Source organism: Chlorobium sp. (assembly GCF_049593655.1).
Taxonomy (GTDB): Bacteria; Bacteroidota; Chlorobiia; order Chlorobiales; family Chlorobiaceae; genus Chlorobium.
The window spans coordinates 1-51,131 of the sequence record NZ_JBAWHG010000011.1 but is presented as its reverse complement, the minus strand read 5'-3'; the positions used below and the strand labels follow the sequence as shown (position 1 = coordinate 51,131).

General features: G+C 57.0%; 51 protein-coding genes. 25 read left to right on the top strand and 26 right to left on the bottom strand.

Features of this window, described 5'->3' with window-relative positions; genetic code table 11:
• Positions 1–62 precede the first annotated feature (62 nt).
• Together WBP50_RS01410 and cbiR are read left to right on the top strand one after the other, a co-directional pair.
• Entirely contained in the window at positions 63–1,346 is a 1,284-nt protein-coding gene (locus WBP50_RS01410; RefSeq protein ID WP_423931278.1) for an ATP-binding cassette domain-containing protein, read from the top strand.
• Positions 1,306–2,151 carry a cobamide remodeling phosphodiesterase CbiR gene (cbiR, locus tag WBP50_RS01405; RefSeq protein WP_423931275.1) on the top strand — a complete coding sequence of 282 codons (846 nt, stop codon included), beginning with the start codon at positions 1,306–1,308 and terminating at the stop codon, positions 2,149–2,151. Before WBP50_RS01410 ends, cbiR begins: the two co-directional genes overlap by 41 nt.
• Positions 2,152–2,179: 28 nt before the next feature.
• On the opposite strand, the gene WBP50_RS01400 is transcribed toward cbiR, so the two are convergent.
• The 6 genes from WBP50_RS01400 to WBP50_RS01375 form a co-directional block, all read right to left on the bottom strand.
• A complete protein-coding gene (locus WBP50_RS01400; protein ID WP_423931274.1) occupies positions 2,180–4,789 on the bottom strand; it encodes an MSCRAMM family protein in 2,610 nt (869 codons plus the stop codon).
• Positions 4,790–4,806: 17 nt separating this feature from the next.
• Entirely contained in the window at positions 4,807–5,652 is an 846-nt protein-coding gene (locus WBP50_RS01395; protein WP_423931273.1) for a fimbrial biogenesis chaperone, read from the bottom strand.
• A 114-nt stretch (positions 5,653–5,766) separates the two neighbouring features.
• Positions 5,767–6,375, bottom strand: coding sequence for a hypothetical protein (locus WBP50_RS01390; RefSeq protein WP_423931272.1), 609 nt, complete (start codon positions 6,373–6,375; stop codon positions 5,767–5,769).
• Positions 6,376–6,531: 156 nt separating this feature from the next.
• Positions 6,532–7,140: a hypothetical protein gene (locus tag WBP50_RS01385; protein WP_423931271.1), complete on the bottom strand. Its 609-nt coding sequence runs from the start codon at positions 7,138–7,140 to the stop codon at positions 6,532–6,534.
• A 465-nt stretch (positions 7,141–7,605) separates the two neighbouring features.
• Positions 7,606–8,226 (bottom strand): hypothetical protein, encoded by a 621-nt coding sequence (locus WBP50_RS01380; RefSeq protein ID WP_423931270.1) that lies wholly within the window; start codon positions 8,224–8,226, stop codon positions 7,606–7,608.
• Between the two features lie 82 nt (positions 8,227–8,308).
• Entirely contained in the window at positions 8,309–8,917 is a 609-nt protein-coding gene (locus tag WBP50_RS01375; RefSeq protein ID WP_423931269.1) for a hypothetical protein, read from the bottom strand.
• 252 nt (positions 8,918–9,169) lie between these two features.
• On the opposite strand from WBP50_RS01375, the gene cobU reads away from it, so the two are divergent.
• From cobU to cobS, 4 genes are read left to right on the top strand one after another with little or no spacing between them, the layout of a single operon-like run.
• The gene (gene cobU, locus WBP50_RS01370; RefSeq protein WP_423931268.1) at positions 9,170–9,691 is read left to right on the top strand and encodes a bifunctional adenosylcobinamide kinase/adenosylcobinamide-phosphate guanylyltransferase; all 522 of its coding nucleotides are present in this window, start codon (positions 9,170–9,172) and stop codon (positions 9,689–9,691) included.
• A 60-nt stretch (positions 9,692–9,751) separates the two neighbouring features.
• A complete protein-coding gene (gene cobT, locus WBP50_RS01365; RefSeq protein ID WP_423931267.1) occupies positions 9,752–10,825 on the top strand; it encodes a nicotinate-nucleotide--dimethylbenzimidazole phosphoribosyltransferase in 1,074 nt (357 codons plus the stop codon).
• Positions 10,818–11,705 carry an alpha/beta fold hydrolase gene (locus WBP50_RS01360; protein ID WP_423931266.1) on the top strand — a complete coding sequence of 296 codons (888 nt, stop codon included), beginning with the start codon at positions 10,818–10,820 and terminating at the stop codon, positions 11,703–11,705. Before cobT ends, WBP50_RS01360 begins: the two co-directional genes overlap by 8 nt.
• A gap of 5 nt (positions 11,706–11,710) precedes the next feature.
• Positions 11,711–12,460, top strand: coding sequence for an adenosylcobinamide-GDP ribazoletransferase (cobS, locus tag WBP50_RS01355; protein WP_423931277.1), 750 nt, complete (start codon positions 11,711–11,713; stop codon positions 12,458–12,460).
• A 15-nt stretch (positions 12,461–12,475) separates the two neighbouring features.
• On the opposite strand, the gene WBP50_RS01350 is transcribed toward cobS, so the two are convergent.
• The 6 genes from WBP50_RS01350 to WBP50_RS01325 form a co-directional block, all read right to left on the bottom strand.
• Positions 12,476–13,408, bottom strand: a complete 933-nt coding sequence (locus tag WBP50_RS01350; RefSeq protein WP_423931265.1) for a hypothetical protein — start codon at positions 13,406–13,408, stop codon at positions 12,476–12,478.
• A 189-nt stretch (positions 13,409–13,597) separates the two neighbouring features.
• Positions 13,598–16,237, bottom strand: a complete 2,640-nt coding sequence (locus tag WBP50_RS01345) for a histidine kinase N-terminal 7TM domain-containing protein (RefSeq protein WP_423931264.1) — start codon at positions 16,235–16,237, stop codon at positions 13,598–13,600.
• 114 nt (positions 16,238–16,351) lie between these two features.
• Positions 16,352–19,015, bottom strand: a complete 2,664-nt coding sequence (locus WBP50_RS01340; protein ID WP_423931263.1) for an intermembrane phospholipid transport protein YdbH family protein — start codon at positions 19,013–19,015, stop codon at positions 16,352–16,354.
• A gap of 21 nt (positions 19,016–19,036) precedes the next feature.
• The gene (locus WBP50_RS01335) at positions 19,037–19,378 is read right to left on the bottom strand and encodes a YdbL family protein (protein ID WP_423931262.1); all 342 of its coding nucleotides are present in this window, start codon (positions 19,376–19,378) and stop codon (positions 19,037–19,039) included.
• Positions 19,379–19,406: 28 nt separating this feature from the next.
• Positions 19,407–19,616 carry a YnbE family lipoprotein gene (locus WBP50_RS01330; RefSeq protein ID WP_423931261.1) on the bottom strand — a complete coding sequence of 70 codons (210 nt, stop codon included), beginning with the start codon at positions 19,614–19,616 and terminating at the stop codon, positions 19,407–19,409.
• A 33-nt stretch (positions 19,617–19,649) separates the two neighbouring features.
• Complete coding sequence (locus WBP50_RS01325) at positions 19,650–20,126, bottom strand: DUF2141 domain-containing protein (protein WP_423931260.1); 477 nt, start codon at positions 20,124–20,126, stop codon at positions 19,650–19,652.
• Positions 20,127–20,354: 228 nt separating this feature from the next.
• Between WBP50_RS01325 and WBP50_RS01320 the strand changes: the two genes are divergently transcribed.
• Entirely contained in the window at positions 20,355–20,684 is a 330-nt protein-coding gene (locus WBP50_RS01320) for a DMT family transporter (protein ID WP_423931259.1), read from the top strand.
• Positions 20,685–20,740: 56 nt separating this feature from the next.
• Here the strand turns inward: WBP50_RS01320 and WBP50_RS01315 are convergent, their stop codons facing one another.
• Positions 20,741–21,157, bottom strand: coding sequence for a hypothetical protein (locus WBP50_RS01315; protein WP_423931258.1), 417 nt, complete (start codon positions 21,155–21,157; stop codon positions 20,741–20,743).
• A complete protein-coding gene (locus tag WBP50_RS01310) occupies positions 21,154–21,798 on the bottom strand; it encodes a DUF5671 domain-containing protein (RefSeq protein ID WP_423931257.1) in 645 nt (214 codons plus the stop codon). The genes WBP50_RS01315 and WBP50_RS01310 overlap by 4 nt, the downstream gene beginning before the upstream one ends.
• Before the next feature lie 318 nt (positions 21,799–22,116).
• Here WBP50_RS01310 and WBP50_RS01305 point away from each other — a divergent pair, with 318 nt between their 5' ends.
• On the top strand, positions 22,117–22,923 hold the full coding sequence (locus WBP50_RS01305) for a tetratricopeptide repeat protein (RefSeq protein ID WP_423931256.1): 807 nt from the start codon (positions 22,117–22,119) through the stop codon (positions 22,921–22,923).
• A gap of 15 nt (positions 22,924–22,938) precedes the next feature.
• Positions 22,939–23,523, top strand: coding sequence for a 5' nucleotidase, NT5C type (locus WBP50_RS01300; protein WP_423931255.1), 585 nt, complete (start codon positions 22,939–22,941; stop codon positions 23,521–23,523).
• A gap of 16 nt (positions 23,524–23,539) precedes the next feature.
• Here the strand turns inward: WBP50_RS01300 and WBP50_RS01295 are convergent, their stop codons facing one another.
• A complete protein-coding gene (locus WBP50_RS01295) occupies positions 23,540–24,721 on the bottom strand; it encodes a class I SAM-dependent rRNA methyltransferase (RefSeq protein ID WP_423931254.1) in 1,182 nt (393 codons plus the stop codon).
• A gap of 237 nt (positions 24,722–24,958) precedes the next feature.
• Between WBP50_RS01295 and WBP50_RS01290 the strand changes: the two genes are divergently transcribed.
• On the top strand, positions 24,959–25,816 hold the full coding sequence (locus WBP50_RS01290) for a DUF4292 domain-containing protein (protein ID WP_423931253.1): 858 nt from the start codon (positions 24,959–24,961) through the stop codon (positions 25,814–25,816).
• Between the two features lie 161 nt (positions 25,817–25,977).
• Here the strand turns inward: WBP50_RS01290 and WBP50_RS01285 are convergent, their stop codons facing one another.
• Positions 25,978–26,580, bottom strand: coding sequence for a superoxide dismutase (locus WBP50_RS01285; RefSeq protein ID WP_423931252.1), 603 nt, complete (start codon positions 26,578–26,580; stop codon positions 25,978–25,980).
• A gap of 229 nt (positions 26,581–26,809) precedes the next feature.
• Between WBP50_RS01285 and WBP50_RS01280 the strand changes: the two genes are divergently transcribed.
• Positions 26,810–27,166: a hypothetical protein gene (locus WBP50_RS01280; RefSeq protein WP_423931251.1), complete on the top strand. Its 357-nt coding sequence runs from the start codon at positions 26,810–26,812 to the stop codon at positions 27,164–27,166.
• Positions 27,167–27,168: 2 nt separating this feature from the next.
• The gene (coaE, locus tag WBP50_RS01275) at positions 27,169–27,837 is read left to right on the top strand and encodes a dephospho-CoA kinase (protein WP_423931250.1); all 669 of its coding nucleotides are present in this window, start codon (positions 27,169–27,171) and stop codon (positions 27,835–27,837) included.
• Here the strand turns inward: coaE and WBP50_RS01270 are convergent.
• Complete coding sequence (locus tag WBP50_RS01270) at positions 27,802–28,827, bottom strand: alpha/beta hydrolase (RefSeq protein ID WP_423931249.1); 1,026 nt, start codon at positions 28,825–28,827, stop codon at positions 27,802–27,804. The genes coaE and WBP50_RS01270 overlap by 36 nt on opposite strands.
• Positions 28,824–29,777 (bottom strand): twin-arginine translocase subunit TatC, encoded by a 954-nt coding sequence (gene tatC / locus WBP50_RS01265; protein WP_423931248.1) that lies wholly within the window; start codon positions 29,775–29,777, stop codon positions 28,824–28,826. Before tatC ends, WBP50_RS01270 begins: the two co-directional genes overlap by 4 nt.
• A gap of 341 nt (positions 29,778–30,118) precedes the next feature.
• On the opposite strand from tatC, the gene WBP50_RS01260 reads away from it, so the two are divergent.
• Together WBP50_RS01260 and WBP50_RS01255 are read left to right on the top strand one after the other, a co-directional pair.
• Complete coding sequence (locus WBP50_RS01260; RefSeq protein WP_423931247.1) at positions 30,119–31,093, top strand: polyprenyl synthetase family protein; 975 nt, start codon at positions 30,119–30,121, stop codon at positions 31,091–31,093.
• A 65-nt stretch (positions 31,094–31,158) separates the two neighbouring features.
• Positions 31,159–31,893: a PASTA domain-containing protein gene (locus tag WBP50_RS01255; protein ID WP_423931246.1), complete on the top strand. Its 735-nt coding sequence runs from the start codon at positions 31,159–31,161 to the stop codon at positions 31,891–31,893.
• A gap of 18 nt (positions 31,894–31,911) precedes the next feature.
• On the opposite strand, the gene WBP50_RS01250 is transcribed toward WBP50_RS01255, so the two are convergent.
• Both WBP50_RS01250 and WBP50_RS01245 read right to left on the bottom strand, forming a co-directional pair.
• Complete coding sequence (locus tag WBP50_RS01250; RefSeq protein ID WP_423931245.1) at positions 31,912–32,082, bottom strand: hypothetical protein; 171 nt, start codon at positions 32,080–32,082, stop codon at positions 31,912–31,914.
• 73 nt (positions 32,083–32,155) lie between these two features.
• Positions 32,156–32,281 (bottom strand): DUF2934 domain-containing protein, encoded by a 126-nt coding sequence (locus WBP50_RS01245; protein ID WP_423931244.1) that lies wholly within the window; start codon positions 32,279–32,281, stop codon positions 32,156–32,158.
• Between WBP50_RS01245 and WBP50_RS01240 the strand changes: the two genes are divergently transcribed.
• Both WBP50_RS01240 and WBP50_RS01235 read left to right on the top strand, forming a co-directional pair.
• Positions 32,271–32,507: a hypothetical protein gene (locus tag WBP50_RS01240; RefSeq protein WP_423931243.1), complete on the top strand. Its 237-nt coding sequence runs from the start codon at positions 32,271–32,273 to the stop codon at positions 32,505–32,507. The two genes, WBP50_RS01245 and WBP50_RS01240, sit on opposite strands and share 11 nt — an antisense overlap.
• A gap of 126 nt (positions 32,508–32,633) precedes the next feature.
• Positions 32,634–34,511, top strand: coding sequence for a chloride channel protein (locus WBP50_RS01235; RefSeq protein WP_423931276.1), 1,878 nt, complete (start codon positions 32,634–32,636; stop codon positions 34,509–34,511).
• Between the two features lie 3 nt (positions 34,512–34,514).
• Here the strand turns inward: WBP50_RS01235 and WBP50_RS01230 are convergent, their stop codons facing one another.
• The 6 genes from WBP50_RS01230 to folD form a co-directional block, all read right to left on the bottom strand.
• On the bottom strand, positions 34,515–35,531 hold the full coding sequence (locus WBP50_RS01230; protein WP_423931242.1) for an ABC transporter permease: 1,017 nt from the start codon (positions 35,529–35,531) through the stop codon (positions 34,515–34,517).
• A 16-nt stretch (positions 35,532–35,547) separates the two neighbouring features.
• Positions 35,548–37,089 carry an ABC transporter ATP-binding protein gene (locus WBP50_RS01225; RefSeq protein WP_423931241.1) on the bottom strand — a complete coding sequence of 514 codons (1,542 nt, stop codon included), beginning with the start codon at positions 37,087–37,089 and terminating at the stop codon, positions 35,548–35,550.
• Positions 37,090–37,098: 9 nt separating this feature from the next.
• Positions 37,099–38,055 (bottom strand): zinc-dependent alcohol dehydrogenase, encoded by a 957-nt coding sequence (locus WBP50_RS01220; protein ID WP_423931240.1) that lies wholly within the window; start codon positions 38,053–38,055, stop codon positions 37,099–37,101.
• 37 nt (positions 38,056–38,092) lie between these two features.
• Positions 38,093–38,434 carry a phage holin family protein gene (locus WBP50_RS01215; protein WP_423931239.1) on the bottom strand — a complete coding sequence of 114 codons (342 nt, stop codon included), beginning with the start codon at positions 38,432–38,434 and terminating at the stop codon, positions 38,093–38,095.
• A 78-nt stretch (positions 38,435–38,512) separates the two neighbouring features.
• The gene (radA, locus tag WBP50_RS01210; protein WP_423931238.1) at positions 38,513–39,886 is read right to left on the bottom strand and encodes a DNA repair protein RadA; all 1,374 of its coding nucleotides are present in this window, start codon (positions 39,884–39,886) and stop codon (positions 38,513–38,515) included.
• A gap of 7 nt (positions 39,887–39,893) precedes the next feature.
• Entirely contained in the window at positions 39,894–40,784 is an 891-nt protein-coding gene (gene folD / locus WBP50_RS01205) for a bifunctional methylenetetrahydrofolate dehydrogenase/methenyltetrahydrofolate cyclohydrolase FolD (RefSeq protein ID WP_423931237.1), read from the bottom strand.
• 182 nt (positions 40,785–40,966) lie between these two features.
• On the opposite strand from folD, the gene WBP50_RS01200 reads away from it, so the two are divergent.
• From WBP50_RS01200 to WBP50_RS01160, 9 genes are all read left to right on the top strand, one after another.
• The gene (locus tag WBP50_RS01200; protein WP_423931236.1) at positions 40,967–41,929 is read left to right on the top strand and encodes a zinc-dependent alcohol dehydrogenase; all 963 of its coding nucleotides are present in this window, start codon (positions 40,967–40,969) and stop codon (positions 41,927–41,929) included.
• An 11-nt stretch (positions 41,930–41,940) separates the two neighbouring features.
• Positions 41,941–43,023, top strand: a complete 1,083-nt coding sequence (trpD, locus tag WBP50_RS01195; protein WP_423931235.1) for an anthranilate phosphoribosyltransferase — start codon at positions 41,941–41,943, stop codon at positions 43,021–43,023.
• A 125-nt stretch (positions 43,024–43,148) separates the two neighbouring features.
• Complete coding sequence (locus WBP50_RS01190) at positions 43,149–43,721, top strand: DUF3109 family protein (protein ID WP_423931234.1); 573 nt, start codon at positions 43,149–43,151, stop codon at positions 43,719–43,721.
• Entirely contained in the window at positions 43,721–45,178 is a 1,458-nt protein-coding gene (gene rpoN, locus WBP50_RS01185; RefSeq protein ID WP_423931233.1) for an RNA polymerase factor sigma-54, read from the top strand. Before WBP50_RS01190 ends, rpoN begins: the two co-directional genes overlap by 1 nt.
• Positions 45,179–45,193: 15 nt before the next feature.
• Entirely contained in the window at positions 45,194–45,742 is a 549-nt protein-coding gene (hslV, locus tag WBP50_RS01180) for an ATP-dependent protease subunit HslV (protein ID WP_423931232.1), read from the top strand.
• A gap of 50 nt (positions 45,743–45,792) precedes the next feature.
• Positions 45,793–47,274: an ATP-dependent protease ATPase subunit HslU gene (gene hslU, locus WBP50_RS01175; RefSeq protein WP_423931231.1), complete on the top strand. Its 1,482-nt coding sequence runs from the start codon at positions 45,793–45,795 to the stop codon at positions 47,272–47,274.
• Positions 47,275–47,335: 61 nt separating this feature from the next.
• Complete coding sequence (gene aroQ, locus WBP50_RS01170; protein WP_423931230.1) at positions 47,336–47,773, top strand: type II 3-dehydroquinate dehydratase; 438 nt, start codon at positions 47,336–47,338, stop codon at positions 47,771–47,773.
• Between the two features lie 171 nt (positions 47,774–47,944).
• The gene (locus tag WBP50_RS01165; RefSeq protein ID WP_423931229.1) at positions 47,945–49,114 is read left to right on the top strand and encodes a patatin-like phospholipase family protein; all 1,170 of its coding nucleotides are present in this window, start codon (positions 47,945–47,947) and stop codon (positions 49,112–49,114) included.
• Positions 49,115–49,130: 16 nt separating this feature from the next.
• Entirely contained in the window at positions 49,131–51,128 is a 1,998-nt protein-coding gene (locus WBP50_RS01160; protein ID WP_423931228.1) for a tetratricopeptide repeat-containing protein, read from the top strand.
• The last annotated feature ends 3 nt before the right edge of the window (positions 51,129–51,131 follow it).

The window sequence follows — 51,131 nt, the reverse complement described above, 5'->3', positions numbered from 1 at the left end:
GTCCGTGTTCCCGCTTGCAGCGCACCGTTTTTTCTTTCAGGTCACTTTGGTACTTTTTTCTTATGATCGAGCATAGACCAGCAGAGAGTCCGGCGCTTGCGTTCAGGGATGTTTCCTCGGGGTACCGGGGCAGGGAGGTACTGCACAGCGTGAGTTTCTCCGTCGCCGAGGGGGAGTTCGTGTCGCTCATCGGTCCTAACGGATGCGGCAAGAGCACGCTGCTGAAAACCGCAGCGGCGCTCATCAGGCCGGTTTCCGGTTCCGTTTCGCTTTTCGGCCAGCCGGCAGAGCGCCTCAAGGCCGCAGAGCGGGCAGCGCTCGTAGGGGTGGTGCCCCAGAAGATCGAGTCTCCCATGGCTTTCCGTGTCGGTGAACTGGTCATGAACGGCAGAATCAGCTCCATGGGTCTTTTCGGCAGACCCGGCCCGCTCGACGACGATATCGTCGAGCGGGCGATGATCTATACCGATGTGTTCTCTCTCCGCGACCGGTACTTCATGGAGCTGAGCGGCGGAGAACAGCAGCGCGTAACCCTCGCCATGGTGCTTGCGCAGGAGCCGCGCATCATCATGCTTGACGAGTCGATAGCCCATCTCGATATCAACCACCGGCAGGAGGTGCTGCAGATTCTCTTGAACATCAACCGGGAGCAGCGCATCACCGTGATCCTGGTCAGCCACGACCTTACGCTTGCCGCACAGCTCTCCGACCGCCTTCTGCTTCTCGACGGCGGAACGCTTGCCGCAGCCGGAACGCCGCAGGAGGTGCTGCGTGCAGAACTGCTCAGCCGGATCTACAATTGCGAGCTGCAGGTACGCAAAGACCCCTGGAGCGGGGAACTGCAGGTGAGCGGCGATCTCCGTGCAGGCCGCAGCAGGAAGTCGCTCAACCGGCGCGTTCATGTCATAGCGGGTGGCGGAAGCGGTATAGAACTTTACCGGCGATTGCTGATCGAGGGGTATGACGTGAGTACCGGCGTGCTCAACAGGCTCGATTCCGATGCGGAAGCGGCAAGAGCGCTCCATCTCGATGCCGTGCTCGAACAGCCGTTTTCAGCCGTAGGGAGCGCCTGTTACCGGGAGGCCTCGGTTATGGCGGCCTCTGCCGATATGGTTGTGGTTACCGGTGTGCCGTTCGGTTCGGGCAATCTGGTCAATCTCTCTCTTGCCGACGAAGCGCTTGCAGCGGGAAAACCGGTTTTTCTTGCCGACGGTATCGGAGCCCGCGATTACACCGAAGGAAAGGCGGCCGGACGGAAAGCCGCCGAACTGCTTGCAAAAGGGGCGCAAACCTGGAGTTCCATGCATGAGCTGCTCATCCATCTCCAGAAATCTTTTCAATCCTGAATGCTCCGCAATGAAAAACCGCTTTCCTTTCCGGTTCGGTACGACATCCTATATTATTCCCGCCGACATCATTCCCAATGTCGAGTATCTGAAGGACAAGGTAGACGACATCGAACTGGTGCTGTTCGAGTCCGACGAGTTCAGCAACCTTCCCTCAGCGGCGGATATGCAGCGCCTTGCATCACTTGCCGGAGAGCATGACCTTACCTATTCGGTGCACCTGCCGCTCGATGTCTATCTCGGTCACCCCGACAGAGGCGAGCGCAAGCGCTCGGTGGGCAAGTGCCGGAGAATCGCCGAATTGACCGAAATTCTGCCGAAGTCGGCGTACGTGCTGCATTTCGAAGCGGGACCCGGTGTCGATATCAACGGTTTTTCAGAGGCCGAAATGCGGCTGTTTGTCGATTCGCTGCATGACTCGTCCGCCATGCTGCTCGACAGGATGCCTGTCGAGCCGTCATCGATCTGTGTTGAAAACCTCAACTATCCCTATGAGCTGGTGATGCCGGTGGTGGAGGAGTACGGTTTTTCGGTGACGCTCGATGTCGGTCACCTCGAGTATTACGGCTTTCCGACGGAGGCCTATCTCCAGCGTTACCTTTCCCGTGCCGGAGTGCTGCATATGCACGGTACGAGGGAGGGAAAGGACCATAATTCGCTCTCCGGCATGAATCCCCGTGTGCTCGATATGGTTATGCAGGCTCTTCAGGACGATCCCCGAACCGACAGGGTGTTTACGCTCGAGATTTTTTCGGAAGAGGATTTCTCCGATTCGTCGAGGATAATGGAGTCCCGGGTTCCATAGATGCCGGCTTCCGGACGCACGGTTCCTGTCAGGGAGTCGTGAGATTGACGTCGAAAACGAAGTCGCCGGCGATGGTGAAGGTTTTCTGCTGCGAGCTTTCCCCTCCGGGAGTTTTAAGCGTGTAGGTGCCCGAACGAAGTTTGTCAACCCGGTAATATCCGAACTGGTCGGTTATGGCCTTTCCCGCCGGAGCGCCCGAGGCGTCGATAATTTCCAGCAGTACGCCGGCAACGCCGTTGCCCCGGGAGTCGCTCAGACACCCGGCAACCCCGAACTCCGCATAAACCGGAATATTGACTTCGGTGACCGCGCCGTTGCGGACCTCGACTTTAACCGAGTTGCGGGAGACGTTCAGTTCGAGGGGCAGTTTTTCGGTGTCGATATCGACACTGTAGACTCCAGGCCGGAGGTTTCCCACGAAGAACGTTCCGTCTATCTGGCGCTGGCCGAGTTTTCTTCCGTTCAGGAGAATATCGACGTCGTTGATGTCTGAAGAGCCCAGCCGGGTATCGTTCATGATATCGAGGGAGCCGGCAAGTCCGCCCCTGGTGTGGCTGATGGCCGACCGGTTGACCGGAAATGCCCTTTTTTTCGAAAAACCCATATCCCAGGTCATGGTAAAGGAGGCGAAATGGCGGGCCTCGGTCTCGACGAAATCCTCGATAAAGTTTTCTTCCGTGTCAAGCTGATGGGCGTTGTTCATGTTGTAGCTGTACTGAAGACTGAAGCGCAGACCGGCGTTGATGAACTTGCTCCATGCCGCCGAGTAGCCGATCTCGCTTCCGGAACGGGACGCCCCCAGGCGGATCAGGTCGAAGCGCGATCCTCCGGGATACCAGTCGAGGTAGAGACTCGATAGCTGGTCTCCGGTCTTTGTCGCATAGGAGTGCATGAACCGGCCGATGAGCGAACGGCTGAAATCGAATCGCCAGTCGCCGGTAACGGTCTGCTTTTCATAGACAACGGAGAGGTCGCTGCGGCTTCCGAGGCGCAGGGTGGTTTCATAACGGTACTTCTCGTCGTCATCCGGAAGGGCGGAGAACATCAGCCATGGCGCGACCGTCCAGTAAAGTCCGGGAAGGAGAAACTTCCGGATCTCTCCGTCGCCTGTTCTGGAATAGCGTCCGTAGAGGAGCATATCGAACGGTTCAAGAATGCCTGCCGAAAAACGCAGGGAGTGATCCTGCGTGCGCTCGGTGTCGTCGCTGGAAAATCCGCTCTCCTGCCAGCTTGAAAGAGCCGACACGTCCCAGTGCTTTCCATGTCCCTCAAGCCGGACGTCCGCTCCGTATCTTCCGTTCGAGCGCGCCCCGTAGAGGGCGGCCGCCCAGTTTCCGCCAAACGAGACAACCGAGCCGAGCATGAGGTCGGCGGAACGGTTGTCGGGGTTGTGCTGCACGCCCCCCTCAAGGGTTATCCTGTTACCGAGACCGTACATGATGTGCCCGAACCCTGTCAGCCGTCCGGGTTCGTCGCTCTGGTCGAGAGGATTGCCTGTTACGCCCCCGCCTCCCCGGATCAGGATTTCTCCTGCCGGAAGGCTCCGGTTCATGATCGATATGGTGTAGTCGAGTATTGCAAGAGGCTTTTCCCTCAGGGATCGCTCAAACAGCCAGACTTCGGTTTTTCTCAGGTCACTGGTCATCCTGACGTTGCTGAACCTGAAGCGGCCGTCGAGCCCTATCCGCTGCCGGGCGGCAACAACGCCGTCAAGGCGCAGTTCGGCAATCGCAGCCGGCGGACCGCTTCCTTCAATCGAACGCTGCTGTGTGCGGTCCAGGGAGAGAAAGACGTCCGAATCACTGTATCGTTCGAAATCGAGCTGATTGAGAATGTTGTGATTGTTCCATCCGAACTGGAGCCCGGTGAAGCTTTCGTCATCGATCAGCGGATAGATGTCGGATGAGCCCGTTCCGAGACGGATGGCCAGGTTTCTGCTGAAGGCAGTCCAGTGGTAACGGGTCGGGATGAAGGACTGTTCCGGATCACCTTCCAGCGTGATGTCCCATACCCCTCCGAATACCCGGCCTCCGGCTTCGAAAAACAGGTTTTTTTCGGGGGTCGCATCGAAATCCCAGGTGATTTCCGGTTCGAAGCGCAGAAAGGAGAGCGAGCTGCCGGGAGCCTTGATGTCGGGGATTACCGGTTCGGTTTTTTTTACGTGCGATTCGGGGCGGCCGGGGTGCCAGGGTACATCGAGTTCTATGGCAAAGGCAGACTGGTTGAAGCGTCCTGCGACAAGAAAGGTCTTTTTCAGCTCGCTCAGTGATATGCAGAGTGTCCTGTCGATGAGTTTTACCGATCCGGAGTCGAAGGTAATGGTGCCGAGAGTCGTTTCGAAGCTTATCCGGCCTTTGCCGATTTCAGGTGCCTGCAGCCCGCTTTGCTCGAGAAAAAGGGCGAAGGGCACCCAGTATTCGTCCTGAAGCCTGTAGCAGAGCTGGGCGCCTGTTGAGCGCCTGTTGAACAGAACATCCACCAGAAGCGGCTCCAGCTGCACGGATGCAGCAGCTTCCTCCGATGCGGGGGCCTGCGTCGCGCTTTCGGGACGAGGCTCAGCCGCAAAAGCAGTGAAGGGGAGTGCATGCTGACAGCCGAGGACTGTCAGCATGATTCCCCACTCCTTAATGGCGCGCATCCCTGAAAAATGGGGGATTATCGGGCGATAATGAAGGTTTTCTCAACGGTTTTCCCGTCGATGCTTCCGTTTACGGCAACAATGTAACTGCCGGGGGCTTTCGGCAGCGGAATCTGGGTGGAGAGTGTCCGGCGGCTGCCCGGCAGTACAGGGGTCTGGTTTATCTGACCTGAAATGATCAATCCTGCCGGCTGTTTTTCCTTTTTATCGGTATCGGCGAATTTGGCGGCGGCGCCTATGCCGGGAAACGCATCTTTTTTCCATATCGAATAATTGCCTTTAAGACGGGTATGGACGTTGCCGCTGTTGGCGATATCGGCGACGATCGACGATGATGCTTTATCGAACGAGAGCGTATTCAGCACTCCTGAATGCTTTACCGGATCGGCATATCCGTAAACCCCGACGCCGAGCTTGAAGAGGATTTCGAGAGCCTTGGAGCTGTCGGCATTTGCCGTGGCCGGTTGTTCGACAAAATAGATGATGGCCCTGTGTTCTCCGGGATCGGGTTTTGCCGTCGGGCGAATGGAGAACCGCACGACCTGGCTTTTTCCCGGATCGACGGTGAAGGAGATCGGGTTGATGAGCATCCAGCGTTCGAGCGACTGTTTATCCGGGGGGAGAAGCTTTACCTCGTTTTTTTCATCGAGAGTCCAGTTGTATACCTCGACCTTGACGGTGGTAGGGGTTTTTTTCAGGTTGAAAATCCTCACCGATTCATTGACAGGGTTCTGGCCGATTGCAATCTCGAACATGGAGGGTGCGACGCCGATCTGTCCGGGAGGCGGTTCGTCAGCCCGGAGAAGAGATGGGATCGATAGTGTCATGATCAGGGACAGCAGGAGAACGAGGGGGTTTTTCATCGGTCTGGAATAATTGGGATTACGGTTGTTGCTGTGTACCGGGCAATTGCTGCAGTTTATCTTCCCGGTCAGGAGGACGCATGAGCCGACTCCTTCCTGACCCGGAAAGCGGTGCTACATGGTTGAAGCGGTAATGGTGTACTGGCCGCCGGAATGCGTGCCCGACCGGTTCGTCTTGGAGAAGTCGAGGTCAAAGAGGATGCTGCCGATGGTGGCCCTGCTTCTGGCAATGCCGTTCAGGGGCGTGGTGATCGTTGCTGCGGTATTGCTGTTGTCGCTTACCTGCACATTTGAAATGCCGATCTGTGATTCGCCGTTCGAAAGCGTACCCTTGCCGGAAGGTATCGTTGCGGTCACACTGGCGGTTCCGTTTTTCGAGAAGCCCCTGACTGCCCACACATTGGGCATCCGGACCGTTGTCGTGGTGCCGTCGAGTTCCATTTTGGCGCCCAGGAGGTTCGACGAAGCCAGTTCCTCTCCTCCGCTGGCGTCGCCCTTCCAGGAGACATTGAGGGTGTTTGCGCCTTCATCGAGGCCTTCGGATTCCGGTGTGGCGAAATTGAGCGAAAGCGAGGAGTAGTAGTGCAGAATGATGAACTCCGGGACATTGGCGGAAATGTCGGCGGTTCCGCGGCTGCTGACCGCGCATTCGGCATTGCCGGCCATTGTTAACGAGATCACGGAGGCAAGTACGCCGGCCTTGAGGTATTTCATGTCGATCATGGGGGGTAAGGTTTGGGGTTTATAAGCAGCAATATAATAAGTAGATGTGTAACAAGAAAAGGGTGAGCTTCTTTTCATGCAGGAAAGCCGCCTTCTTCCTGTCAGGGAAAAAAGCGGCTTCTGGCGCAGTCCGACCGGGTATTCTGAACCGGGGACTCAGATGGTGGTTGCGGTGATGGTGTACTGTCCGCCTGTGTGCAGGCCCGAGCGGCTGGTCTTTGAGAAATCCAGGTCCATTTCGATGTTGCCGAAGGTCGCGTTGCTTTTGGTGATGCCGTTCAGCTTTGTGGTGATGGAGCTTCCCGAGGTCACGTTGTCGCTTACCTTTACGTTAGAGATCGAGATTTCCGAACCGTTGAGGCTCATGGTTTCCTTTCCGGCAGGTACGCTTACCTCGACTTTTGCGTTACCGTTCGTTGAAAATCCTCTTACCGCCCAGACGTTCGACAGCGTTACGGTTGTCTTGCTTCCGTCGAGTTCCAGTGCTGCGTTCATCAGGTTCGCCTCGGCAAGATCGGCGCCTCCCGAGGTCGTGCCGTCAAAGGATGCATCCACGGTGTTCGATCCTTCATTCAGGGCTTCCGAATCAGGTGTCGCGAAGTTCAGGGTTACGGAGGAGTAGTAGTGGAGAATGATGAATTCGGGTACGGTAACCGTTACATTGGTTGTTCCGCTTGTGCTTGCAGCAATTGCCTGGGTTGTCGTCATGATCGAGAGTATGATCACGAGGAGAAGGCTTCCGATCTTGGCGTTGAGGGTTTTCATGATGACTGTTCCAGTTACGTTGGGGTTCGTTTCTGTCAGTCATTACACAATAACCGTGCCAAATATTGAAATGTGTACTCCTGTTTCTTGTAAAATATTTTAAAATAATAAGTTGAGTGTGTCTCTCCGTTGCGTTCTGCTTCTCCTCTTCCGTGCGGTGGTGCTTATCGAGCCGTTGCGCCATGAGACAGTTGTCCTGTTCCTGATACGTTGAGACGATTATGTTTATCCGGTTTCAGATGCATGCCGTCCGTGCGCTTCTGAGCGACATGAAAGCGGGATATGGAGATGCTTGCCATGAGGTGTCTCTGCTGATTGCAGGGCGAAAGGGGGGATCAGGGCTGCCGCAGGCAGCGGGAGAGAACAGAGGATTTCGGAGCGCTGCCGGAGCGGTGGAGTCGGCATGGGGAAGAGAGCGGCGCAGGTTTTTCCTGCGATCGGAAATCGTGAGGCTTCGGAAATGAATCAGTAATAGACAATGGTGATCTGTACCGTGCCTCTGTAGGTCCCGGAGCGTTTGGCGTCGGCAAGGTTGAGATTCAGGTTGGCGTAGCCGTAGCAGCGGTAGGTCAAACCGCTGTATTTCGAGCAGGTGACAGGCTGGGCGGTGATGGTCGCTTCGATGGTCGATGAACTGGCGGTCAGTGATGAAAGGGTATTCTCGATGCCCCCCGTGCCGAATATCCGGTAGCTTGCATTGAAGGTCGGCCGGGCTTCGTAGCCGCTGTTGTAGCTGTAGTACCAGAGGAGGATACTGTTGCGGACGACCGAGGTTCCGGTAATGACCTGATCCAGGCTCGACGCCTGGCCGTCCACATCGCCCTGCCACGTGACATCGGTGTTATAGCTGCCCTCGCTGTATGCCGTGCCGCTCGATGAAAGGCCAAGTTCACTCAGGGCGGCGGCCGTCAGTGTCTTTGACGATGTAACGGTGAACGTGGCAGCGGTTGCCGGTTTGCTCGTGATAACAGAAAAAAGCAGCATGATCGACAAGGTAATGAACGGCCTGCCGGAAAACGGCTTTGCATGGTGCCCAGGGTGTTGCCTTGTCAGGTTGCGGAAGGCCGGCGGGGAGAAGTACTTCATCGTGTCAGGAAACGGTTCATGATTTCAATTCGGCCGGGCCGTTCTGCTTTCGTTTTCGGCCGGCCCGGTGAACTGCGCCAGGCTAAATGGTCTCGGCTGTTATCTTGTACTGGCCGCCACTGTGCGCCCCGGCCATGTTTGTTTGCGAAAAGTCCAGTGTCATCAGGACGTTTCCTATTGTAGCCGTGGATGTGGTCAGGCCGTTCAGGCTGGTATTGATGCTGGTGCCGGAATGGCCGGCATTGTCGTCGATCTGGGTTTGGCCGGCGCCGTTCAGGATGGTTATTTTCGAAGAGCCGGATACCAGCTGGTTGTTGACCACCGTAATGGTGACCTTTGCGTTGCCTGAGGGAGAAAGGCCTCTGACAGCCCACACATTGGGTATGGTCATCGTAACCGTCCCGGGAAGCACATCCTGGATGGTGCTCGCCGATAACTGGCTTCCTCCGTCTGCAGCTCCGCTCCACTGGACGTTCCATGTTCCGCTTCCTCCCTGGTCAACGGCCTGGGAGTACTCCTCGAACTTCAGGTTGAGTTCGGAATAGTAATGCAGGATAATGCAGTCGGGCAGCGTTATGGATACCGTTGTACTGCCGGTTTTTGTCGATGCCTCGGAAGCAGGAGTCGTTAAGCAGACAATCAAAAGCATCGCCAACAGTGCGAGCGCCAAAAAAGGGGATTTCAGGTTCATGAGGGCTCCTCCGTTGTGCTCAGGCAGCGGATAACGCGCTGTGCCGGTCAATTGCACACTGCCGTTAATGACGCTGTACGGGCGCTCTTCAGGGTTTCGGGGTTTTGAGGCTTCGGCTCTATGGCCATTACAGTTAAAAGTATGCAAAATCCCGTCCTTTGCAAAATTCCGTCTCTTCCCGGTTTTTGCCCGGAGTAACGAAATAGTTTGTATCTTGGCGTTTTTACGGATTGTAACCATTCAGGAAGCACGATGACCGATGTTGTTTTTGTTACCGGTGGAGCCAGGAGCGGCAAAAGCGCCTTTGCCCTCAAGTATGCGCAATCCTTTGAAAAAAGGGTTTTTCTTGCTACGGCCGAACCCTTCGACCACGAGATGCAGGATAGAATAGACCGGCACCGGCAGGAAAGGGGAGATGGTTTTGTAACCGTGGAGGAGCCGCTTTACCTCGATCGGGCAATCAGGAATCTGCCTTCAGGTATCGACGTGGTGCTGGTCGACTGCCTTACGGTCTGGGCAGGCAATCTCATGCACCACTTCGAATCCGGCGCCGGATTCGGGATCGACCTGAGACTCGAAGCTTTGCTCGATACGCTCCGCAATCCGCCCTGCAGGGTCATCCTTGTTTCGAACGAGGTAGGAATGGGTATTGTGCCCGAGAATGCCATGGCCCGGAAATTCCGTGATATCGCGGGCAGCGTGAACCAGAAAGTGGCGGCGCTCGCTTCGGAAGCCTGGCTGCTCTGCAGCGGACTGCCTCTGCGGTTGAAGTAGCGTCCCCTGCATGCCGTATGGTTTTTTATTGAATAACTTCCTTTACCAATCAGTACTCTTATGCCGGAAAGCCTTCAGCTTCTTTTACAGCGCATCCATCCTGTCGACCGCTCGTTGGGAGCCGTGGTTCAGGCGCATCTCGACGATCTCACCAAACCGAAAGGAAGTCTCGGCCGTCTTGAGGAGATTGCCATGCAGTTCATTCTCGCTACAGGATCGCTTGCTCCATCACTGAAGAAAAAGAAAATCTGCTGTTTTGCTGCCGATCACGGTGTGGCTGCCGAAGGGGTTTCGGCTTTCCCTGCCGAAGTGACTCCGCAGATGGTTTACAATATGGTGCGTGGAGGAGCAGCCATCAATGTGCTCTCAAGGCATGCCGGAGCGGATCTCGATGTCGTCGATGTCGGGGTCAACCACGATTTTGCCGGTCTCGCCGGCCTTGTCCATAAAAAGATCGGGCCGGGAAGCGCCAATATTGCCTGCGGCCCCGCCATGAGCGAGGCCGAGGCGCTTCAGGCCGTGCTGTGCGGAGCCGAACTTGCGGCTGAGGCGGAAAAGGCAGGGTACAGCCTTCTCGGAACCGGAGAGATGGGCATTGCCAATACCACTGCGGCGACAGCCCTTTATGCTGTCCTGCTCGGGGTTCTCCCCGAAACCATCACCGGAAGGGGAACCGGTATCGACAATGAGCGGTTTGAGCACAAGAAAGCTGTTATCCGCAAGGCTATCGACGTGAACAGGTCGGGATGCGGGACGCCCTTCGCTGCTCTTGCGGCCCTCGGAGGCTATGAAATCGCCGCAATTGCAGGGTTTGTGCTTGGAGCCGCAGCCTGCAGGATTCCGGTTGTTGTCGACGGATTCATCTCTTCGGCAGGAGCTGTCGCCGCCATGAAGATCTGTCCTGCGGTAACCGACTATCTCTTTTTCAGCCATGTATCGAACGAACAGGGGCATAAAACCGTCATGCAGCAGCTTGGCCTGCGTCCGATTCTCGACCTCGACCTGCGGCTCGGGGAGGGTACCGGGGCGGCGCTCGCCATGCAGGTCATCGATGGGGCACTGAAAGTGTATAACGGGATGGCTACGTTCAGCTCTGCACAGGTCAGTGAAAAATCCGGGGAAAGCCGTGGGTGAGGAGAAGCGTGAATGTTCAGGGCCGATGGAAGCCGGAGAGCGGTTCATCGACGTGAACGGTCTGCAGGTGCACTGCCGTTCTCTGGGCAGCGGCGGGCCCGTGCTGTTGTTTCTTCACGGCAGCTTTCTGTCGATGAGGAGCTGGAGGCTTGTTTTCGAACCCCTTGCTGAACGCTGCAGCGTGATAGCCATCGACCGTCCGGCATTCGGCTGCACCGGACGTCCTCTTCCTGTTCCGGAAAAACCAAATCCATACAGTCCCGAAGGCCAGGCCGATCTTGTCGCGGCGCTGCTTGAAAAACTCGGTCACCGCCAGGCCGTGCTTGTCGGCAACTCCACGGGAGGCACCATCGCCCTGCTGGCGGCGATCAGGCATCCCGGCAAGGTTTCGGGACTTGTGCTGGCCGACGCAATGGTCTACAGCGGCTATGCAACCAGTGAATTTCCCCCATGGCTCTATCCGCTGCTCAAGGCGGCGGCTCCTCTGGGTGGAGCGTTCGCCAGGGTGATGATCGGTGCGGCTTTCAACAGGCTTCACCGGACCTTCTGGCATGATCCGTCAATGCCCGGAAAAGAGCTGCTTGCCGCATATCGCCGGGACATGATGCAGGGCAGCTGGGGCAGGGCGTTCTGGGAGCTGCTGCTCTCAAGTCACAATCTCGGACTCGAGGCACGGCTGGGAGGCATCGACGTTCCCGTACTGGTCATGACCGGAGATCACGACCGGATGGTGAAACCGGCCGAGACCCTCAGGCTTTCCGGGGCGCTCCCCAACGCCGTGCTGAAGGTTGTGCCGGAGTGCGGGCATCTGCCCCAGGAAGAGAAACCGGAGATTTTCGCCGAAACCCTCGGCGCGTTTCTTGAGAACCATTTCACATGACGATGATGGAAGCATTCAGAGGGCTGGTGACGGCATTTCGTACCCTGACGGTTCTGCCGGTTCCGGGAAAGGATGCGCTGCGCTTCAGTACGGCGCTCTACTGGTTTCCTCTGGTCGGCCTCTTTCTCGGGGCGCTTCAGGCTTTTTGCGCATATGCCGCCGCCTCGACGGGATGGCATGAACTTGCCGGTTTCGCTGCCGTTCTTGCCGGTGTTCTGCTGACGAGGGGTCTGCATGCCGACGGCCTTGCCGATCTTGCCGACGGCTTCTGGGGAGGGAAAGACCGCCAGGCCGTGCTGCGCATCATGAAAGACCCGAACGTCGGTTCATTCGGAGCCCTTTCGCTGGTGCTGGTATTTCTGCTGAAATGGATTGCCGCCGTGAAACTTGTCGATCTGCATGCATACGGAGCAATCGCATCGGGTGTTCTGCTGGCCCGATGGGTTCAGGTTCTGCTTGCCTCCTCGATGCCTTATGCGCGCAGCGAAGGGGGGACGGCTCAGGCGTTCGTCGCCGGAGCGGGCCGTTCTCATCTTGTTCTGACGAGCCTCTCTTCGACGGCGCTGCTTCTCCTTCTGCTTCAGGCCGATCTCCGGCTTGCCGGGGTTGCTCTTGCCGCAGCCGTCATGAGCGCACTTGCAACGGGGCTGATTGCCCGCCGCAAGGCGGGCGGCGTGACGGGAGATGTTCTCGGCGCAGTCAGCGAGCTGACCGAAACCGCGGTCTGGATCGGCTGCGCCATCATCGGCAGGTAATCCTTCGTTGCGGTGTTAACCGCATGAATAGACCGGTTCGTTTATGTCTTCGGCAAGTGCTTTTATCCTGAAGCGGTATTTGCTGATCTCGAAAGAAAACCGGGGGTTTTCATGGAAAACGACCCTGTTGTTTTCGAACCTGATTTTCATGGGCACGCTCACCTTTCGTTCATCGCCGCAAACATTGTTTTTCACTCCGGGTCTGAATACCTCCCCGTTCTGGTCCGGCAGTGAAACAACAACGGCATGATCGACGGTGCTGAGCGCCTCTATGCTGCCGTCCGGCGCAAGCTGCACGGAATTGACGTCGCCGTGGATGCCGTTTGGTTCGTTGTCGTAGGCAAGCACCTGACCGATCGGTGTGAGCACTGCGGTTTTTTTCAGTGGTTCGAACGAACGAATCTCTCCCGATTCGTAAAATGCGACGCCTTTTCTGACAGGGATATCTCCGAGTGGCGTTGACAGGGTGATCACCTGGCCCGGCCAGAGGGTTATGCTTTTGAGCGCTCCGCTTTCGTAGAACTGGATATTGATGAGTTTGGCTTCGAGCCTGCCGACCGGAGTGTCGAACGTTGCCGCTTCGGCAAGGGCGAACTCGTTCTGCCACGACCAGAAGCCGCTCAGGCTGCCGTCAAGAGGGAAAACCCTGCGTATCGCGCCGTTTTTATGGAAGGTGACCAGTTCGGCGGGAAATCGCCCGACCGGCGTGTCGATCATGCTCTGCGTCTGCAGGGCAACCGATTTCAGCGAGCCGTCCTTGTAAAAATACATCGGTTTGAGCGTACGGCGGCCCATGTCTTCGGCTTCGTACTGGGGGACGATTTCCCCGTACGGGGTTTTCAGCAGATTGGGTCTGGTTACAAGACAGCCGTCCGTTTTGCCGTTCGAAAAGAGTGTATGGAATTCCACTCCTGAAAGTTCACCGTATCGGGTCATTACACTGTTCATGGCGTCTGGAAACATATTGTTTGAGTACTGTCTTTTGTATAACAAGAATAGTATTCAATTACCGTGCCATGATGGATTTTTTGCCCTAACGTGTTTTTATTTAATCGGATAGATTTTTTTGTGGAGCCGGTTTTTTCTCGCATTTACCTACATTTTTGTAGGCACTCGGAGGGTTTCTACGCTTATGTCTCATTCCTGTTTCGCTTGCAGCCATGTCGAGAGAGCCTTTCTGACCGTATCGGGCGTGTAGGGCTTTATGATGGCGTCATCGATTCCGAAGGTGTCGAGCTTCCCGTCAAGCTCACGGAGAGAGTCGGCCGTCATGGCGATAATCGGGCATCTGGAGCCCTTTTCCGCCCGGCGTATGGCTGCCGATGCTTCAAGACCGTTCATCTCGGGCATATGGATGTCCATGAAAACCAGGTCGGGATGATGGTCGGCAAACATCGCTACGGCCTCCTTTCCGTTTCCGGCCTCAAGGATTCTTGCTTCAGGGAGGATTTTACCCAGAACCGTTTTTGCCAGCAGCATATTGGTGGTGTTGTCCTCGGCGATGAGTATGCTGTATGTTCCGTATTTCTCGGGAATCTCCTTCAGCATCCCTTCAGGAGGGGGGAGCGTATTCCTGCTTCCTGTGTTTTCCGGATCGGTCAGCAGCCCGAGCAGCTGATGGCGTTTGACGGGCTTTATGACGGCCGTGCATTTTCCTGATTGCCGTGCAGCCGAAAAAAGAGCCGGGTCATCGGTTGCATGAAACATCAGGAGCACAGGTTTCGTCGTTTGGCTGCGCCGGATTTTTTCCGAAATCTCGATGCCGTTCATATCGGCAAGGTGGTAATCGATGATCAGGGCATCGAAAAATCCGGCCTTTTCAAGAGCGTCATGGTCTCCGGAGACACTTTCGCAGACGATCGAGGCGGATTCCAGGGTTCTGGCGAGCAGCTCGCGATTGCGGATGTCGTCGTCTACAATCAGCACTTTTTTGCCTGAAACCGTTTCCGGAAAGATGTTTTTCCCTGTTTCGACCACGGGCAGGCTGAGTGAAAAGAAAAAACGGCTTCCATCTCCGGGGGCGCTTTCAAGCTGTAACGACGATCCCATCATCTGCAGGAGCTTGTTCGAAATGGTGAGTCCCAGACCGGTTCCTCCGTATTTTCTGGTCGTGGACATGTCCTCCTGGGAGAACGCCTCGAAAATCCTTATCCGGTTTTCCGGAGAGATTCCTATCCCGGTGTCCTTCACCGAAAAAACAATGTTCATCTCCGAGGGATTCTGCACCGTCGGTGCGGTTGCGATCCGTAACTCGATGTGGCCCTCGAAGGTGAATTTGACGGCGTTTCCCAGCAGGTTGATGAGTATCTGTTTCAGGCGAACCGGATCTGCGCGAAGGGTGGCAGCTCGCAATTCCGCCGGAATGTCGAGCAGAATCCCGAGGTTCTTGCTGTGTGCGGAATAGGTGATCATGTCGATAACCTGTTCGGCCAGTTCCTCGAGAGAGACGTTTTCCTCCGACAGAACCTGTTTTCCGGCTTCGATTTCGGAAAGGTCGAGAATGTCGTTTATGAGTCCCAGCAACTGTATTGCGGAGCTGTTGACGATGGTGATATAATTGAACTGTACCTCGTCGAGAGTGGTTTTCATGAGCAGCGAGGAAAAGCCGATAAGCCCGTTGAGCGGGGTGCGGATTTCATGGCTCATGTTTGCCAGAAAATTACTTTTCGCCCTGTTGGCGGTTTCGGCTCTCTGTCGGGTTGCAATCAGATCCTCTTCGATCTGCTTGCGTCTGGTAATGTCATGCAGAACGATAATACGCCCCGCCGCTGCTCCCGATCTGTCAGGCAGTTCGAGAATGTCGATGTCGAACCATTCTTCCTTGCCGTGTCGCTGCTTTTTCAGGTCTGTCTGGGCGATTTCTCCTGTTTCGCCGATCAGCTGTTTCAGCTCCGGCCATGCGTCCAGCAGCTGATGGGCAGGGCTTCCGATCTCGTTTCTGGAGATTTCCAGAATGTTCAGGGCGGCAGTATTGCAATCGGCGATCCTGTTTTTTTTGTCGATAACCAGGACTGCGTCGGGTATTTTTTCGTAGACAATCTCCCTGACGGCCGGCGCAAGATCAAAAAATTTATAATAGAAGAGCCCGATATAGATCATGACGGCGCTGAACGAGAGGGCAAACGGCGCCGGATCGATTCCCCATGGAACAAAACCTGCGTTATAGATGATGTCGCTTATCCACGGCACCATGACTCCTGTGACAAGAATGACCAGCTGTTTGCGATAGATCGATTCGCTCCGCTTCCAGTGCCTGTAGAACAGGAGATTGCTGAAAAAGATGCAGAAGTTGTTGTATGCCAGACTGACCCAGTACCAGATTCCGGGTTTTATGGCAACCACGGGAAACAGTTCGCCATCGACCAGCCGGATCTCTTCGTGTATGAAGGTGTGCCGGTCGATGGTCATGCCAAGAGCCACGGTGATAAACGGGATCAGGAAAATTGCGGTCAGCAGGGGAGCTGAAAACTTTTTCAGGCTTGTCGTATAGGAGAGTGCAAAGAGGAGGAAAACCGGGGGTATGAATGCGATGCCGAGGTATTCGATGCGGATGAAGAAAAGGGCTGTCGTGAGGTTCAGTGAAGATATTTCAAGCCCGTAAAACAACGAATAAACGAGACTGCAGACAAGCAGCAGCGAGAAATAGTCCGCACCCGAGTGTTTTCTTCTGCTCCAGGCATGATAGGCCAGGAGGCCCAGAAACAGTGAATTGGCAAAAAGAGGCAGGGCAAAGCTATTGAAAAACAGGTTGCCGTTTTGCATCACGTCATGTGACATTGTCCGAAATTGTACGTATGGGGGCGGAAGTATTTAAAGTTGTTTAATATTTAATTTATGACAATCCGATGATTAAATTATGTCTTTCCTGTTAAATAACTATTCTGCAAAAGTTTATTTGTTTTTCTGAAGTGCTTTTTCAGAAATTATCTGCTCGACATTCGACGATATGGAGAGACTTCGCATGAGATCGAGCAGGTTCTGTTCGACATTGAGGTTGAGTTCTACCGGGCGACCACCCTGAAAGTCGGGATTGTTGCCTTTAAGCCGTATGGCAAGGACCGATTTTCCATCGGGGGCCATGGAAATGGATGATCCCAGCTGTATGTAGAGAAAGTTCGACAGTGCCTCATAGGTGGTCCGAAGTCCCTGGTTCGCCAGAGCCCTCTCTTCCGGTGTTGTGGCGTAGATGATCTGTCCGTCCGATTCGGCGCTCATTGCTCCGTCCATGATTTCAATCGCCTGGCCCGACATTTTCACGGGGATGGAGCCTTTTATCGTGCCCGTTGCATAGACTTTTTTCGTGCCCTGCAGGTCAAGCAGTTTCTGAAGGGGAATGTTGTTCAGCTGCAGAACCGTTTCGGTTTCATTTTTTGCCATATCGAAATCGGTTCGGCCGATGGCGATGGTGCCGTCAAAAAAGCCGGCACGGAAATTGGAAAGGGTTGCCATGTCGGGATTTTTTCTGTTCTGCCACAGTGCAAGCGTTCCTTTCGGCGACGTAAGCAGGATTTCTCCTCCCCGTGTTTTTCTTTTCAGCTCCCCAAGGCTGAAATCTATCACGGTTTTTCCGTCGAAGTGGCGGGTGAAGAGAATATCGGGACTCCTGAAGCTGTAATCCGCATCCTGATCCGGGGCGCCGAAAATACGCTCCGTCACGCTTCTTTTCGGCATCGGAGGTGCAACGGTAACGGTTCCCCCTCCGCCCGAGCGCAGCCTGGCCCTGTTGATCATCAATCCTCTCTTCCCCATGACGAGCGGGAGTGTGCCGCTTAGGGCGCCGTTCAGCGATCCCCTGAAGTCGCCATGCAGTCTGACTCGGTCGAGCGCATTGATGTTCTTGAGTGTGATGGTCAGCGGGATATCCTTGTTGCTGCTGATAACGGCCGGGTTTATCAGCAGTGTTCCTCCAAGCGTTTCGGCGGAAAATTTCCCGAGGGCGTACTGCTGAACCGGACCGCGGGCGCTGTCGATTTTCAGGGACGCATTGATCTTTCGGAGCAGCGGGCGGCTTCCGGCGTTCGATGCGAGATCGAAAGAGAGCCTCTGCCGGTTCTCTTTATCGTAAAGGATTATTTTAGCGCCTTTTGATCCGGAAATCATGCCGTCGCGGACCGTCAGGGCGCTGTTGCGGTATTCGAGAGGAAGCGTGCCGCTGCAGGTCCCTGCGGCAAGCGGCGTATTGCGGTTGCTGCCGCCCGCCAGTCCCGGAATGTCCCGGAGCGGAATGTCGCTGAACGATACGCCGGAGGCCAGATCGATCTGTCCGAACGTGAGCCCTTTTTTTCCGAATGCAAGCGGAACAGCCCCCGAAAAACCTCCCTTGAAGGAGCCTCTCGTTTCGCTGTGATAGTTCAGCCGGTCCAGAGCGCGGACATCCTTCAGGACAAGGGTCAGCATGACCTCGTTTTTTGCGGGATCGAACATGAATGGCGATGCCTGCAGTTTTCCGTCAAAAAGTTCGGCGGAAAAATCACTGACGGCAAGGCCCGAAAGATTTTTATTCCGGCTGTTGAGCGTGATGGTTGCATTGAGGTTCTTCAGGAGTTCGCCGGAACCCTTTCTCGGACCGATATCGAGAGAAAACCAGCGGGTGTTTTCTTTAATCGGATAGAGGATGCTGGCGCCGGCGTCTCCAGCGATCACGGCGTTACGGACCAGAACGGTAGAATCCCGGAACTCGATGGGGATGGAACCCCGTACCCTGCCTGCGCCCCTGAGCGGGCCCTTTCCGGCGGGTTTGAACCAGGGGAGTTCATTCAGGGGAATTTCGGCAAGTCTGAGCGTAAAACTGGTTTGCTGCTCCCTGAGATCGTACTCGATCCGCTCTGCAGCGCCGTTCCATTCAAAAAGATTGATGGAGCAGTTGCTGAGGATAAGGGTGCAGGGTCTCGCGGGATCCCGCTTCGAACCGAACAGCGCCCTGAAATTACCCAATGGGGAAGGGTTTCCGTCACTGTAGAGTTTTGAGACACGCAGGGTATCGGGCTGCTGCAGCCATTTTCCGGCTTGCGACAGCGATACCCGGTAATTGATGCCTGCCAGACGGAGTTTTTCCCTGATGACCGAAGCGTTCCTGATCGCATAGGAGACGCGCTCGGGCTGAAATTCCATCGGGGCTCCCCGGCGGCGGGCGATGGTGAGTTGCATGGCTATGCGGGGATGCGCGTCCTCGAACAGGAAGTTTTCTGGATCAGGCAGAATGCGGAGCGAGTCGGCATCCAGAGCGAAGGCGGTCTGCAGGCGATCGGAGAAGAGAAGGGCCCCGAGAGCGCCGATATTCCAGGAGATTCGTCCGTTGACAAGAGACAGCTTCCAGGTCGCAGGCTTGCTGCTGCACCGGTCGGGCGGGGCGGTGAACGACGCCGTCAGCTTCCGGAAGGCGACACCGCCGGGCCCCGGTATGCCGGGGCCCGAAATCTGAACGTGAAACGGTTTTCCTGCGAGTGTACGGTCAACAAGCAGCTGGGCATACCAGGGAAACGCCAGCCAAGCCGCCAGCGGCAGAAAGATAGCTGCAAGCAGCAGCGCAACGACGATTCGGCGTGTCCATTTCACGTTCAGGCCCGGTTTTGAGGCTTATCCTGCTTTTTTCTTCCATTGACCCTTTACCTGTACCCAGGTTCCAGCCGGGAGTCGGGTATAGATTTTTTCGAACATCATGCTGCCGACAACGTCGAGTGCCAGCTTGTTCTGGGCGGCTATTTTTGCATACTCCGCCCGTCGCTGGTTGTTGATGGTCGCTATGATTGCCTGGGCCTCGCCACCCGCTCCGGGAGGTACGGCCAGGAGGCCGTTATCAACTTCACCGGCAAGACCCTGGGCCCGGGCGGTTTCAAGATCGAGTGCAAAAGCCGGCGCAGAGAAACCGGCAAACAGCACCAGTGCAAGCAGGGCTTTCAGTGCCGCTGATTTTATCATGGTTCCTTTCATGTTTTTTCCCTCCTGTTTAGAATAACCCTTTTTTCGTATCGAGCAGCGAGTCGAGTTCACGATCGACCTTCACCCTGATTTCGTGATCGATCTTGATATTCATGTTGATGACGATAGGCTTGTCCGGCGCTTCCACCTTCACCGTAGGGCTGCAGCCTGCTGCGGCAAATGCGGTGGCAATGTAAACCGGGAGCAGCGTGGCTCTTCGTGCGGTTCGTTTGTTCATGGGTAATGGTTATGGTTTATGGATGAGCCCGGCTCAGAAATATTTCATGGTCACATTCACCTCCGCCTGTTTACGGTCCAGCGTAAACAGGGCTTCGCTGAAGCTCGGCGGTCCGGTTTTGATTTTCGGGTTGTTGGATACCCCGAACCCCTCTTTGGGGATGCCGATAAAGGTTTTATCCATTTTGCCGTTGCCGTTTTCATCGTGCAGGACGCTTACGGCGTAGGTGCCGTACGGGACGTTTTCGAAGGTCACTTCATGTGCCGTGCTGCTTATTGTCTTGATCCGTTTTGCAACGGCAAGGTCTGGTTTGTCGGGAAAACCCTTTTTCGAGGAGTAGAGCAGAACGCCGAGCATCCCTTCGGGTTTTTTCAGCTCCCGGATGTATACCGTGATGCATCCGGACTGGCCTGGCCGGCACTGGGAGGCCGCCGGGGTTTCTGCCTCTGACTGCTGTATGGGCGTTACAAGAAGGAGCGGCAGGATTATGCCTGCAATGATGTTTTTCATGATGGGGAAGATACTTTTCGCGTTTCTGTCATGGTGTCGTTAACTTCGGCTTTCCGTTCAACGGGGAACTTCGTAATATCGGTATTGAAACATCCTCTTACAAGTGCCGATCAGCGCCCTTTTTGTTTCGGGTTCCGCATTAACCGGTATTGCGGGTCTCTGCCGGAGATGGATGTCGTGATGCCGAACAGTCCGGCACGGTTGCGCAACATTTTTTCCGCTCGTTTTATGCATTGGGTATATCTTATCGTTGCCATCATATCCGAAGTCACCGCCACCTCGGCATTGAAGGCGGCGGACGGATTTACGAGACTCTGGCCTTCGCTGCTTGTTGTTGCGGGCTACAGTTCATCCTTTTATTTCCTCTCGCTGACGCTTCGTTCCTTTCCCCTGGGTGTGGTTTATGCCATCTGGTCGGGGGTCGGGGTTGCGCTGATTACGCTTGCGGGATGGGCGCTTTACCAGCAGCGGCTCGATGCCGGGGCGCTGGTCGGGATTGCCCTTATCGTTGCCGGCGTGATCGTGCTGAATCTTTTCTCGAAATCGGTGATGCTCTGAGGGGCTGACCGGTTTTTTTCGGGTTTTCGCTTGCCTGCCCGTCGGCAAACCGGTGTTCAGCGGAGTTCTGTTTTTTTTGCGTTCCATAAGAAACAGACCCTTCCAGGGCCGTGAGCCGGGAATTCGCCGGCTTCTGCTCCGGAAGGGTGCGAAAATACCGCACACAGCCTGTAGGCGGTCCGGGAGAGTTTCTCATAAACATAAACCCTTCCTGTTTCCGGGTCGGTGATATCGATGGTGCTGTTTCCCTTTTTTTCAAGCTGGTCGAGTGTTTCGGGGATCGAACCGTACCGGGAGTAGAAGTAGTCGATCGAGAGTGCAATTTCCCGGAGATTTTCAACCCGTCGTTCATCGAACCGTTTCTCTCTCTGCTGAAAAGGAGAGCCGGCCAGGAACAGACCGTAGATGACCGAGACGGTTACAAGCGCCGAGATGGTCAGGGCAAGTTTTTTTTCGCTCGGGAGTGCGTTCATGACTCCTGTTCCTCCCTTCGCAACCCGTTGATGTAGTGAAAAAACAGCGTTCCTGCAAGAATCCCGACCGTGAGTGATTTCAGGATGAACCTGGTTGTGAGCTCTCCTCCGAGAAAGTTGTAGAGGATGGCAATCAGATCGCCGATGATAACCCCTGCAGCAATAAAGAGGGTGATGTAGGTAAGCCATCGACGTATCGCGGAGGCTCTTCCTGCCGGGGAGCTCAGCAATTCCCGGTTTATCTTTCCCGAAAGATAGAGAAATACCGGGAAGGCGACGATCAGTGAGGAAATCGCGCTGCGGATTCTGTAGCTGTTCCAGTTTACTGCTGCATCCTCGATTGCGGGATCCGGAAAGGCATGTTCGATAAACGTAAAAACAAGGTTGCCGAAATTGAAGGCGCTGATGTAGAGTGTGGCAAAAAGCAGGAGATAAAAAAAAGCTTCACGGGCAGAAAGACTGGGTTTTGGTCTGGGAACCGGAAGAGGGAAATCCAGTTCGGCATAGTCTTCCAGAGCCCGTTCAATCCGGTCATTCTGCCAGCCGGCCTGCAGGAGGGCGTTCCTTATCGCTGTACGGGAAATCCCTGCGCCAAGCGCCTTGCCCACGAAAGCGGAAAGATCACTGTTCGCTCTGTCCATATCCTGATGCTGATTGGGTGACTGACAATCTTCTGTATGCCTTGATAAGGGCCTGGCCGGATAATTTGTTCCTCGGGAATTTTTCCGCCCCGGGGGAACTCTGATATCCTGAACTCATTATCCGGCTTCCGGATGCCGCGTTTCAGGGCCGTAAACGGCAACCCGGCCGTTTCGGCGCTTATTGCTTTTGGTCAAAAGGAATTAATCCTTTACAATAAGTGAAGCCAGCAGTGACCTCCTGTTCACTGTTTTTTCAGAAACGCTTGCAACAGGGACCGTAAACGTTTCTGTCCAACTATAATATCCATTCCGGCGGTTATGACAACAGAGCATTTCGATTTTCAGGGTGATGTGCTGGACCAGAGCCATGATATTCCCGTACTTGTTGATTTCTGGGCAGCGTGGTGCGCTCCCTGCCGCATGCTCGGTCCGGTGCTCGAGCGCCTGGCGGAAAAATATTCCGGTTCCTGGCGGCTTGTGAAAATCGACACCGAACAGTTTCCGGAACTTGCCGAACGTTTCGGAGTGAAAGGCATTCCCGATGTCAGGCTTTTCGTCAACGGCGAGATTGTCGATTCCTTTTCGGGGGCGCTGCCGGAACATCAGATCGAGCAGTGGCTTAAAAAGGTCATTCCCGGTCCATACGCCAGGGAGGTTGAACTTGCGGAGAAATTCTTCTTTCAGGGAAAATGCGGCATGGCGGCATCTCTGGCTGAGGGTGTGCTGCAGAAAGAGCCCCTGAACAGCAAAGCCCTCGCCCTGCTTCTCCGCCTGAGGCTTTTTTCCCATCCGGCTGAAGCCGTGAACCTCTGCCGGAGGCTTGAAGGCGAGGCGGAATATGTATCGCTCTGCGACGCGGCTCAGGTGATTGCGCGTCTGCTCATGCTGCAGAGAGATGCGCTTCCGGACGACCCTGTACGCGACCGGTATGCCGACGCGATCCTGAAACTTGCCGGGGAGGATTTTGACGCGGCTCTTGAGGGATTCATCGGCGTTATCAGGGAAAACCGTTATTATGATGACGACAGCTCGCGCAAGGCATGTATCGCCATTTTCAGATATCTCGGCGAAGAGCACGAGATAACCCGGAAGCACCGGAAGTCGTTTGACCGGGCGCTCTATTGAATTCGCACTGAAATTATGCCGGAAAAACCGAAAATAGTCATTGGCGTCGATCTTGACGGCGTGTGTGCCGATTTTTACAGGCGCATGCGCGAGATTGCGGCCGAGTGGTTCGAAAAATCGATCGATGAACTGCCGGTCGATGTTTCCTACGGTCTGGGCGAATGGGGCGTGCTCGACAGGAACCAGTATGAAAGTCTCCACCGTTTTGCCGTCACCCAGAGGGAGCTTTTCAGCAGCATGGAGATGGTTCCCGGAGCAAGGAAGTACCTCCGCAGGCTCTCCGACGACGGATACCGGATCCGCATCATCACCCACAGGCTGTTCATCCATTATTTTCATGCCTCCGCAGTACAGCAGACCGTCGAATGGCTCGACAGCCGCGGCATTCCCTACTGGGATCTCTGCTTCATGAAAGAGAAGGAGCAGGTAGGCGCCGATATCTATATCGAGGATACCCCGGCCAACGTCCTGCAGCTGCGGGAGAAAGGGCTGTGCACCATCTGTTTCGCCAACAGCACCAACCCCCACATCGAAGCCCCGAGAGCATCGTCGTGGGAGGAGGTTTATGCAATGGTCCGTGCTTATGCGCCGTTGAAGTGAGCGGGGCGGGTTGCCGTCAGCCGGTTACGTAAAAACAGGCGAATTTGAGATAGCCGGTTTCAGGCATCGAGAGCAGAACCGGATGATCGGGCGGCTGCGCGTTTTTATAGATCATTCTCAGCTGCTTTCCTGCCGAGAGCGCGGCCTGATGGACGGCCGCCAGAAAATCCTCTTCCGAGACATGGTGCGAACATGATGCGGTTGCAAGAAATCCCCCCGGCCTGACCAGCTGCAGTCCGAGTTTGTTGAGCCTCTTGTAGGCTTTCAGGGCCGTCGGGAGATTTTTCCGGCTTTTGGTGAAGCTTGGCGGGTCGAGCACAACAAGGTCGAAGCGCTCTTTCTCCTCCACCATTTTGCCCATCATGGAAAACGCGTCCGCGGCGACCAGACTGAAATTTTCGAACCCGTTGAGCAGCGCATTTCTTTCGGCGCGCTTCAGGGTCTCTTCCGACACATCGACCATAACGGCTGAACTCGCGCCGCCATAAAGGGCATTGAGGGCAAACCCTCCGTCATTGGTAAAGACGTCCAGCACCTCGGCTCCGGCGGAAAAGGATCTGATGATTCTGCGGTTTTCGCGCTGGTCGAGGAAAAATCCGGTTTTCTGCCCTTCCAGCAGATCGACTTCGTAGCTGATTCCTGCGTCATGAATGGTCTGCAGGGTCGCGGAACGTTCGCCCTTGACGATATCCTTGTAGAGCGGCAGTCCTTCGAGTTCCCGAAGTACCGACTCGTTGCGCAGCACGATCGCTTTCGGCTGAAGCAGTTCGTCGATGACCTCACAGATGAGGGGCAGGTGACGGTCCATTCCTGCAGAGAACGCCTGCAGGACGACAACCTGGTTGAAGCGGTCGACGACAAGCCCCGGAAGGCCGTCCGATTCGCCATGCACAAGACGCCATGCATTGGTGTCGTCCAATCTGTAGATCTTCTCGCGAAGCCTGAGCGCCTCGGTGAGTTTTCTTTTGAAGAAAGTCCTGTCCGGCAGTTCTCCGCTGCGGGAGAGCAGGCGGAACGAGATGAGGGAGTGCGGATTGTAGAACCCGGTTCCGACAAGCTGTTTGTCGTGGGTGAGAAGCTGGACGGTTTCGCCAGCGGCAATATCGCCGGGAACGTTCTGCAGTTCATTGCTGAACACCCAGAGGTGCCCTTTGAGCAATCGCCGTTGTTCTTTGGGTTTGAGATGGATGACTTGCATGGGTGAAAAACGGCTTATGGTTTTGAAGGCGTTCGGTGTTACATTTAAGTCAAAAATTTACGGTATTGCAACCTTTCGGCATGCAGTTTCTGCCATGCTTTTGCGGGAACCGGCCAAAACGGGAACAATGTGGGATAAAAGAGCTGATTCTCAAAACGGGAAATCACGATCCCGGGGCAGGTGTCACTTCTGCTGCGGGAACTGAAACATTGAACATTTAAAGATAGGTATTGCATCATGATGAAGCGAGTTGTTGCGGTTCTGCTTGCCCTGTGCGTCGTTTCGCTCCAGTACGGCTGCGCCGATCTGGATACCGTCACCAGGGACGAGCGCCCCGGCACCCCCTCGGAACTTACCCGTGAACTTGCCGATCTCTACCGGGAGGTGGCAGAGGCCTCTCCGGTCGTGCGTTCGCTTGACGGTTATGCCGACGTCACCATCAGAACACCGAAGAAAAAAGAGCGGGTCTACTGCAACATCCAGCTGATGCGGCATCGGGAATCGAGAATGATCGTCTCCGCCGGTCTGCTCGGATGGCCGGTCGCCGACCTGTACTTCGGTAAGGACTCGCTCTACGTGCACGATATGATGGGCAACAGGCTTCTTGCCGGGCGCAACAGCGAGGAAAACCTCGAGAAGATTCTCGGTGTGCCTTCAGGCTACCGTCTTCTCTCGGAATCGCTGCTTGGCCTGGTAAACCTCGAAGAGCGGGTTGAAAGCGTCAGCAGCGTGAAAAAAGGTCCGGGCAGGGTGATGTACGTTTTCGACAATCCCAGGGTACGCAAGGAAGTTGTCATCGATCCTGAAAACCGGACACTGACGGCCCTCTTCGTAAGGAACACACCAGGTGAGCTTACCACGGCGATCTATTTCAGGGATTTTCAGCCGTACCTGCTCGACAACCGCACGACGCTCATTCCACGGCAGATCGAGATGGTGCTTTCCGCCGGCAACGGGGCGGGGGATGCCTACCGGCTGCTTATCGATTACGACAAGCGGACATTCAATCCCGAGAAGCTGTCGATACGGTTTGTCCGGCCTAAAAAAGCCAGGGTGATCAGTCTCGACGAAATGGGCTCTCTCCCCTGGATGTAAGCCGGTATTCAGTAGGCAGTATTCAGTAGGCGGTGTGTGTATGTTGTCCGGTTGCCGGAACAGGGAAACAATCTGAAGCCGTCCCGGGAAGCGTAACGGAGCATAACGGTAAAAGGCCCGCGGTTCCGGGCCTTTTGCCATTACGGGTTGGTCGTTGCGGGTTATTTGGCGGCCTGATAGTTGGCTTCCGCAAAATCCCAGTTCAGCAGGTGCTGGATGGTCGCCGCCACATAATCGGGCCGACGGTTCTGATAATCGAGGTAGTAGGCGTGTTCCCATACATCCACGCAGAGGAGCGGTGTCTGTCCGGAGGCAAGGGGAGTCTGTGCATTGGCGGTTTTTACGACCTTGAGGGTTCCGCCGTCAAGTACCAGCCAGGCCCAGCCGCTGCCGAACTGCGTCGCCGCGGCGGCTTTCAGCTCCTCGACAAACTTTTCGAAACTGCCGAAATCACCGTCGATCCTTGCGGCAAGATCCCCGGACGGCTTCCCGCCGCCGTTCGCACAGAGGCAGTTCCAGTAGAAGGAGTGGTTCCATGCCTGGGCGCCGTTATTGAAGACGCCGATCTTCGCGGCATCGCCGGCCGTTGCCAGAATAACTTCCTCGATGCTCATGGCGTCGAACGGAGTGCCGGCTACAAGGTTGTTGTAGTTGGTGACGTAGGCCGCATGATGCTTGCCGTAATGGAATCCGATGGTGTTGGCTGAAATATGCGGTTCGAGGGCGTTATCCGCGTAAGGAAGGGGTGGTTGCTGGTAAGCCATGGGTAGATGTTGTTTTTAAGGTTTCGGGCGAGCCGGAGCATCTCTTGCAGAATTATTGCGCAAACGAACTGCAGCGCTGTCCCGACTTGCACGTTGATCGGGCATCACACTGTTCAGAGACGCCCTAAAGTAGATAAAGGAATCGATAAAAATGCTTAAACTGCATATCGACTGTTATAGTTTCTTCCGGGCCGGAAAAAGTCCGAAAAGCCATATTCCGCGACTGCCGATGGATATTCAACGAAGGAACCGGGGCATCAGGTTCCGCCTGCTTCATGCTTTTATGCCGCTGCTGCTGTCGCTGGCCACGCTTGCCGGCTGCAGTTCCGCTCGTGACGTCAGGCTCGATGGCGTCGATCGCCGGTTCGCGGCGTTTTACAGCGACTATCTCATCGCTTCCGGCGTTATCTCCCGGAGTGAGGATGTGGCGCTCGTTCCGCCCTCCGCGCCCGATCTCGATCTGATGCTCAGCCGCCACTCCCTCACCGAGCGCGAATTTCAGCGTCGCATGAAACTCTACCGTGAGCAGCCGGAGCGCTGGAAAAAGGTGGTGGCGCTCGTCAGGACGGATATACGGAAGAAATAGTCATGAAAAGAGAGTTGAAAAGGCCTTTTCTGGTTGGCGTGACCGGTGGAATCGGAAGCGGCAAGTCAACGGTCTGCCATTTTCTTGCGGAAATGGGATGCGCCCTGTTCGAGGCCGACAGGGTGGCCAAAGAGCTGCAGTGCTCCGATCCCCAAATTATTGCCGGCATCCGGAAGCTCTTCGGCAATGATGTGTATTCTTCCGCTTCCGGCGCTTCGCTGCAGCTCGACCGCCGCCGTGTTGCCTCCGAAGTGTTTTCGAATCCCGAAAAACTCCAGGCGCTCAATCACCTCGTTCACCCTGCAGTCCATGAAGCCTTTCGTGCCGCCGTCGAGGCTGCCCGGCAGCAGGGCCGGGAGGTTCTGGTAAAGGAGGCGGCAATTCTTTTCGAGACGGGCAGAACCGCCGATCTCGACCTGATAGTGGTTGTGGTTGCCGACACGCAGCTCAGGCTGCGCAGGGCTGTGGAGAAGGGCCTCGGAAGCCGTGAAGAGGTGCTCGGCCGGATGGCATCCCAGTGGCCACAGGAAAAGCTTCTGGAAAAAGCCGGATATGTCATCCATAACGAAAGCTCGGAAGATGATCTGCGGCGCCAGACCGAAATCCTCTACGAATTCATTCTCCAGGAGGCCGCTTCAGGCCGAGATTGCTCCGGAAAGTCTGGGCAGTGAAACCTCGTAACGGTATGACGTATCGCCGTGCGAATCAGGGAACTCCTCATAGCTGTGGGCAATGCCGCATCGTTTCGCTTTTGCCGAAAATATCCGGTGGCCGAACTGCAGGTTGTACTCGTCGTAACTTCCGCAGTCGAGGTGGAGCAGGCTGAGTTCCTGCAGGCTCCTGCGGCAGTCGTCGCATTCGAGCATCCGGATCGGGTCGAACGCCAGCCACTCCTGCCAGACATCCTCGATGATTTCGCAGGTATGGGGGTCGAACGGCAGACGCATGTTTTCCGGAGCGGGTTTGTCTCCTCCCGGCGAATAGGCGGCGGCCATGGCGATGATGTCGAGCAGTGCAAATTCGTTTCCCGGTTTTTTCAGCGCCGATTCGTAGGCTTCGAGGAAGGCCGATATGCTTCCTCCATGTCGTTCCAGAATACGGGCGGCGAGAGGGAAGTTGGGTCTGTAGCAGAGCTCGAAGTGCATGTCGCCGCTGTGGCAGGCCACGGCGGAAAAACAGCGGGGATGCTTCATGGCAAGGCGGAGCGCCCCGAACCCCCCGGATGATTTGCCTGCTATGGCGCGGTGTTCCCTCCGGGGCAGCGTTGCGAAGGTACTGTCGATAAACGGGACAAGCTCCCCGACGAGATAGCTCTCATAGCGGCCGGTAGCCGCTGAATCCACATACTGGGAACCGCCGAACCGGGTCATGCAGTCGGGCATGACGATCATGCACTCCGGCATTCGGCCTTCGGCGATGAGCCTTTCGGCCATTTCCGGAACGGTGGGCGTTCCGAAACGGTAGTTCATGAAACTTGCGCCCGTCGAAGCGAACCCCGAGAGCAGATAGATGACCGGAAATCGCCGGGAGCCGTCGTAGGAGGGGGGGAGATAGACCGGAACGGACCTTTCCTCCGGGTCGCCGAGCGGGTTTCCGGCAAGCGTCCTGCCGGGCACCACTGCCGTCGTGATCCTCGGCCGTCTGGCTGATCCCGCGCTCATGCGTACTTCTTTTCGTTGTTTTTGCGGTTCACGTAGCTCGATATCCAGATGCTGATCTCATAGAGCAGAATCATGGGAAGGCCGATGACGAGCTGGGTCACCAGATCGGTCGATGGGGTTACGACAGCCGCCACGATCATGAGCGTAACGATGGCGTGTTTGCGATAGAACCGCATGAACGCCGGAGTCAGCAGACCGATTTTCGAGAGGATGTAGGAGATGAAGGGAAGCTCGAATACGAGGCCGGTGGTCAGAAGGGTTCCCATCACAAAGCTGATGTAGTCCTGGACGGCGATATTGTTCTTGATCAGCGAGCTTCCGAAGCCGGCAAAAAACGTCAGGGAGATCGGCAGAAAGACAAAATACCCGAATGCGATCCCGGCAAAAAAACAGATCGAGATGAAGAGGATGATGAAGCGCGATGCGCTCCTCTCCTTTTCGTGCAGGCCGGGTTCGACGAATTTCCATATCTGGTAGGCTATAATGGGAAACGAGAGTACGAATCCGGAGAAAAACACCACCTGCAGATAGAGGGAAACCTGTCCGTAGGGGACAAGGTTCTGCAGGGTAATCGACTCGCTGCTGCGCTTGAGCGGGCCGATAAGCACCTCATTGACCAGCGTGTCGGCGAAGATGCCGGCAAGCGAGGTGATCACCAGAAACGCGATGCCCGCCTTGATGAGGCGTGAGCGGATCTCCTCCAGATGGTCGATGAAATTCATCCCGGCCTCGGCTTCCGGAGGTTCGCCCTGTTCCGCGGACTCGTCAGGCATGTTTTCCTCCTCCGCGGGGAATCCGGCATCCGTATCGCTATAGGGGTCCTGATCCGTTTCCGGCTCCGGCTCGTCGCTTTCGGACCGGGTTGCCGCCTCAGGAACTTCCATGGATTCGTTTCCTTGGGGCAGCGGGTCCTGTTCCGGAGATTTTGTCGATTCGATTTCCTGGTTCATGATTCCCTGCGCATGACGATAAGGGTTGAGGCCCCTCTGTCCGCCCGGGGCTCGATATAACCACAAAACATAGCAACAAAGGAGCACGTAGCCAAGAGAAAGTTCTTTTTTCCGTTTCAGCCCGAAGAGAGGCCGCCAAAGGGTTTCCACCCTCCTTTCCGGCGAGCCGGAGGGCGGCCTGAAGGGAAGTTTTTCACGGCCGCAAGATTGGTTATTTCAAATGGTACGGTTATACTGCTCTTGAACGGAAGGTATTGTTTCCGGAACAACGGAATAATCCATACCTTTGCCGTCGCGGCAGAGTATCTGGTCCCATCAAGCATTTATTATTTGTGTACTGAGTGAATATCCAGAATGTAACAGCATCGGTTGCCGGTGAAATCGATATTTTCAAGCAGAAATACAGAACCGTTCTGCATTCGAGCAACACGCTTGTCGACAAGGTAACCCGTTACGTCCTGCGGCAGCAGGGCAAGCAGATCCGTCCTGCGCTTGTGCTGCTTTCGGCAAAAATGTGCGGAGGAATCACCGAAGCCACCTACCGGGCGGCCATCATGGTGGAGTTGCTCCATTCGGCAACCCTCATTCACGATGACGTTGTCGACGGCGCCGAGATGCGGCGGGGTCTTGCCTCGATCAACGCGATCTGGAAAAACAAGATTTCCGTGCTGATCGGCGATTATCTGCTCTCCAAAGGGCTCCTCTATTCCCTCGAACACAAGGACTACAGCTCGCTGCATACGGTTTCGGACGCCGTACGCAGGATGAGCGAAGGCGAGATTCTGCAGATCCAGAAAACCCGCAGTCTCGACATTTCCGAAGAGGACTATCTCAGCGTCATTTCCGACAAGACGGCATCGCTTATAGCCTCGTCCTGCGCCATGGGGGCGACGAGTGCGACTGAAGACGAATCCGCGATAGCCGCCATGAAGCATTATGGCGAATATCTCGGTCTTGCCTTTCAGATACGCGACGATCTCCTGGACTATACCGGCGACTCGAAAAAAACCGGCAAGCAGATGGGCATCGATATCAAGGACAAGAAAATAACGCTTCCGCTCATCTACGCCCTTCGCCACTCGCCGCCGGGTGAACAGAAAATGATCCGTTCGATTCTGAAAAGCTCCAGAAAAAGGGCGGTCAAAAGCGATGAGGTGATTGCTTTTGTCACCAGGAAAGGCGGTCTGGAATATGCGGCCGAGGTTGCCGAGGGATTTGCCGCGAAAGCCGTCGAGTCGATCGCGCCCTTTCCGGAGAGCGATGCCAGGCGGTCGCTGCTCAATCTTGTCGATTTTGTCATGAAGCGGCAGCATTAAGGAGCCGTTTTTTTCCGTATAATCAGTCAGGACACGAAACCAACCCTATACCATTCTACTGTGCGATGAAGAAAGCCGGATTGATTGTTCTTGCAGTGCTCGCTTTTCTTGTTGTTTTTGACAGGATCCTCATGCCGCTCTACATTGGGCAGGGACAGCACAGAACCGTTCCCGACGTGACCCGGATGGATTACGAAGATGCCGAGAGCGCGCTCAGGAGAGCAGGCCTCGATGCCAGGAAAAGTTATCACGTGAAATATCTCAGCAGGATAGATTCCAACGTCGTTCTCTCGCAGACCCCCGCGGCGGGCTCCCAGGTAAAACCTGGCAGAACGGTTTATCTGGTGGTGAACCGGAAGGAGAAGCCCAGCTTCCAGATGCCCGATCTTTACGGCCGTCCGGAGTTCGATGTCCGTCAGACTCTCGCCCGTCTCGATCTCCTGCTCGACGGTGTCCAGCTCAGTACCGTCGCAAGTCCTGAGGAGGACGGACGGGTCATCAGCCAGTCCATTCCCGCCCGGACCGTGGTGAAGGCCGGAACTTCGGTATCGGTCATCGTAGGCAAGCTCGAGGTTGCGCCTGAAGGGCTGCGCAAGATTGCGGTCCCTGACGTTCTCGGCATGTCGCTCTCCGAAGCGCAGCAGATCATGCAGAGCAACGGCCTGATTGCCGGCAGGGTGAGTTACGAATATTCAGCGATTCTGGTCCCCAACACAGTCATCAGCCAGAAACCGGGGGCCAACGCATTCGTCTCTCCCGGCATGCCGGTTGACCTCACCGTCGTTACGGCAGCGGAGTGACGGACCGGTCTGCGTCCGCTACCGGTAGTTGGCTTTTTTGTACTCCTCCCGAAGATCCTTGATGCCGGTTGTCCTGTCGTTGCCGTCGCTGATGATGCCGAAATATTCGAGTATGATGCGGAAGACCAGCCACATGCCCGCTATGAAAATCCGGACCGAACCGGCCAGGTTGACGAAGAAGTCTTTCATGGTTTTTTCAGATACAGAAACAGGCCATTCCCCCGAATGGCCTGTATTGCGTTAAAGCGTATGGAGAGAGGTTTCAGTCGGTCAGCAGATCTTCCGCTTCAAGCCAGTCCTGAAGATCAGAGCCCTCCGGACATCCTTTCTGTTCCCATTTGAAGTAAGCCGCAAGACGAACCTCCTCTTCCCTTGATATGACGGCCACGACAGGGGATGAGCTGGCTGTTTCGGGCGCTTTTTTCTTTTTTGCCGGTGCTTTTTTTGCCGGAGTTTCCGTTTTTACCGTTTTAGCTGGTTTTGCTGCCTTTTCCTCGCTATTTTTTGCTGCTTTGGCGGTGCTTTTCCGAGCTGCAGGCTTGACCGGAGTTTCTTTTTCAACTGCTTTTTTTGCCATGATGGTATTGTCGTCTTATGACCAGTTGTTAGCGTAAAATAAAAGAAATGCGTAAAAGGTGTAACTTTTCCCCAAGATACGAAATAATTTTCTGTGAGGACGCCACGCGTCTGATCTTTTTCACCCCCATCATGATAACCTCTCCGGTATTGGAATGCCTTTTATGAAACCCTCGAAAGATAACGGCAGGAGCCGGCGCCTGAAACTTCTGCTCTATATGCTGCTGCGCAAAACCCGCTTTTTCAAGGGCAGCCCCCAGCAGTTTTTACGCATGACCCTCGACTCCTTTCAGGCCCAGCTCAACCTCAATCAGGATATTCCTTTTCTCTTTGTTGCGGTGTTCGTAGGGCTCGTTACCGGTTACGTCGCCGTCGTTTTTCACGAATCGATCCTGTTCATCAGCTCGTTCCTGTTTTCAGGCCGCGCCCTTACGAGTGCCCCGGATACCACCAGTCTGAACGATATGGTGCTTCTGCCGCTGCTTCCGGCCCTGGGCGGGCTTTTCGTGGGTCTTTACAATGCTTTTGTCGTCAGGGAAAGACCGCAGCACGGACTGGCATCGGTGATCAAGGCTGTTGCGCAGAAAAACGGCATAATCGGCCGCCATCACTGGATACACAAGACCGTCACATCGGTTATCAGCATCGGCACCGGCGGCGGCGGGGGAAGGGAGGCCCCGATCGCCCAGGTGGGAGCGGCCCTTGGCTCCTCGCTTGCCCAGAAGCTGAAGTTCACCGCCGGCAGGACCCGATCGCTGCTCGGCTGCGGCGCTGCCGCCGGAATCGCCTCGGTGTTCAACGCTCCTCTCGGAGGGGTGATGTTCGCTGTCGAGGTCATTCTCGGCGATTTCAGCGTCCATACCTTCAGCCCGATCGTCGTCGCCGCCGTGGTCGGCACCGTGCTTTCCAGAAGTTATCTCGGAGCTTCCCCCACCTTTCAGGTGAGCGAGTACAGCCTGATTTCGAACTCCGAGCTCGCGCTCTATTTCCTGCTCGGCGTGCTTGCCGGACTCTCCGCGGTGCTTTTCATCAGGATTTTCTATACGATTGAAGAGTGGTTCCACCGTATCGAAAAACAGTTCAGGATTCCGGTCTGGGCAATGCCAGCACTGGGCGGACTGCTTTGCGGCCTCGTCTGCATGTGGCTGCCCGCACTCTACGGCTTCAGTTACGAGGTTATCGAGAGGGCTCTCAATGGCTCCGTTTCCTGGCCTACCATGGCAGCCGTCTACTTTCTGAAGCCGGTCGTGGCCGCATTTACCGTCGGTTCCGGGGGTTCAGGGGGCATGTTCGCCCCGGCCATGAAAATGGGCGCCATGCTCGGCGGCATGTTCGGAGAGGTGGTCAACGCGCTCTTTCCCGGAATGACGGCTGCCTCGGGCGCTTACGCGCTTGTCGGCATGGGTGCGCTGACCGCCGGCATCATGCGTGCTCCGCTCACCGTCATTCTCATTCTGTTCGAAATTACCGGTCAATACGAAATTGTGCTGCCCATCATGTTTGCCGCGGTGACCTCGTCGATCGTGGCTCGTCTGACCTACCGGCACACCATGGAGACCTATGTGCTTGAAAAGGAGGGCGTCAAGGTCGGTTTCGGCATCGCGCTCTCGATCGCCGGAAGCATCGGCATCCGCGACGTGATGCGGAAAAACTTCATCCGTTTTACCGACGTCACCAGGGTCGAGAGGATTCTCGACGTTTTCCACAATACGCCGGAATCCAATTTTTTCGTCATCACCGAAGAGGGGCGTTTTGTCGGCATGATCCGGCTCGAGGAGATGAGCATCCTGCTCGGCGACGGTCAGTTTACCGGATTGATCGCCGATGATGTCGTCAAGAAGGATGTGCCGGTGCTCTACGATACCTCCCGGCTCGATGAGGCGCTCAAGCTTTTCGAACTCTCGGACTATACGGTTCTGGCCGTCGTCGAGCCCGAAAGCGGTCGGCTTGTGGGCATCGTCAAGCAGGATGAGGCGTTCTCCTATTACCGCAAGCAGATGAACATCTACGGAGCAGACCGTACGGAATCCTCTTCCGGCTAAGGTTCAGGGCTTCCGTGCGTTGAGCACGATAACGATCAGGATGGTCAGCGCCTGGATGATCATGAAAATATCCTTCGGCACATAGGCTCCGACGGCGAGGCCTCCATATTCGAGGAGGCCGAAAAACAGGGCCGCCGGCACGATCCAGAGCGGGTTTGCGCCCGCAAGAAGCGCTACGGCTATGCCGCTGAATCCGAATCCCCCTGTCAGTCCCGCTTCGTAGTAGTGCTTGTAGCCTGAAACGAGGTTGAGCGCTCCGAGTCCGGCAATGGCGCCTGCCAGACCCATGACGGCCGTCACATGCCGGCCGCTTTGGATTCCCGCATATTTCGCGGCCTCAGGCTGCAGCCCGACCGCCTGCAGCTCGTAGCCCGCCCTCGAACGGAAAAGGTAGAGTGCTGCACAGAGTGCGGTTCCGAGAGCGATGAGCAGGGAGATGTTTGCCGGTGAACCGGCAAACAGGCCGAACAGGTCGTCGATCTGCGGCAGCATGAATGCACCGCCTGTTTCGGCTGTGTGCCCGGTCGAAGGTTCGGCAAACCGCCAGCTCATCAGATAGCCGGTCGCTGCCTGGGCGATAAAGTTCAGCATGATGGTCGATATCACCTCGTTTACCCCGAAGCGTACTTTCAGGAGTCCGGCCGAAGCGCCCCACAACCCTCCGGCCGCCATGGCGGCAAAAGCCGAAAACAGCACGGCAACGACCGGAGGAAGCGATTCCGGCAGGAGTGCGCCGGTTATCGCTGCAGCCAGTGCGGCAAGCTGCAGCTGCCCTTCGCCGCCGACGTTGAACAGACGCGCCCTGAACGGCAGCGCCACGGCAAGCCCGGTGAAGATCAGCGTCGTTGTCTTGAAGAGCACCTGGCCGGCGCCATAACCCGAAGCGAAGGTCGCCCTGAAGAGCTTTTCGCAGATCATCAGCGGATCTCGTCCGCTCAGGGCGATAATGGCCATGCTGCACAGTGCGGCGGCTGCAACGGCAAGGAGCGGGATGAACAAACGGAAAATTCTTGCTGTCATTATCGGCTGCATGGTTTCAGGTGATGGAGAGCCCGAGCTCCTCTTCAAACGGGCGACCCCGTTTCCGGCCTTCCCGTACCTCCTCCGGGCTGAAGATGCGCCGGATGGATCCCTGGTAGAGAGCGCCTATACGGGTCGAGAGCGCGATGAGCTCATCGAGTTCCGAAGAGACCAGGAGAATGGCCGCCCCCTGATCCCTTGCGCCGATGATGCTCCGGTGAATCTGCTCGATTGCGCCGATATCGACCCCCCTCGTCGGCTGGGAGAGGATGAGGAGTTTCAGCCCCGGACGGTCGAGTTCCCGCGCCACGACGACCTTCTGCTGGTTGCCCCCCGAGAGCGCGCCGAGGGGAGTGTTTTCGTGATCGGTGCACCGGACATCGTAGGTTCCGCCAAGATTCCGGGAGTATTCGGCTACCTCCCGGCGGTCGAATCCGAACCCTTGGTGAAACCGCTTTTCCCGGTGCCTGCCGAATATCATGTTGCCGGCGACGCTGAATCCCGGAACGACGGCGTGTTTCAGGCGGTCTTCCGGAACGAGAGAGACGCCGAGCCGGGCTATCTCTCCCGGGCTTCTGCCGGTAATGTCGGCGCCCTCGAAGAGCATTTTTCCCGATAGCTGCCCGCTCCGATCGTGGATGCCCCACAGGAGCGAAAGCAGTTCGCTCTGGCCGTTGCCCTCCACGCCGGCGAGGCCGAAAATCTCTCCCGAACGGATGCAGAAGCTCACCTTCTCCAGTTTTACGAGGCCGGCGGCTGTCCGGAAACCGAGGTTTTCAACTGAAAGCACGGTCTCTCCCGGAGTTGAGGGAGGATTTTCAATCCTGAGCAGCACACTGCGCCCCACCATCATCCGGGCGAGTTCCTCCTTGGATGTCTCTTTGCAGGAGAGGGTTCCCGTAACCGAACCCCGGCTCATCACCGTGACCGTGTCGGCCAGGGCAAGCACCTCGTCGAGTTTGTGGGTGATGATCAGGATGGTTTTGCCTTCTCCGGCCAGCGAACGCAGCATCGCGAACAGCCGGGATGTTTCCTGCGGGGTAAGCACGGCTGTGGGCTCGTCGAGAATGAGGATCCGGGCGTTCCGGTAGAGCACCTTGAGAATTTCCACCCGCTGCTCCTCGCCTACCGAAAGGGTCGAGACCGGGGCCAGGGGATCAACGGCCAGCCCGTATTTCAGGGAGAGCTGCCGGATGCTTTCGGCACTCCCTTCCGGATCGAGGGGAAAGAAGAGCCTCTTTTTTTCAAGACCCAGCGTGACGTTTTCCGCAACGGTAAGCGTCGGCACGAGCATGAAGTGCTGATGCACCATACCGATTCCGGCCGCAATGGCTTCCGCCGGAGAGGCGAAGGAGACGGGAGTCCCGTTTATCTCCATTGTTCCGCCGTCAGGCCGGTGCATGCCGTAGATGAGTCTTGCAAGCGTACTCTTTCCGGCGCCGTTCTCGCCCACCACGGCATGAATGGAGCCGCTCCGGATCGAGAACGATACGCTGCGGCAGGCTTCGACGGTGCCGAATTTTTTGGAGAGAGCCGTCAGTCGGATTGCGTTTTCCATGTGGTCCGTCTATACCCAGCTGAGCACCGTCTTGATCGCCTCCTTGCTGTCGAGGGCTATACGGTAGGCGAGCTCGCACTGGCTGACCGGAAAGACGTTGGTGAAAAACTTCTCCGTATCGATCGCGTCGCTTTCGAGCAGCGCGGAGGCCGAGCGGATATGGCTGAAGTCCGTAATGCTTGATGAGACGATTGCGGGTTCCTTGTGCTGGATCAGCCGGTAGTCGTAGGCCATCACTTCGTAGTTGCCCATGAGCAGCACCCTTGCCTGCGGTTTCATGAGGCGTATCGCCTTCTCGATCATGAGAATGCGCCCCGTGGTTTCGATAACCAGATCGTACCGGTCGTTGAATTCGGAGGTGAAGTCGCCGATGTCCAGCGCAATATGCTCGGCGCGGGAGAGCTGTCCCCTGATGCCGAAGGTTTCGACGGCGTCCACATGGCGGTACCCTTCATGGTGGAGGTACTCGGAAATCATCAGTCCCACCGAACCGAGGCCGAGAACGAGCACCCGCATCGAGGGGTCACGGGGCAGTTTTCCGATCGCGCTGATCACATAGGCGAGCAGGCCGGTAAGGAGATCGCGGTGAATGGGGGGGCGTCCAAGCGGCAGAACGTTTTCCGAAGCGGTGGGGATAAGCTCGGCATGGCATCCGTAGTATGATTCCGCGCCGGTCCACCGGTCGCCCTTGAAAACGTAGACGAAATCGCCTGGCCGCACGCCCACGGCTTCCGGGCCGGCTTCGATGATCTGGCCTATCGATTCGCTTCCCGGAATGAGCGGATAACCGAGTACCCGGTGCGATACCGGCTTGTTGGTCAGGAGCAGCCGGTCGAGGCCGGGCGTGATGGTGCTGGCGATGGTTTTTACCAGCACGTCGCCCGGCTGACCGGCGTCGTAGGGTGCGTTCTGAAGTTTCAGTTTGCTGGCTTTCGGCAGCACGATGGCTTTTGCTTCGCCCTTCATGGATGTTTCCGGAGGTTACTTCAGGTAATATTGCCGTTCAGAGCGTCAACAGGGAGCTCAGCGTCCAGGAGATGATGCTGATAACCAGCGATCCGGCAACGGCCCACCAGAAACCGTCAACGGAAAACCCGTCGACAAGCACTGCGGAAAGCTGGAGCATAAGGGCATTGATGACCAGGAGAAAGAGGCCCAGCGTGACGATGATGAACGGAATGGAAAGAAAGATCATGACCGGTTTCAGCACGGCGTTGATGAAGCCGAGCACCAGGGCAACCACGACGGCGGCGCCGAAATTTCTGACGTGAATGCCTCCGAGCAGGTGCGCCGTCGAATAGACTGCAAGCGCGTTGATGAGCCAGAGTAGCGCGATCCTTATCATGGTGTTCTCCGTTTAAGGTTTTCATGTACGGCAATTTAACAAAGAAGGCGCCGAAAACGAAAATCCTCCGCGGCAGATTCAGGCTATGCCGAGATGGGAGAGCGCATCCTGCAGGGTTCTGCTGCCGGTAATGGCGATCGGGAGCTTTTTCAGCGAGGGTTTCAGTTCGCGGGTGTTGGCTTCGGGCAGCACGATGCGCCGGAACCCGAGGTGCGCGGCTTCCCGGATGCGGCGCTCGCTGTCGCTGACGGCCCTGAGCTCGCCGGAAAGGCCTATTTCTCCGCAGCAGACCGTCGAAGCGTCAACGGGAAGGTTGGCCAGCCCCGAGGCTATCGCAGCGGCAACGGCCAGATCGGCCGCCGGTTCGACCAGTTTGAGGCCGCCGGTGATCTTGACGAACACATCCTGTCCCCAGGTCTGCATGCCGAGCCGTTTTTCAAGTACGGCAAGAATGATCGACATACGCTTCAGGTCGAATCCGGTACTGATGCGCTGCGGCATGGCGTAGCCGGTTTTCGATACCAGCGCCTGCACCTCCACCAGGAGCGCCCTCGATCCCTCTATGCCGGCAAGGATCGAGTTGCCCGGTACGCCGCTCATCCTGCCTGAAATAAAGAATTCCGAAGGGTTGGCAACCTCCTCCAGGCCGTTCTCCTCCATGCGGAAAACCCCGATCTCGTTGGTCGAGCCGAACCGGTTTTTCACCGACCTGATAATCCTGTAGCGCTGGTATCCTTCCCCTTCGAACTGCAGGACCGTATCGACCATATGCTCGAGCGCTTTCGGGCCTGCGAGCGCGCCCTCCTTGGTGATGTGGCCGATGATCATGAGAACCACGTTGAGCTGCTTGGTCTTGCGGATCAGCAGGGCCGCGCACTCCCTGATCTGGGTGATGGTGCCGGCGGAGCTCTGGTACTCCTCCGAATGGACGGTCTGGATGGAATCGATGATCACCAGGGCAGGCTTTTCATGCTCGATGGCGGCGATGATACGCTCCAGGTTCACTTCGGGAAGCAGCAGGAGGTTTTCGGCCGCGATGGAGAGCCGTTTTGCCCGTTCGCGTATCTGGTTCGGCGACTCCTCCCCTGAAATGTAGAGCACCTTTGCCGGAGCCATGCGGGGCGCAAGCTGCAGCATGAGGGTCGATTTGCCTATGCCCGGCTCGCCGCCAACCAGCACCGCCGAAGCCTGCATGAGCCCGCCGCCGAGCACCCGGTCGAGTTCTCCTATGCCGGTCGTGTGCCTCCGGAACTCCGAGGGCTCGACGTCGAGCAGCCTCTGCGTCCGTGGGGCCGCCGGTGCGGATGACCGGCGTCCGCGGACGCTCTCTTCGGGCTCCACCCTCGATTCCACGAGGGTGCCCCAGCTCTGGCATTCGAAGCACTTTCCCTGGTATTTCAGCGAAACGGCACCGCAGTTGCTGCAGATATATCGGACGGCGCTTTTTGCCATGGCGCGGCTACTGCAGGCTGTTGGCCCGCTCGAACGACTGGAGGGTGTTTTTCAGCAGCATGGCGATGGTCATGGGTCCGACGCCTCCCGGCACGGGAGTCATGGCCGATGCGAATGCCGAAACGCCTTCGTAATCCACATCGCCTACCAGACGGCTGCCGCTCTTTGTCGTAGGGTCGTCGATCCGGTTGATGCCCACGTCGATCACCACCGCTCCTGGCTTGACCATGTCGGCGGTAATGAAACCGGCCTTGCCGATGGCCGCGATGAGGATGTCGGCCTGACGGGTGTAGGAGGGGATGTCCCTGGTGGCTGAATGGCAGATGGTTACGGTGCAGTTCGTCTCGTCGAGTTTCTGCAGCATGAGATTGGCCATCGGTTTTCCGACAATGTTGCTCCGGCCGACCACGACGCAGTGTTTTCCTTTCGTTTCGATATTGTAGCGGCCCAGCAGTTCAAGTATGCCGTAGGGGGTGCAGCTCACGAAACACTTGTCGAGATGGCCCATGACCAGTCGTCCGAGATTTTCGGGGTGGAATCCGTCCACATCCTTTGCCGGGTCGATGGCAAGCGTTACGGCGAATTCGTCGATCTGCTTCGGCAGCGGCTGCTGTACGAGAATGCCGTGCACGTCCGGGTCGTTGTTCAGCTTTTCTATTGCCGCGAGCAGCACCTCCTGGGTGGTCGATGCCGGCATCTCTATCACCGTGGAATTCATGCCGGTCTCCTTGCACGACTTTGCCTTGTTGCGCACGTATACCTGCGATGCCGGGTCCTCTCCGACAATGATGACGGTCAGTCCCGGAACCTTTCCCGTTTCCGTCCGGTGCAGGTCGACGCGTACTTTCAGTTCATTTTTCAGGTCGCTGGAGACCTTTTTTCCGTCAATAATCAGCATGGTGCTCTTGTCTGGTAAGATAGTGTTGAAAAAAACGGGTTCTGAAAAAAAGGAAAGATATGCTTTCTCCGGGTTTTGCTGAAACCTGTTTTTCCTGCCGCCCTGAAGTTTGCAGAACAGGAGGGATCTGCGTATTTATAAGACTTTTGCTGATTAACGCTGAAAACAGGGGTTACAGGCGGATGAAGGCTCTCGTACTCAAGGAGCGATTGTGGCTCGAATTGTGTGAACGCACCGATCCGGAGCCGGGGGAGGGGGAGGCGCAGGTTCGCGTCGCCTGCTGCTCGGTCTGCCGGACCGACGCCAGGATGTGGCAGAGCGGCCATCGCGACCTCGTCATGCCGCGCATACTCGGTCACGAAATTTCCGGTTACCGTGAAAACGAGCGGGTTGCGGTTTGGCCTGGCCTCGCCTGCGGTGAGTGCAGCTTCTGCCTCCAGGGCAGGGAGAATCTCTGCGCCTCCATGCGGATTCTCGGATTTCATCTCGACGGCGGTTTCGCAGAGTATCTTGCCGTGCCCTCATCGAGCCTGCTTCCGGTTCCCGCAACGCTCCCGATGGAGCTGGCCGCGCTGGCCGAACCGCTTGGATGCGCCCTGCACGCGCTCGACCGGGCCGGGGTCGGTGCGGGTGAACGGGTGCTGATCTACGGAGGGGGCACGCTCGGTCTTTTTCTGGCGCTTGGCGCCGGCGACCGGGGCGCCATTCCCGTGCTTGTCGAGCCCGACCGCGAAAAACTCCGCATGAGCCTTGCATTCAGGACGCGATTTGCCGTCGGCAGCGCCGAAGACCCTTCCGCCCTCTGCGGCAGTTTCGACGCGGCCTTCAATGCCGCCTCGTCGCCCTCAACCATCGAGGGGTTCCGGAAACTCCGTCCGGGCGGGCGCTACTGCCTGTTCAGCGGGCTTCAGGAGCTTCCCGAAACAGCACCGGGGCTCCTTGCCGAACTGCACTACCGGGAGCTGCAGCTGCTGGGCTCCTACGGATGCACCCGCAGCTCGATGGCCGCGGCGCTTTCGCTGCTCGACGCCTTTTCCGGCGATCTGGGTTTTCTGGTCTCGCGCAGGCTCCGCCTCGAAGGGCTTGCGGCCGCCATGCCGGAGGTGACGGCGGGAAAGCATTTTAAAATGATCGTTGAATTCTGACAGATAACTACATGACACACGAAACAGAACTTCGCCGGTTCGGAAAACTGATCTCCTCCATCGCCTCAGGCCACGTCATGAGCCGGGATGAGTCCAGGGAGGCCTACCGGCAGGTCATTCTCGACCTCCAGCCCGAACTGCAGCAGGGCGCCTTTCTGCTGGCCCACTTCATGCGCAATCCCACCGTCGAGGAGCTTTCGGGGGCGTGGGACGCGCTTGACCTCTACGATACGGCCAAAATCGCCGCAGAGGAGGATGGGCCGGTCTGCGATATCGTCGGCACCGGTTCGGATCCCATGAAAACCCTGAACTGTTCGACTCCCGCCTCGCTGATCGCTGCGGCCTGCGGCCTCAGGATGGCCAAGAAAGGCGCACGTCTGGTGAGCGGCGTCTCGGGCGCTTCGGATGTTTTCGAATGCCTCGGCATCGATCTCGACCTGCCCCTCGAACGCGCCGCACAGGCTCTCAGGGAGGCGGGCATCTGCTACCTTCCGGGAGAGTCCTTTTTGAAATCGGGATGGTCGCGCCTCATCCGGAACATGCGTTTCACCACCGCCTTCAACATACTCGGTCCGCTTACCAGGCCCTGCCCGGAAAACAACTGCGCGGTTATCGGCGCTTACGCTCCGGAGATCTGCGACAGGATGATCGCCATACAGAAGGAGATCGGGATGGAGGCGGTTGTCGCTCCCTACGGCATGGTCGAGGGTATGGCGCCGGAATGCGGCATCGACGAATATTCTCTTGCCGGCCCTACCAGGGTTGTCGAACTGCGTCGGGGAAGCGTTTCCGTCCATGAGGTGACCCCTGAAGATTTCGGCATGAAACGGGCCCCGTTCAGTTCCATCGCAAGCCGGGCGAGCGCCCGGGAGAATGCAGCCGTGGTGCTCGATGTGCTTCAGGGAAGAAACGACGGGGCGGCTGCGGACTTTTTCTGCATGAACGCCGCCGCCGCGCTCTACATTGCCGGCATGGCTCCCGATTACAGGAAAGCTGCCGGTATGGCGCGGCAGGCCCTTGCTTCGGGGGCGGCTTTCCGGAAGCTCGAGGAACTGAGGGCGTTTCAGGGTAAGGAGGAGCTTTGCCCTGCATGAGTTGGGCATCTTCACGTCGCGGGTTTTAGAACTCGCCTAAAGTTTCTTAGATTTGCTTCCCCTGATCGTCATTTTTTTTTGAATAGCAGGCGGTTTCTTTTCCGTTCACCAATTTCAGTTCCGGTATGTCGCTTGTTTCCATCGGCAATGTGCTTATCGACCGCGAGGTGCTGCAGGCGGAGTTCGCCTGTGACCTGCAGCAGTGCAGGGGCTCCTGCTGTGTCGAGGGGGAGCTTGGCGCGCCGCTGGCTCCCGGAGAGGCGGCACAGCTCGAAGCGGCGCCCGGAGAGCTGATACGGCTGCTGCCGGAAAGGAACGCCCGCTATCTCCGCCGCCACGGAGCAGTGGAGGTCTACAGGGGCACGCAGTACACCCGAACCATCGAGGGCCGGGAGTGCGTCTATACCTTCATGCGCGACGGCATTACCCTCTGCGCCGTCGAGGAGGCTTTCCGCTGCGGACTTACCGATTTCGACAAGCCGGTCTCCTGCAGGCTGTTTCCGGTGAGGGTACGCAGAAAATTCGGGCTCGATCACCTGGTTTACGAGCAGCACCAGATGTGCCGTTCGGCAAGAAAGCTCGGAGGGGAACGCCGGACAAGACTTGTTGATTATATCACTAAGGCACTTGAAACGGCTTACGGTACCGTGTGGGTGAGCAGCCTCAAAGCATTTGTTGATTCTTCTCCCAAATCCTGATGCCCGAAATCAAGCTTCAACAGCGACAGAAGGCCCTTCTGTCCGCACAGCAGATACTGAGCAGTCAGCTACTCCAGCTTCCGCTTCTCAACCTGGAACAGAGGATCTACGACGAGCTGCAGGAAAATCCCATGCTCGAGCTTGCCGGGGAGCAGAAGGATACGGCCGGCGATATCATCACCGACGACGACTCTTTTTCGGACGACGATATGCCGGACAGCATCGAGCGCTTCAGCAAAAGCTCCCTGCTCAAGGAGCCGGAGCAGGCCTCTCCGGCAAAGGAGAGCTCCGACGGCCGCCTGAACTTCACCTACGAGAACGCGCCGCAGGAGCGGTTTTTTCAGGCGGTCCAGCATGACAGTTTCGACGAGCAGCTTCTCCGTCAGCTCGCTCTGCAGGAGGGGTTCGGTGAACGGGAGGTGCTCATCGCCATAGAAATTCTCGGCAATCTCGATCCGGACGGCTACCTTACCGAGGAGACCGACGTCATTCTTGCCGGTCTCGAACGCAGCGGCATGGAGGTCGAGGAGGAGGAGGTGGAGAGAGTCCTCCGTAAGATCAGCAGTCTCGATCCTCCCGGAATCGGCGTGCGGGATCTCAGGGAGCGCCTGCTGGTGCAGTTGAAGCTCAGGGAGTCCTCAAGCGAACCTGCCGCCTACAGCGCGGCGTTCACGATTCTGTCCGGGTTTTACGACGATTTTCTGCACAAGCGTTACGACCGCCTGCTCAAAAAACTCGATATCTCCAGAACGCTGCTCGACGGGGCAATGCAGCTCATCACCGCGCTCGATCCCCATCCCGTCGAGGTGTTCCACGACGAGGGGGGGCACTATATCACGCCGGATTTCATCGTGACCTACGAAAACGGCGAGCTTACCGCCGTGCTCAACGACCGCAGTTCGCTCTCCATAAAGGTGACGGAACAGTACCAGGGCATTCTGAAAAACCGAAAGGCGCCAAAGGAAGAAAAGCAGTTTATCCGCTTCAACCTCATGCGCGCCAACGATTTCGCAGCGGCGCTGGCCATCCGGCGCCAGACGCTCCTGAAGGTGATCGAGTCGCTCATGAAGGCGCAGTACGCCTTCTTTGTTTCCGGTCCTGAGCATCTGGTGCCGCTCGGCATGAAGGCCATTGCCGGAGACACCGCTCTGGATATCTCCACCATCAGCCGCGCGGTGAACGGCAAGTACGTGCAGACCCGCTTCGGGGTTTTCGAACTGAAATACTTTTTCAGCAGCTCGATTTCCACCGACGAGGGCGACGACATGTCGAGCAAGATCATCCGGCAGTACATTGCCGAAATGGTGAAAGAGGAGGAGTCCCTGCAGCCGCTGAGCGACGACGTCATAACCGGAAGGCTCAGGGACAAGGGCATCAACATAGCCCGCAGAACGGTTGCAAAATACCGCGAACAAATGCAAATTCCAGTTGCAAGGCTAAGAAAGAAAATATTTTAACAGGTGTATTCAACTATGGGACAGCAAACAAAGCCGTTAATACGCTCAACGACGGTGCTTGGTGTCATCCGCGACGGCAGGGCGGCTCTCGGCAGCGACGGACAGATGACGCTCGGCAATACCGTGCTCAAGCACTCCACCCGCAAGATACGGAGCCTCTATCAGGGAAGGATCATAACCGGATTCGCCGGCGCAACGGCCGATGCCGTAACGCTGCTCGACCGCTTCGAGGAAAAACTCGACGCATACGGCGGCAGGCTCGAACGGGCGGCCGTCGAGCTGGCCCGCGACTGGCGCACCGACAAGTATCTCCGCAGGCTCGAAGCCATGCTCGCCGTGGTCAGCCAGGACAAGGCGCTCATCATTTCAGGAACGGGTGATGTCATCGAGCCCGAAGACAGCATCGTGGCCATCGGCAGCGGCAGCATGTACGCGCTTGCCGCGGCCCGCTCGCTCCTCAGGCACACCTCGCTTTCGGCGCGCGATATCGTCGAGGAAAGTTTGAAGATTGCCGCCGATATCTGTATCTATACAAACGACCATATTGTTATTGAAGAGCTCTGAGCCCCGTCCGGAGTTCCTTGCCGTTTTATCAGAATTCACAACCATCAGCAATGACCATTCACAGCGACACCGAAGCTGCTGTCATCACAGCGGGGAAAAGTGCCATTGCCGCACACAACCTCACTCCCAACCAGATTGTAGAGCTTCTCGACAAATATATCATCGGTCAGAAAGATGCCAAGAAGAGCGTGGCCATCGCCCTGCGCAACCGGCTGCGCCGTCAGCACGTGGGCGACGATCTCCGCGAGGAGATCATGCCGAACAACATCATCATGATCGGGCCTACCGGGGTCGGCAAAACCGAAATCGCCCGCAGGCTCGCCAAGCTCGCCAAGGCCCCATTCGTGAAGGTCGAGGCCTCCAAATTCACTGAAGTCGGCTATGTTGGGCGCGACGTCGAGTCGATGATCCGGGATCTGGTCGACCAGTCGGTGGCCATGGTGCGGAGCGAAAAATCCGAAGAGGTGAAGGAGAAAGCCGCCGCGCTCGTCGAGGAGCGCCTGCTCGACATCCTGCTGCCCCCGACACCCTCCTCGCGCTCGCAGGAGCAGGACGACGAGGATGAGAGCGTACAGGACGAACCGGGAACCGCCATGGCGCCGGCCGACGAGAGCGACGTTTCTGATGCGCTCAACCGGCGCAGCCGCGAAAAAATGCTCGAACGGCTGCGCAGCGGCCGGATGGAGGACCGGCAGATCGAAATGGACACGGCCAGCGAGAATCCCGGCGGCATGATGCAGATATTCGGCCCGCTCGGCCAGATGGAGGAGATCGGCAACATCATGCAGGACCTCATGAGTGGCCTGCCCCGCAAGCGCAAGAAGCGCCGCCTGTCGATAGCCGAAGCCCGCAGGATCCTCGAACAGGAGGAGGTGCAGAAGCTCATCGACATGGACGCGGTGGTCAAGGACGCCATCAACAAGGTGGAGCAGTCGGGCATCGTCTTCATCGACGAAATCGACAAGATTGCCGCACCGTCTACCGGATCGGGCAGCGGCAAGGGGCCCGACGTCAGCCGCGAAGGGGTGCAGCGCGATCTTCTGCCCATCGTCGAAGGCTCGAACGTCACCACCAAGTACGGCATCGTCAAGACCGACCATGTGCTCTTCATCGCCTCCGGAGCCTTTCACGTGGCCAAGCCCTCCGATCTCATTCCCGAGCTGCAGGGCCGTTTTCCCATCCGCGTCGAACTCAAGAGCCTTACGGAGGAGGATTTCTACAAAATCCTCACCCAGCCGAAGAACGCGCTCATCAAGCAGTACAAGGCGCTGCTCAGCACCGAGGGAGTCGATCTCGATTTTACCGACGGAGCGATACTCGAAATCGCCAAAACCGCGGCCAAGGTCAACGAAAGCGTCGAAAACATCGGGGCCCGGAGGCTGCACACCATCATGACCAACCTCCTCGAGGAGCTGATGTTCAACATCCCCGAAAGCGTCACGGAGGAGAAGGTGGTGATCGACAAGTCCATGGTGCTCGATAAGCTTTCGGCAGTGGCTTCCGATCGCGATCTGAGCCAGTATATTCTTTAAGGGGAACCCCGTCCGCGTTCCCGGACAGCCCTGATTTTCACTCAATTCAGCCGATACGTCTATGAGCACCAGCGCGATTCTTGTACTCAACGGTCCGAACCTGTCGCGGCTCGGCAAGCGGGAACCCGAGGTGTACGGTTCCCGTACGCTCGACGACATCAACCGGGAACTCGCCGAAAGCTTTCCCGGGGTGGCCTTCGACTTCTGCCAGTCGGAAGAGGAGGGAGTCCTGATCGAAAAGATCTTCCAGGCGGAGGATGGCGGCGCCTGCACGGGAGTGGTGCTCAACGCCGGGGCGCTCACGCACTACTCCATTGCCCTGCGCGACGCCATCAGCGCCGTGAAGCTGCCTGTAGTGGAGGTTCACCTCTCCAACGTCCATGCCCGCGAGGAGTTCCGCCGCACCTCGGTGATCTCCGAAGTCTGCCTGGGCGTCATCAGCGGATTCGGCCCACGGAGCTACCACCTCGGCGTCCGGGCGCTTCTGGAAAGAGGGTAGTCCGGCTCTTTTCCTGACTTCGGGCTCCTGACGGCCGCCATCCTTTTCCTCTTGCCTTTTTTCTTGCCGTGCTTTGGCGGTAATAGTATATTTTCCTCTATTACAAGCAATTGCACTTGTCTGGGCCGATAGACGAGCCTCCGGTTTTTACACACGAAAAAGGAGCATCCTATGAGTGTCTGGGGAAAACTTGCCCGTCGTTTCGAGGGCAGCGAACCGCGAAAACATCGCCTGCTCGCTCTCGACGGAGGGGGTATCCGCGGTGTCGTCACCCTTGAAATCCTTAAAAAAATCGAGAGCCTGCTTGCGGAGACGACCGGCAGCGGGGCTGCTTTCAGGCTGTCGGACTATTTCGACTACGTTGCCGGCACCAGTACCGGAGCCATTATTGCGGCTGGCATAGCGAGGGGGATGAGGGTCGACGAGCTTCTCGATTTTTATGAAAAATCGGGTCCGGCCATGTTCGACAGGAAAATTCTGCTGCAGCGCTGGTACTCCCTCTACAAAGCCGATCCACTGCAAAGGCTGCTGAAAAAGACCTTCGGCGCACAGACGACGCTCAGGCCCGACGACCTGCAGTGCCTTTTTCTGGCCGTCACGCTCAACCGGACGACGGACTCCCCCTGGCCGATCAGCAGCAACCCGCAGGCCAGATACAACGACACCTCGCGTCCCGACTGCAACCTGCATATTCCGCTCTGGAAAATTGTGCGCGCAAGCACGGCCGCGCCCGTGTTTTTCCCTCCCGAAATCATCAGATGGGATACGACCGACCCCTCGAAATCCTTCGTGTTCGTCGACGGGGGCATGACGCCCTACAACAACCCCGCATTCCTGCTCTACCGGATGGTTACCGAGCCGGCCTACCGGCTTGGATGGTCGGTGGGGGAGGATATGCTGCAGCTGGTTTCCATCGGCACCGGTGCGGCTCCGAGAGTGGAGAAGTTTTCATTCGACCCGGAGCAGGGGATACTTGCCAATGCATCGAGTATACCGCTCTCGCTGATGTACGGAGCCATGGTCGATCAGGATATCAACTGCCGGCATCTGGGACGGTGTGTGCATGGAGAGGTTATCGACAACGAAATAGGCGATCTCATTCCGGTGGACCGGGAGGGTCGCCGGCTTCCGCTCTCGGAAAATCTCGGCCGCCGTTTCCTCTACGCCCGCTACAACGCGAGTTTGTGCCGCGAAGCATTCTGCCGCGAGGGACTCGACGACATCGATCCCGAAAAGGTGCAGAAGCTCGACGCCGTAACCCAGATCGACAATCTGAGGCGGATCGGCAGGAAAGCCGCCGAACAGGTTTCACTCGACCATTTCGGGGGCTTTATCGAATAAAAAAGGGGTTGCCTTCATGCATGCCTTCATTGTCCGTCCTTTCGGCGAAAAAAAGGGAATCGACTTCGACCGGGTCGAACGGGAACTCATCATGCCGGTGCTCCGCGATCTCGGGTTTTCCGGCGGAACGACGGCAGAAATCGTCGAACAGGGCAATATCCGTTCCGACATGTTCGAGGAGCTGCTTCTGGCCGATCTGGTCATCGCCGATATCTCCATACACAACGCGAACGTGTTTTACGAGCTCGGCATTCGCCATGCCCTGCGCAACCGCCATACCTTCCTGATCCGCTGCTCCACAACCGACGAGGTGCCTTTCGATCTGAAAACCGACCGGTACCTGCAGTACGACGCAACAGACCCCTCGGCTTCCTGCGACAAACTCTCGGTAGCTCTCCACGAAACCTGGCTGGCGAAGAAAAAGGACAGCCCGCTGTTCCTGCTGCTTCCTCATCTGCAGGATATCTGCTCTTCACCGTTGCATCTGGTGCCTTCGGATTTTCAGGAAGCACTCCAGCAGGCGCTGTCGCGGCGCGACGGTGTGCTGCTGGAGCTGATGGCGGCGGAACTGGACGGCATTCCCTGGAAAAGCGCCGCCCTCAGGCTTGTCGGGGAATCCCAGCGGCTGCTGAAAGAGTGGCGCGCCGCGCGGATCACCTGGAATGCGGTACTCGAATATGACGATCTGGACGTGCAGGCCAACAGCGAGCTCGCGACCGTGTACGACCGCCTTTGCGAGCCCTGCCTGGCCGACCAGGCCGTCCTGCGCGCACTGCACAACCGGGACCGGAGCCTTTCGGCCGACCGGCTGGCCGAACTGCACTCCCTTTCGGGCAGGAATGCCAAAACCCGCTGGCGCAGGGAGTGGGAGAGTGTCGGGAACATGGCGGAGCGGCAGCGGAGGGCCCTCTGTTCGTCCTGCCTGAGCGACGCCTGCAACAAGTACCGCAGAGGCTTTTCGGCAGACCGGAACCACTACTACTCGGGGCTCAATGCGCTTGCCATGCTCACCATTCTTGTTGAGCTTGCGGCAAAACATCCCGAAACCTGGACCATGCAGTTCAGGAGGGAAAACGAAGCAATCGATGCTCTCAAAGCGTATCGGGAGTATCGCGGCATTCTTGCCGCAGGGGTCAGGCTCGCGCTGGAGTCGAGTCGGGAGGAGCCCGCAGGGCAGCAGGCCGGGTGCGATGATGTCTGGCTTCAGATCAGCGAGGCCGATCACTCGTTTCTTACCGGCGAAAATGCAGGATTCATCGCCCTGAAGTATCAGCAGCTCCTTTCCCGCATCGGTCCCTTCTACTGCGAATCGGCAATAAAACAGATAGAGCTGTTCCGCGATCTCTCGATCTTTCCCGAAAAGACCGAAGCGGTGCTGCAGGCCATCCGGTGTCCCGCGCCGGAACCCGAAAAAGCTTCCGTTCCGGTGCGCGCCATTCTCTTTACCGGTCACCGTATCGACGCTCCGGGAAGGACGGAGCCGCGTTTTCCCGCCGGAAGCGAAGCCAGGGCAAGGGCGATGATCCGCGAGGCGGTGGTGCAGGAGCAGCGGAAAGCCGATGGCATGCAGCTTGTCGGCATCTCGGGAGCGGCTTCGGGGGGCGATATCCTGTTTCTCGAAATCTGCGAGGAGCTCGCCATACCGGTACGGATTCAGCTGGCGGTGCCCGCTGAGGACTACATCCGGGAGTCGGTCGCCGATTCGGGATACGAGTGGGTCGAGCGGTTCGACTCCCTCGTCAGAAAGCATCCTCCGGAGATTCTCTGCCATGAGGGCCGTCTGCCGCTCTGGCTCCGTTCCCGCAGGGAGTACAACGTGTGGCAGCGTTCCAACCTCTGGATGCTCTTTCTGGCGCTGAAAATTTCCGATAACGCCATGACCCTGATCGCGCTCTGGGACGGAGCGCAGGGTGACGGGCCGGGGGGAACGTCCGATATGGTGAACCGAGCCCGCGACCGCGGCGCGAAAATCGTTCATCTCGACGCCGGACGGCTTACTCTGGCAAGCACATAGGCG

Excerpts from the sequence above, each read along its gene's own strand:
- WBP50_RS01410 (WP_423931278.1), top strand. The coding sequence starts at position 63 with ATGATCGAGCATAGACCAGCAGAGAGTCCGGCGCTTGCGTTCAGGGAT.
- cbiR (WP_423931275.1), top strand. The coding sequence starts at position 1,306 with ATGAGCTGCTCATCCATCTCCAGAAATCTTTTCAATCCTGAATGCTCC.
- WBP50_RS01400 (WP_423931274.1), bottom strand. The coding sequence starts at position 4,789 with ATGCGCGCCATTAAGGAGTGGGGAATCATGCTGACAGTCCTCGGCTGT.
- WBP50_RS01395 (WP_423931273.1), bottom strand. The coding sequence starts at position 5,652 with ATGAAAAACCCCCTCGTTCTCCTGCTGTCCCTGATCATGACACTATCG.
- WBP50_RS01390 (WP_423931272.1), bottom strand. The coding sequence starts at position 6,375 with ATGATCGACATGAAATACCTCAAGGCCGGCGTACTTGCCTCCGTGATC.
- WBP50_RS01385 (WP_423931271.1), bottom strand. The coding sequence starts at position 7,140 with ATGAAAACCCTCAACGCCAAGATCGGAAGCCTTCTCCTCGTGATCATA.
- WBP50_RS01380 (WP_423931270.1), bottom strand. The coding sequence starts at position 8,226 with ATGAAGTACTTCTCCCCGCCGGCCTTCCGCAACCTGACAAGGCAACAC.
- WBP50_RS01375 (WP_423931269.1), bottom strand. The coding sequence starts at position 8,917 with ATGAACCTGAAATCCCCTTTTTTGGCGCTCGCACTGTTGGCGATGCTT.
- cobU (WP_423931268.1), top strand. The coding sequence starts at position 9,170 with ATGACCGATGTTGTTTTTGTTACCGGTGGAGCCAGGAGCGGCAAAAGC.
- cobT (WP_423931267.1), top strand. The coding sequence starts at position 9,752 with ATGCCGGAAAGCCTTCAGCTTCTTTTACAGCGCATCCATCCTGTCGAC.
- cobS (WP_423931277.1), top strand. The coding sequence starts at position 11,711 with ATGGAAGCATTCAGAGGGCTGGTGACGGCATTTCGTACCCTGACGGTT.
- WBP50_RS01350 (WP_423931265.1), bottom strand. The coding sequence starts at position 13,408 with ATGAACAGTGTAATGACCCGATACGGTGAACTTTCAGGAGTGGAATTC.
- WBP50_RS01345 (WP_423931264.1), bottom strand. The coding sequence starts at position 16,237 with ATGTCACATGACGTGATGCAAAACGGCAACCTGTTTTTCAATAGCTTT.
- WBP50_RS01335 (WP_423931262.1), bottom strand. The coding sequence starts at position 19,378 with ATGATAAAATCAGCGGCACTGAAAGCCCTGCTTGCACTGGTGCTGTTT.
- WBP50_RS01330 (WP_423931261.1), bottom strand. The coding sequence starts at position 19,616 with ATGAACAAACGAACCGCACGAAGAGCCACGCTGCTCCCGGTTTACATT.
- WBP50_RS01325 (WP_423931260.1), bottom strand. The coding sequence starts at position 20,126 with ATGAAAAACATCATTGCAGGCATAATCCTGCCGCTCCTTCTTGTAACG.
- WBP50_RS01320 (WP_423931259.1), top strand. The coding sequence starts at position 20,355 with ATGCATTGGGTATATCTTATCGTTGCCATCATATCCGAAGTCACCGCC.
- WBP50_RS01315 (WP_423931258.1), bottom strand. The coding sequence starts at position 21,157 with ATGAACGCACTCCCGAGCGAAAAAAAACTTGCCCTGACCATCTCGGCG.
- WBP50_RS01310 (WP_423931257.1), bottom strand. The coding sequence starts at position 21,798 with ATGGACAGAGCGAACAGTGATCTTTCCGCTTTCGTGGGCAAGGCGCTT.
- WBP50_RS01305 (WP_423931256.1), top strand. The coding sequence starts at position 22,117 with ATGACAACAGAGCATTTCGATTTTCAGGGTGATGTGCTGGACCAGAGC.
- WBP50_RS01300 (WP_423931255.1), top strand. The coding sequence starts at position 22,939 with ATGCCGGAAAAACCGAAAATAGTCATTGGCGTCGATCTTGACGGCGTG.
- WBP50_RS01295 (WP_423931254.1), bottom strand. The coding sequence starts at position 24,721 with ATGCAAGTCATCCATCTCAAACCCAAAGAACAACGGCGATTGCTCAAA.
- WBP50_RS01290 (WP_423931253.1), top strand. The coding sequence starts at position 24,959 with ATGATGAAGCGAGTTGTTGCGGTTCTGCTTGCCCTGTGCGTCGTTTCG.
- WBP50_RS01285 (WP_423931252.1), bottom strand. The coding sequence starts at position 26,580 with ATGGCTTACCAGCAACCACCCCTTCCTTACGCGGATAACGCCCTCGAA.
- WBP50_RS01280 (WP_423931251.1), top strand. The coding sequence starts at position 26,810 with ATGGATATTCAACGAAGGAACCGGGGCATCAGGTTCCGCCTGCTTCAT.
- coaE (WP_423931250.1), top strand. The coding sequence starts at position 27,169 with ATGAAAAGAGAGTTGAAAAGGCCTTTTCTGGTTGGCGTGACCGGTGGA.
- WBP50_RS01270 (WP_423931249.1), bottom strand. The coding sequence starts at position 28,827 with ATGAGCGCGGGATCAGCCAGACGGCCGAGGATCACGACGGCAGTGGTG.
- tatC (WP_423931248.1), bottom strand. The coding sequence starts at position 29,777 with ATGAACCAGGAAATCGAATCGACAAAATCTCCGGAACAGGACCCGCTG.
- WBP50_RS01255 (WP_423931246.1), top strand. The coding sequence starts at position 31,159 with ATGAAGAAAGCCGGATTGATTGTTCTTGCAGTGCTCGCTTTTCTTGTT.
- WBP50_RS01250 (WP_423931245.1), bottom strand. The coding sequence starts at position 32,082 with ATGAAAGACTTCTTCGTCAACCTGGCCGGTTCGGTCCGGATTTTCATA.
- WBP50_RS01240 (WP_423931243.1), top strand. The coding sequence starts at position 32,271 with ATGACGGCCACGACAGGGGATGAGCTGGCTGTTTCGGGCGCTTTTTTC.
- WBP50_RS01235 (WP_423931276.1), top strand. The coding sequence starts at position 32,634 with ATGAAACCCTCGAAAGATAACGGCAGGAGCCGGCGCCTGAAACTTCTG.
- WBP50_RS01230 (WP_423931242.1), bottom strand. The coding sequence starts at position 35,531 with ATGACAGCAAGAATTTTCCGTTTGTTCATCCCGCTCCTTGCCGTTGCA.
- WBP50_RS01225 (WP_423931241.1), bottom strand. The coding sequence starts at position 37,089 with ATGGAAAACGCAATCCGACTGACGGCTCTCTCCAAAAAATTCGGCACC.
- WBP50_RS01220 (WP_423931240.1), bottom strand. The coding sequence starts at position 38,055 with ATGAAGGGCGAAGCAAAAGCCATCGTGCTGCCGAAAGCCAGCAAACTG.
- WBP50_RS01215 (WP_423931239.1), bottom strand. The coding sequence starts at position 38,434 with ATGATAAGGATCGCGCTACTCTGGCTCATCAACGCGCTTGCAGTCTAT.
- radA (WP_423931238.1), bottom strand. The coding sequence starts at position 39,886 with ATGGCAAAAAGCGCCGTCCGATATATCTGCAGCAACTGCGGTGCCGTT.
- folD (WP_423931237.1), bottom strand. The coding sequence starts at position 40,784 with ATGCTGATTATTGACGGAAAAAAGGTCTCCAGCGACCTGAAAAATGAA.
- WBP50_RS01200 (WP_423931236.1), top strand. The coding sequence starts at position 40,967 with ATGAAGGCTCTCGTACTCAAGGAGCGATTGTGGCTCGAATTGTGTGAA.
- trpD (WP_423931235.1), top strand. The coding sequence starts at position 41,941 with ATGACACACGAAACAGAACTTCGCCGGTTCGGAAAACTGATCTCCTCC.
- WBP50_RS01190 (WP_423931234.1), top strand. The coding sequence starts at position 43,149 with ATGTCGCTTGTTTCCATCGGCAATGTGCTTATCGACCGCGAGGTGCTG.
- rpoN (WP_423931233.1), top strand. The coding sequence starts at position 43,721 with ATGCCCGAAATCAAGCTTCAACAGCGACAGAAGGCCCTTCTGTCCGCA.
- hslV (WP_423931232.1), top strand. The coding sequence starts at position 45,194 with ATGGGACAGCAAACAAAGCCGTTAATACGCTCAACGACGGTGCTTGGT.
- hslU (WP_423931231.1), top strand. The coding sequence starts at position 45,793 with ATGACCATTCACAGCGACACCGAAGCTGCTGTCATCACAGCGGGGAAA.
- aroQ (WP_423931230.1), top strand. The coding sequence starts at position 47,336 with ATGAGCACCAGCGCGATTCTTGTACTCAACGGTCCGAACCTGTCGCGG.
- WBP50_RS01165 (WP_423931229.1), top strand. The coding sequence starts at position 47,945 with ATGAGTGTCTGGGGAAAACTTGCCCGTCGTTTCGAGGGCAGCGAACCG.
- WBP50_RS01160 (WP_423931228.1), top strand. The coding sequence starts at position 49,131 with ATGCATGCCTTCATTGTCCGTCCTTTCGGCGAAAAAAAGGGAATCGAC.